Here is a 56,806-nt window from a genome sequence, read left to right as displayed (position 1 = left end):
CACCCACGACTCCCGGATCCTGCCGATGGCCGATCGCGTCGTCGAGCTGACGCCCGATTTCCCCGAGACGAACAAGCCACCGGAAACGATAGAGGTCAAGGCCGGCGAGGTGCTGTTCGAGCAGTCGACGATGGGCGAGCTGATCTACTTCGTGTCCGACGGTGAATTCGAGATCGTGCGCGAATTGGCTGACGGCGGTGAGGAATTGGTGAAGGTCTCCGGACCCGGGGACTACTTCGGCGAAATTGGCGTGCTGTTTCACATGCCGCGCGCGGCGACCGCGCGTGCCCGCACCGACGCGACCGTCGTCGGCTACACGGCGCCGGCGTTCCGTCAGCGGCTCGGCGACGGGGGCATCAGCGACATGATCAAGCACCGCAAGCTTGCCGCCGAGTGAGTTGGCGCTACAAACAACTCTTCAGTGCCGCAATGGTTTCCAGGTCGTCCAGCGCTGCCACACCGCGCCGCAGGCCCTCCATGGCGATGCCTTCGACCTGCATTCCGCCCATCCCCGCGGTGATCAGCGGGGCGACATACGCGTACAGCGCGGCCTGCCGGTAGCGCCGCCACAGGTCGTCGCGGTCGAGTTCCGGTCCGCCGGCGGCCGCGAGCCCGCGCCGGTAGTCGTCGAGCAGCTCGCGCTGGCTCGCCTCGCGGTCTTGCGGGGTCAGGCTGGTGATCAGCGTGTATGCGAGCTCGCGGGAGGGGTGGCCGCGCCGTACCGCCTGCCAGTCCAGCAGCCCCGCCTTGCCGCCGTGGAAATACATGTTGCCGGGGTGCGCGTCGCCGTGCATGACGGTGTGCGGGGTCGCGTCGATCAGCGCGGCGACGGCACGGTAGTTGTCGGCGATGAAGGCGCCGTTCTCGACGGGAATTTCGGTGCGTCCTGCGAGCCGCTTGATCGAGGCGTGCATCAGCGAACCGGTCAGGAGCGAGGTGACGTCGCTCGACGGCGTGTATAGCCAGCCCAGCGGGCCGCGACGATCGCGCGGGAGGCGGTCCCAGAAAGTAGCGTGCAGGTCGGCCAGCAATTCGACGATGAGGCTGGCCTGGTCGGGGGAGAGCGGGTGCAGCGTGTCGGGAAATTCGCACGATTCGGCGGGCAGGTCTTCCAGAACCAGCAGGTATCGGCCCGTCCAGCTGTCGAACGCGGCGCCGTAGGCCTGCGGCACGCCGTTGAGCTGCGGCGCGAGTTCGTTGTAGAAGCGCACCTCGGTGTGTCCGAGGCGGCCGAGTTCGCCCATCAGGCGGGTGGCGGCCGTTTCGGCGGCGACCTTGACGAACACCGATTCGGGGACGTTCTTGCCGGTCAGCACGAGCCGGGCCCGCGACGAGGTCCCGGCGTCATGGTCGAGCACCCGGACCGACCGAACCGTGGTTCCCATCAGCTTGGACAGGACTCCGGCGTCGATGTCGGCGACCGTGCGGGGCAACCCCAGCCGGGGGCCCACGACGGCGTCGGCGGCCACCCGGCTGACTCCCTGGCCCAGGTGAGCGGCCAAGCCGACAAGGGAAAAAGCTTGTTCCGCAAGGTTTTTCATATGTATCCGTCCTGGTTCGGGAGCCCCGTGCCGGCGGGAGGGGTCACTCAACCGGCGCGGGGTCCCGTCAGACAAAAATACCCGAACGTCTGGACATCAGACAATACTGGATTATTGTCTGATTTGTGGCACCAGGGCCCGCACCACGAACTGCTCGACGAACTGGCGTTTGTCGGCGGCCGGGCGATAGCGCCACGACGGCCCCAGTAGAAACAACGTGGTGGTGTGCAACCACTGGACGATCGAGCGAAAGTCGAGGTCGTCGTATAGGCGCCCCGCCCGCTTCCACCGGTTCAGCAGGGGTTCGTAGTGCCGCAGCAGCAGCTCAACGAAGGGCTCCGAGCCCTTATCCAGGGCCGCGGCCACGGCGGTGCTCTCCGCGGCGAACATCGCCTCGTTCAGCGGATTGCCGGCCACCGACTCGACGCGCGCCAGCACCATCTCGGGCACCGACCGAACCGGGTCCTCGGGTGTGGGCAGCGAGCGCACCAGATCACCAAGCGCTTTGTCGACCCGCATCAGCATCAGGCCGAGCAACACGTCGTCGCGGCCGGGGAAGTACCGGTACACCGTCGACCGCGACACGCCGGCCTCGTCGGCCACCTCACCCATCCGGAACTGAGAGTTGCCCCGGCGGACGATGCAGCGTCCCGCGGCGTCGAGGATCCGCCTGCGGGCCTCCTCGTCGTCGAGGATCGCGCGGTCGGCGCCCCACCACCGGCTCGGTTCCATTTCGCCGATGGTACGGGATGCGTTGTGCTGCTTCGAGATCTGATGCCGCGGATGACCGCAGTGGGGCCGCCTGGGCTCGAATCCCGCTGTGGCCCAGGCTATTAGCACACCAGAGAGGGCGATGATGGGCTACTCCGCTGCCGACGAGTCGTTCACCCACCAGCTCCCCACGACCTTCGACCGGGTGCACGATCCCGATCCGACGTGGTCGGACCGGTGCTATTTCTTCGCCGCGTCGCCCGACGGCACCATGTTGTTGGCAAGCGGCTACGGCAACAACCCGAACACCGGAACCGCGCTGGGATATGTCAAGGTCAGCCTCGCCGACGGCCGGCACTGGGACCTGTTGGCGGGCCGGCCCGTGACCGGTGCCGACCGCGCCGACCTGCGCGCCGGGCCGATGAGCTGGACCTGCGTCGAGCCGCTGAAGAAGTGGAGGCTCGACGTCGCCCCCAACAAGTCCGGCATCGAGTGGGAGCTCTACTACGAGCCCACCGCCCCGATGTGGGAGCTGCTGCCGATGAAGGTGCGCGGGGAGGACGGGCAGATGCTGGCCGACATGTACCACATGAAGGAACCCGGACGATGGAGCGGCTGGGTCGTGATCGACGGCGAGCGCATCAGCGTGGACGGGTTCCACGGCGGGCGCGACCGCACGTTCGGTGTGCGCGTCTCGGACAAGCTCGACTTCTGGCTGTGGCTTGACGCCGGATTCGACGACTGCGCCATCGAGGCCTGGGTCATCGAATCCTCGGACGGCACAGTCAATTACGTCGACGGTGGGATCACTCGCGCCGACGGCACGCTGTCGAAACGATTCGTCCAGATCGAGCACGAGGTGGAATTCGACGGCGACACCAAGCGGCCCGCCCGCGCGACGCTGATCTTCACCGACGAGGACGGCAAGGCCTACCGCGTCTTCGCCGACGCCGCCCACCAGGAGGTCAACGCCTACTACGGGCTGCCGATGGCGCATTGCCAATACGAGGACCTGGGCGGCGGGGCGTACTTCATCCATTTCCTTTGGGATAGCACCGATTCCGAGCAGCTGGCCGAGGCCGAGGGCAAATCGATGGCGCTCGACCAGCTGATGCGGTTCGAGACCGACGGCGACATCGGTTGGGGCGTCTTCGAATTGCTGCTCGGCGGGCGGGGCTACCGCCGCTATCCGAACTGGACCGCGATGGACATGTCGGCGTTCACCCAGGACAAGACACCCGTCGACCGGCTTCCCGCAGACGACGATCGGGCCCGCCGATGACGCTGGACGCCAACTCAGAGCAGCGCCTGACGGCCTGGCTGCGCTCGCAGGTGCCCGACGCCGACGACGTCCGCACCGAGGGCCTCGGCCGGGTGAACTTCGGACATTCCGCCGAGATGATGATGCTGAGCGTCGTCACCCGGCGGGGCGACCGGGACACCCGCCAAGACGCGGTGCTGCGTCTGCGGCCCAAACCACCCGCGCTGCTGGAGCCCTACGATCTCGCGCGCCAGTTCGCGATCCTGCGGGCGTTGGCGGACTCCGCGGTCCGTGTCCCGCGGGCGCTGTGGCTGGAAGAGACGGGCGACGTGCTCGGCCGGCCGTTCTTCGTGATGGAGCGGGCCGCCGGCCAGGTGTATGAGATGGAGGCGCCGGACGGCGTCGCGGACTCGACCGTGGTGCGGATGTGCCAGAGCCTGGTCGAACAACTCGCGGCGATCCACACCGTCGACCTCGCGCAGACCGGGCTCGACGCGCTGGACGACGGTGGCGATCATCTCGACCGCGAACTCGACCACTGGGTGGCGGAGATGAACCGGGTCAAGCGCGACCGCCTGCCCGCCCTGGAACGGCTCCACGAGGCGCTGCGCGCCGCCAAGCCCCAGCCGTGCCCGCGGGTCACTTTGGTGCACGGCGATGCCAAACCGGGCAACTTCGCCTTTCGCGACGGCGAGGTCAGCGCGGTGTTCGACTGGGAGATGACGACCGTGGGCGATCCACTGACCGACATCGGCTGGCTCGAGATGCTGTGGATGCAGCCCGTCGGCATCAACACCCACCCGGCGGCGCTCACCATCGACGCACTGCTGGCGCATTACGAGTCGGTCAGCGGAATCACGGTCCGCAACCGCGCGTGGTACCGCGCGTTCAACGCCTACAAGATGGCCGTCATCTGCCTGATCGGCGCGATGCTCATCGAGGACGGCCACAGCGACGACCAGAAACTTGCGCTCGCCGCCTACGGCACGTCGCTCTTGACGAAAGCCGGCCTCACTGACCTAGGCGTCGACGAATCTCTGGACGATGGTCCCGTGCTGCCGCGCGACGAACGCATTCAGCAGGTGTTGGCGCCCGCCACCTAGCGCGTCAGGCGAGCTCGTCAGAGGTGGAGCCGTCGGAAACACGGCACAGCGCGCTATCGAGCGTGCTGTGCAGCGACAACACGTTGTCCAACCCCATCAGCTTGATCGGCCTGCTGGTGGCCGGCCCATTCGCGACTACCGCGAATTGGGTAGGCGGCGCGACGTCGGCCTGCGCGGATACCAGGACGGTCATCCCGGCCGAGGCCAGAAAATCCACTTTCGACAGGTCGACGACCAGCCCCGCGGGTCCGGTGGCCAGCTCGGTGTGGATCGCCTCGGCGAGTTGCGGCGCGCTGAGCATGTCCACTTCACCCGAGACGGTCAATACGACCGTCTGGTCTACCTGGCGTTTTCCTACCTCGAAGGCTATCGGATCGGCCGAATCGCCGGATTGTTCGATCATGGTTCATCACTCACATTCGCCCGGTGCGGGACCGAGAAATCAACAGCTACTGCCAAGCCGGGGCTGTCGACTCAACCCGCGTAACACGCCTTACAGAGGACAAACACTCCATCGATCCTGCGCCGCTAGGCGGAGCGCAACCGCACGTGATCATCCGATCCTAAGCCACGGGACATCGACACCGCTGCTCCAGCCCCGAGCGATGCGCTTGCAACATCCGTTGTCAGTAGGCGACGGCTGAACGAATTTCGGCGCCCCGACGTGGTCGCAATGTGCGCGAGGACCGCCGCATGTGTTGCGCACGGCAGCCCCAGGTGGATGAATTGCGTCCACCGAGTGTCGTTCCCAGGCTGCGCGGCTTGGCCGGAAAAGCGGGAAAGGACGGTAGGCATGGAGGCCGGTGGTCAGGATGGTGCCCCGGACGACGACGTTGACACGACCAAGCCCGAACCTCCCCGTCGCTTCGCGCTGAACCGGCGGGCCGCACTGCTCGGCATGGGCGCCGTCGCCGGTTTCGCGGCGGTGGACGTGGGCGGGTTTGCCTATGCCGGCGGCTGGCTGCGGCCGGACACGCTCACCCCACCCCGGTTCGCCGATCGCTTCGAACACGTCTTCGGCCGCCACGACGGGTTTCGGCGAAACCACGCCAAAGGGCTCAGCGCAACGGGATCTTTTGCGAGCAACGGGGCGGGCGCGGCCATCTGCCGGGCGGCGGTCTTCCGGCCCGGCACCGTTCCGGTCGTCGGACGGTTCTCGCTGGGCGGCGGCCTGCCGGACCAGGCGGACAAACCCGACACCGTCCGCGGCCTCGGGCTGCTGTTCGAGGCCGACGGGCAGCAGTGGCGCACCGCGATGATCAACTTCCCCGTCTTCACGGACAGCACCCCGGAGGGGTTTTACGAGCGGTTGCTCGCGTCCAAGCCGCTGCCCGAAACGGGCAAGCCCGACCCGCAAAAGCTGGCCGCGTTCCTCGATCGCCATCCCGAAACCGTCGCCGCGATGAAGATCATCAAGCAGTCCCCGCCCACCGCGGGATTCGCGGACAGCACGTTTTACGGGCTGAACGCGTTCTGGTTCACCAACACCGCCGGCGCCACCGTCCCGGTGCGCTGGTCGGCGGTCCCGCAGGACGCCGACGGCAGCGGGGCCCCGCAGCCGGCGCACGGCAAGGACTACCTTTTCGACGACCTCATCCGCGCGGCGTCGCAGCGGCCGCTGAGTTGGCGGCTGGTCCTCACCGTCGGCGAGCCGGGCGATCCGACCCACGACGCCACCAAGCCGTGGCCGCAGTCGCGGCGGACCATCGACGCCGGCACCATCACCATCACGGCGGTGCAGACCGAGGAAGCCGGCAACGCGCGCGACATCAACTTCGACCCGCTGGTCCTGCCGGACGGCATCACCGCATCGGACGACCCCCTGCCGCCGGCGAGATCAGCCGTCTACGCGCGCTCCTTCACCCGCCGCGCCGAGGAGCCCAAGTCGCCCAGCGAGGTCAACGTCACCAAGGTGCTGTCATGACTGGCACCGCAAGCGAAACCACAGGAACCCCAACGCGTTTCGCCCTCCCCTCCCGGATCCTGCACTGGCTGATGGCGCCGATGGTCATCGTCCAGCTGCTGATCGGGGTGACAATGATCGCTTCGCTGAGCTACTACCCGCTGCTGCTGTCCATCCACCGCCCGCTGGGGGTGCTGATCCTCGCGTTCGCCGTGGTGCGCCTGGTGAACCGGCTCACCCACCGACTGCCACCCTTCCTCGCCACGATGAGCCGCGCCGAACGCCGCGTCGCGTCATGGTCGGAGTACATGCTGTACGCGCTGTTGCTGCTACAGCCCCTGGTCGGGTGGGCAATGCTGTCGGCGGCGCGGTTCCCTATCACCATGGCGGGTCCGCTGCGCCTGCCCGGCATCGCGCCGCACAACCTCGATCTCTACGCGGTGCTCCGGCAGGCCCACAACGTCTTCGCCTTCCTCCTCTTCCTGACGTTCACCGCCCACGTCTGCGCGGTGCTGTTTCACACGCTGGGGCTGCGGGACGGGCTGCTCGATCGCATGGCGCTGTGGCCCACCAAACGTGGTCGAGGCTCCCGCTGACGGCGCCGATCCTGGTAGTAACGCGGTCACCCTGAGGCGGCCCGACGCGGCTATCGTCGGTTTATGCCTGACCGGCAAGCTTTGGCGACGTTTCTGCGGGCCCGCCGCGACCTGCTGAAACCGGCCGACGTGGGGCTCGCGGAGGGTGAGCGTCGGCGGGTGGCGGGGCTGCGCCGCGAGGAAGTCGCGATGCTGGCCGGCATCAGCTCCGAGTATTACCTGCGGCTCGAGCAAGGCCGGGAACGCCAACCTTCGGATCAGGTGCTCGAGGGCCTCGCCAGCGCGTTGCAGCTCAACGACGACGCCACCGAGTACATGCGCAGCCTGGCTCGCCCCGCCCCTCGCCGCAGGCAGCGCGGCTCGGTTTCCGCGGAGAAAGCCGATCCGGGTCTTCAGACACTGATCGACAGTTGGCCACTCACGCCGGCGTATGTCGTGGGCCGGCAGATGACCGTCCTCGTCGCCAACCCGATGGCGCGGGCTCTGATGCCCCACTTCGCGCCCGGGGTGAATCAGCTGCGGGCCGTCTTCTTGGAACCTGACTTGCGCGCGTGGATACCCAACTGGGACTACGTCACCGAGATCTTGGTGTCCTGGCTGCGGTTCAACATCGGCGAAGAAAACCCCGATGATCCCGAACTGCAGTCGCTCATCGGTGAGCTCTCCATCGGCAGCCACCGGTTCAGCACGTTGTGGGCTCGCCAGGACGTCAAACAAAAGACAAGCGGCCCGGCATTGATCAACCACCCGCAGCTTGGCCCGCTTGAGTTGCGCTACCGGGCATTCCGGCTGCCCGAAACGTGCCAGGCGCTGGTTACCTACTATGCCGAGCCCGGAACGCCCTCGGAGGAGCGGCTGCGGTTGCTCTCGGGCATCGCCCAGCCGACCTCGTAACTTGTCTTAGATTCGCTGCGCTACAAGCGGTTTAGTCGGCCGTGTTGCTGGCTGACTGCGGCCCTACCAGTAAGACCGCGGCCTGGATGCCTTGCGCCGCGGGCGAAATGCTGGATGCAGAAACCATATTCAGGAAGTAGGAAAGTGAACGACGATTTTTCCGAGCGCGTCCGCGCCAATCAAAGACGCCTCACGGCCTCGCTGAAACCCAACTACGACTTCATCGTCTGCGGAGCGGGCTCATCAGGCTCGGTGGTCGCCCGGCGCCTGGCGGAGAACCCGGCCGCCAGCGTGCTGTTGGTGGAGGCAGGTGGTGACGATGAGGTGCCGGCCGTCACCGAAGCGAATCAATGGCCGACAAACCTTGGCAGTGAGCGTGATTGGGCATTTCGCGCTTTGCCCAATCCGCGCCTCAACGGACGCTCCCTGTCGATGTCGATGGGGAAGGTGCTGGGCGGCGGGTCCAGCATCAACGTCATGTGCTGGGCGCGGGGACACCAAAACGACTGGGACTTCTTCGCCGACGAGGCTGGCGACCCGGGCTGGGGGTATCGTGCGGTCCTCGACACATATCGCCGCATCGAGGATTGGCACGGTGCCGCCGACCCTGACTACCGCGGCACCGGGGGTCCGGTGTTCGTGCAGCCGGCCCCCGACCCGAGTCCGTTGGCGCCGGCCACCTTGATGGCCGCGAGTTCGATCGGCATCCCGACCTTCGAGAATCCGAACGGGCGCATGATGGAAGGGCGCGGCGGAGCCGCGATCGAGGACATCCGAGCCCGGAACGGCAAGCGGGAGTCGGTATTCCGGTCCTACACCTATCCGCTGATGGACCGACCAAACCTGACGGTGCTCACCGACGCGCTCGTGACGCGTGTCGTGTTCGACGGCAACCGCGCCACCGGTGTGGAGGTTTCCTACCGCGGCGCACAGCTGTCCATCGGGGCCGGATCGGAGGTCGTGCTTTCTTTGGGAGCTATCCACACGCCGAAGGTGTTGATGTGCTCCGGCATCGGTGACGAGGCCGAGCTGCGAAGGGCCGGAATACCCGTTCGCCACCATCTTCCGGGCGTGGGCCGCAATCTGCAGGATCACGTCGCGTTGTGCTGTGTGTGGCAGGACCGGGTGCCGCTGCCGCCGCGTAACACGATGTCCGAGGCCACGGTCTATGGGTCGATGTCCGACTCCGACACGCCCGACGTGTTCATCTGCCAGGCCGAGGTGCCCATCTCCATGAGTGAGGAGGCCATCGCCCGCTACGGGCTCCCGTCGAGCGGGTGGACGCTGGTCGCCGGCGTTGCGCACCCCAAAAGCCGGGGTCGGCTGCGCCTTTCCGGACCTCATCCGCACGACCCAATACACATCGACGCCAACACTTTCGGCGAGTCGGAGGACCTCAAGGCGGCTATCGCAGCGGTGGAGCTGTGCCGTGAGATCGGCAACTCGGCACCGCTCGGCCCATTCGTCACTCGCGAGGTGATGCCCGGCAACCTGAAGGGCCGCGAGCTCGAGGACTTCGTCCGTACCGCCGCCACCAGCTACTGGCATCAGAGTGGCACCGCACGGATGGGACGCGACTCGGAGTCTGTCGTCGACGGTTCTCTGCGCGTCTACGGGATCGAGAACCTGCGCGTCGCCGACGCGTCGATCATGCCGCGGATCACCACGGGCAACACCATGGCCCCGTGCGTGGTCATCGGTGAGCGCGCCGCGGAAATGATCGTCGCCGACCACGCGAAGGGAGCCTGACGGTGTTCGAATTCATCGGCCGCACCGCGCTTGTCACGGGCGCGGCGCGCGGCCAAGGCCGCTCACACGCGATTCGCCTCGCTCAAGAAGGCGCCAATGTGGTCCTGCTGGACGTCTGCCGCGACCTTGACAGCCCGGCGTATGCGGGCGCGACCGAATCCGATCTCGCGGACACCGTCAAAGCGGTCGAGCACGCGGGACGGGTGGCGTTCGCCCGAGTCGTAGACATCCGGGACTATCGAGATCTGCAATGCCACGTCGATGACTCCGTCGACGCGCTTGGGCCGATCGACATCGTGTCGGTGAACGCGGGAATCTACCCGTCCGGCGGCAAGGCGTGGGAGCTGAGTCCCGAGGAATGGCGCGAGGTGATCGATATAAACCTCACCGGCGCGTTCAACACCGTGCGCGCCGTCGTCCCGCAGATGCTGCAGGCGGGCAGGGGCGGATCGATCGTGTTCACCAGCTCGGCGGTCAGCATCCGAGCGGTGCAGAACTGCGCGAACTACGTCGCGTCCAAGGCCGGCGTGCTCGGATTGATGAAGGCGATGGCGCTCGAGCTCGGAGAGCACAAGATTCGGGTCAACGCCATGTGCCCATCGATAGTGGGCACCGACATGGTCTGGAACGACCGTTTGTACGAGCTGTTCCGGCCCGATCTCGAGCGTCCCGGGCTCGCCGACGTCGAGCCGGTGTTCCGGACCAACACCGTCCTTGGCATTCCCTGGGTAGAACCCATCGATGTGAGCGAAGCCCTCGTCTGGCTCGCCTCGGACGCCGCCCGCTATGTCACCGGTGTCGTGCTGCCGGTGGACGCCGGGACCAGCCTTCTGTAGTCCTCCGTGTACGCCGCGCTCGAGGTCAATATCCCCAGCTACGCGAGCGCCATTCTCACCGCCGAAGAGGTCGTGGACGCGCTGGAAACGCGCCAAAGTAACGGCGGTAGCGTCTGATCATGCTGATCGGGGCACTACGCGGCGTGCACCGGCGACGGACGACCTGCCCGCTCGCGGCCCGATCGGACGAATATGATCGGCACCCGACAGTGCCACGAAGGAGTGGGGAAGTTCCATGCCGAACCAGCAGCAGGCCGACCGGATGACGTCGGGCAAGGGGTTCATTGCAGCGCTCGACCAGAGCGGCGGCTCGACGCCCAAGGCGCTACGCCTATACGGAATTCAAGAGGACGCGTATTCCTCCGACGCGGAGATGTTCGACCTCATCCACCAGATGCGTTCGCGGATCATCACCTCCCCGGCGTTCAACGGCGACCGGGTGCTGGCGGCGATCCTGTTCGAGCAAACCATGGACCGGGACATCGAGGGCGTGCCGTCGACCACGTACCTCTGGGAGACCAAGGGCGTGGTGCCCATCCTGAAGATCGACAAGGGCCTGGCGGAGGCGTCCGACGACGTCCAGCTGATGAAGCCGATGCCCGGACTGGACGAGCTGCTGGAGCGGGCCGTGAGTAAGGGTGTCTTCGGCACCAAGGAACGGTCGGTGATCGGCGGGGCCAACGCGGCGGGCATCGCGGCGATCGTCGCCCAGCAGTTCGAGGTGGGCCATCAGGTGCTGTCGCACGGCCTGGTGCCCATCCTCGAGCCCGAGGTCACGATCTCGATCCCGGACAAGGCCGAGGCCGAGGCCATCCTGCGCGACGAGATCACCAAGCAACTCGAAACCGTGCCGGACGGTCAGCGCGTGATGATCAAGCTGAGCCTGCCCACCGAGGTCAACTTCTACCGTCCCCTGATCGAGCACCCCAAGGTGATGCGGGTGGTCGCGCTGTCCGGCGGTTACTCGCGCGAGGAGGCCAACGAGCTGCTGGCGAAGAACACCGGGTTGATCGCCAGCTTCAGCCGCGCGCTGACCGAGGGGCTGGCGGTCGACCAGTCCGACGAGCAGTTCAACGCCACGCTGGACAAGTCGATCCAGTCGATCTACGACGCGTCCGTCGCGGGCTGACGGCGGACGATCCGATCACTTGAAGTGCGCTTTGGTGATCTCACCGTGGATCCCGACGGTGCGATCGACCACCTGAGACACGGAGAAGTCGGCGGCGGCGGCCAAATACGCGTAGGCGGTCGCGCGATCCATCCCCCGGTCGAACTCGAGAAAGTCCAGCGCATTGACGACGGCGCGACGCATGGCCACGTTGAGGTCACTGATCTGGCCATGGACGCTGCCATCGGGGTCGGACAGCCCGATCGGCACCCACAGGTCGGCGGTCTCAGCGAAGGGATAGCGGTAGGCCACCGACGGAGCATCGCCGGATTTGGGTTTACACACAGTGAGGCGGAACGTTCCGCGCAGGGACCCCTCCATCGCCGTTAGCGCGACTTCACCGTTTCCCATCGCCAAGTGGGGGTCGCCCGCGTAGAAAAGCGCGCCTTCGGCGAATACGGGGAGGTAGAACGTGGAGCCCGGGCCGAGGAGCCGGATGTCGATGTTGCCCCCGCCCAGGGTCGGCGGGATCGAGTTCGCGCTTGCGGCGGTCAGCTCGGAGTCCTGAGAGAAGGCGACGCCCATGATTCCCATGAAGGGATTGAGGGGAAACCGCACCGATCTCGTGCCGTAGTGCATGACGCCAAGGCCATTCTCGACGGCGGTGAAGGTGGAGACGTTGCCGTATTTCGTCGGATCGGGATTGGGCCGACCATCCTGGCCCACCGGCGGCATGACCTCCTGGATGGTGATTCCCGCCGGAGCGCCGCCGTCGGCGGATCGCGCCAACGCTCCCTTACCGTGCCGGTTGGATACGACGCCGTAGGGTACCCGCGGCGTCGCCTCTATCGTTTCGATCTTGAGCACATCGCCGGGCTGCGCGCCCTCGACGAACACCGGTCCAGTGACGACGTGAGGCCCATCTTTGTCGAAATCGCGTGATGTACGGCGGTATTCGGATGCGACGGCAATGGCATCGTCGAGGACGTTGTACCGTGGGACGCCCTTCGACCCAAAGTAGGCGACGGGATCGCGCCCCTGGTCCTCGAGAATGCCCTCGTGCGAAATGGTGTCGATCGTGAGGGTTTCTCCTGACTTCATTCTCAGCACCGGCGTGGCGTGGACGTTGGGGACGTAGCCCCAGAGCACCTGGTCCGGAGTCGAATGCAGATAGTGGTTACCGGTGATCGAGCCCTGGCCAGGCTGTAGAACCTTGACCGCAGTCGAAAGTGGGTTCGCCGACTGGCTTTTGGCGCAACTTGCCGCGACGCCGACGACACCGACGCCGGCGCTGACGGCCGCGACTGCCCGGACGAAGTCACGTCGGCCGACGCCTTCGATGATGGTGCCGTGTGCTCTGCGTGCGAATGCCTCATCCATTGGCGGCCCTCAGGTTTATCGGTTCGGTCGATGCTTTCCACGGATCGTTGCATCTAGCGCAAACCCGAATCCAATACCAATCGGTGATGGGCGCTATCGGCATTAATGATGGCTTGCTGCAAAGGTTTTGGGCTACAGCGACGGCGCCCTCGGTCATTATTTCAGGCGCGTTAAGGATCCGCTACAGGCATCGAAAATCATTCCGTCAGGGCGCTTTGACCGACTCGCGCTAATAGCGATGGTTGGCCATGGGCGGCCTGCCCTGGCCGGTGTCGCCTTCGTCCGATACCAACGCGGGCACCATTTCGCTGGTCACCAGCCCCTCGTCCTGCGTGAGTTCGTCGACGACGTCGAAGCATTCCGCGACGTTGGCCGGGGTGTCGACGACGATCGTGACCGCCGGGACGCGACGCCGCAGCGAAAGCAGCGCGTCCCCGTGCGGTCGGTGGTCTCCGTGGTAACCCCAGATGCCCCGCACCACGGTCGCGCCGTCCGGCGATTCGCGCTGACGAAGCCGCTGCACGATCGCGCGGTGGATCGGCACACCGTCATGCAGCGCCGATTCGGAGGTGTAGATCATCAGCTTCTGCCACAGGGGCAGGCCGCGTTCGTCGACCCCCGGCAGGGCGTGTGGCCGTTCCAGTAATTCGCCGTCGCGCTTGCACACCCGGACCCGCTCGAGCGTGAACATGGGCCGGCGGAGCAGGTCGCCGAGCTCCGGCAGCACCCGAGCGATCCGCTCGCCGGACCCGACCGCGACGACCATCATCGGCACGTCGGCGTTGCGACCGAAAAAGCGCGCGCGGTGCCGTTGTCCGTGGATGAGGCCGTCGACGCCCAGGAAGACCGAGGCGCCGGCAATGCGGCGCCGGTGCATCAGATCGCAGACGGCGACGTAGGCCGGCATCCCGTTGACGCGCTCCTTGCGGCCGAGGTAGATCGTCAGCTTGACGGCCTCGCGCAAGTCGTCGGGTAGTTCCGGCAAGCTGATGTCTTCGCGCAGCAGCCGCGCGCGCTCCAGCGTGACCAGGCCGCGGCGTTTGATCGCGAGCACCGGGTCGAGCAGGGCCTCGATCGATTTTCGGGTGTCCACGGCGACGATCACCACGGGCGGGTCTTCGGACAGCGTGAGCGACTCGTCGGTTCGCAGGTGCCGCCCAGTCCCGAATCCGCCGATGCCGCGTAGCACGACGCTGCTGGCGATGCGGTGCTGTTGGTAGAGGTTGAGCAGCACGTCGGAGACGAAGCCCTCGCCGGTCCGCCGGCGCTCCGCCATGTAGGCAGTGAGCTTCAGACAGTCCTCGTCCACGCCCGCTCCCGTCGCCGTTGCGAAATTTTACCTATTGGATCCACGCCGCCCGGCTTTGGGACCAATTCCTCTGCTGCGGCGCGATTTTGGCCGCTAATTTGGTGTGTGCCTTGATGTTTCGCGTCGAATCCGTTACGCGGACGTTAACACCAGGTGGCCGCAAACCCACGGAGGAGTCATCGTGCCCACTCAGTGCATGGCCCGGGGAGGTGACCTGCGGCGACTGGCGGGTTTGCTCGAACGGGTCGACGGCTTGTTGGCCAGATTGTCCGAGGCCGAGCGCTCGTGGGCGACATGGCTGACCACCGTGGCGCCCGGGCATCGGTCGAGCGCGCGAAACCTGGTCCATTACTGGGCCATTCGCCAATTCGATTTGCGGCAGCTGCAGACGGACTTGGCGGAGTTCGGGCTGTCGTCGCTGGGCCGCAGCGAATCACATGTTCAAGCCACGCTTTCGGCGGTGCGCTCGGCCATCGCCGCCATCGTGGAGGGAAGATGGGAGCCGCCGCTGCCGTCGGTGGTGCCCATCGGCCGCGGACCCGAGATCTTGCGGCAACACACGGTGGACCTGCTGGGTCCACGCCCGCCGCACCGCGCGACCCGCATCATGGTCACGCTGCCGTCGGAGGCCGCCACCGACGCCGACCTGGTTCGCGGGCTGGTGCGACGCGGCATGAACATCGCGCGGATCAACTGCGCGCACGACGACGCACCGGCGTGGCGCGCGATGGCCCACCATGTCCGGGACGCGGCCACCCGCGCCGGCGAAACATGCTTGGTGGCGATGGATCTCGCAGGCCCGAAGTTGCGTACCGGGCCGCTGGAGCCCGGGCCCCGCGCAATAAAACTGCGGCCGCAGAGAAACGCCCTCGGTCAGGTCGTCGCCCCGGCGCGCGCGTGGTTGACGTCGACCGAGGAGCCGACCGACCCGCCCGAACCCGGCATGGCGGTGATCAGCGTCCCGCGACGGTGGCTGGCCAACCGCGACCGCGGCGACGTCCTGGTATTGCGGGACGCACGCGAATCCAGGCGGCGGCTGGGACTCGAGACCGCCGATACTGCAGGCGGATTCGTGCTGACCGCCCAGCAGACCACCTATCTGGTGACCGGTACGGCACTGGACGCCGGGGATGGCGGAAAGCCGGCCGAGGTGGGCCCGCTGCCGGCCAAGGAGCAGAGCTTGTTGTTGTGCGCCGGAGACCTGCTGCGGCTGACCCGAGACTGTTCACCGGCCCCGGTCGACGGTGACCAACCCGTCGCGCGGATCGGGTGCACGCTGCCCGAGGCGTTCGATCATGCCCGACCCGGGGATGCGATCCACTTCGACGACGGCAGGATCGGCGGGCGGGTGGTGTCCGTCGACCCCGACGTCATCACCGTGCGCATCGACCATCCCGAAGAGGGCGAGGCTCGCCTGAAGGCCGCGAAGGGCATCAACATGCCCGACACCGAGCTGCCGATGTCGGCGATCACCGACCGCGACGTCGCCGACCTTGCCGCCGTGGTCGAACTGGCGGACCTGGTCGACATGTCCTTCGTTCGCAACCCGGCGGATGTCGAGCGGCTGCTGGACGAACTCGATCGCCTCGGTGCTGACGATCTTGGCATCGTGCTGAAGGTCGAAACGCGGCGCGCCTTCGAACACCTGCCGCAGCTGCTGCTGACCGCGATGCGCCGGGCGCGGGTCGGGGTGATGATCGCGCGGGGCGACCTGGCGGTCGAGTGCGGCTACGAGCGGATGGCCGAGCTGCAGGAGGAAATCCTGTGGTTGTGCGAAGCCGCGCACCTGCCGGTGATCTGGGCAACGCAGGTGCTCGAGCAGCTCGCCAAGACCGGCCTACCGTCGCGCGCCGAGATCAGCGATGCGGCGATGAGCGAACGGGCCGAATGCGTGATGCTGAACAAGGGTCCCTACCTGCCCGAGGCGGTGACGGTGCTCGACAACATCATGCGCCGAATGGGGGAGCACTACTACAAGAAGAACTCGTTGTTACGTCCGCTGCATTCTTGGTCAGCGGCGGGCCCCGAGCGAGTCGACGATGATTCGGGTGGTGCGCTCGGCTCGGCGTCGTGAATAGGACTGTGCGTCAGAGAGAATCGGGTACACCACGCCGCCGACGATGGCGTCGGCCGCCGACTCGGCCGTTGCCTCGTCGATGCCGTCCGCGAGAAGCCGGCTGCGGACGCTTTCGTGCAGCGGCAAACTGAACCCGGCTCGCAGTTTGGCGGCGGTTTCCGGGTGCTCCATACAGGCGACGGTCAGGATGCGAAGCATCGCCGAGCCCCGCGGTGCGGTCAGGGTTGCGGCTAGTTTGCGTACCCACGCGACGAGGTCGGATGCGAGGTCCTCGGTGTGGTCCACCGACGCGAGGATCTTGTCCGCGTCCTCGAGCATGACGTCGGCGACCAGCGCCGGACGGCTGGGCCACCAGCGATAGATGGTCTGCTTGCCCACGCCGGCCCGCGCGGCGACCGCCTCGATGGTCAGGCCGTCGAATCCGCGCTCGAGAAGCAGTTCTCGGGTCGCGGTGACGATGGCCGTGCGCGATTTCTCGCTGCGGCGCCTCGGATAGCTCGCCTGGGTGAGATCGGTTGGCATCTAAGTGATCCTCATCTCCCCAGGTCTCTTCGGTCGCCCACCGGGTCCGGTCCGCTTTACATATCCTGACCCGCCCCGTAGTCTGCCACAAGACGAGACGGTTCGTCTTGTAAGGAAGGGGCAGCGGTCTTCGATGGCGTGTCGTCTCAGCCGCGCGGGGTCGCGGCCATGACGCTGGGACTGACCCCGGAGCAGCAGGACCTCAGCGACACCGTCGCTCAGTTCGCCGCTCGGCACGCCCCAATCGCCGCGACCCGCGAGAGCTTCGATGACTTGGCCGCCGGACGCCTGCCGGAGTGGTGGGACGCGCTGGTTGCCAACGGCTTTCACGCGGTGCACCTGCCCGAGCGCCTCGGCGGCCAGGGCGGGCGGCTCATCGACGCGGCGTGTGTGCTGGAATCGGCCGGCAAGGCGTTGCTGCCCGGCCCGCTCCTGCCCACCGTGACCGCGGGAGCCGTTGCGCTGCTTGCCGATCCGAACCCGACCGCGGAGTCCCTGGTTCGCGAGCTCGCCTCCGGCGTACCCGCGGCGGTCGTCCTGCCCGGCGGCGGTGACTTCCGGGCGCACGCCGACGGCGACCGCTGGGTGGTCAGCGGCGCGTCGGACGTCACCGGGGGCGTCTGTTCGGCCCGGGTCGTCCTGGTATGCGCTCGCACCGGCGACGGCGCGGACGTCTGGGTGGTGGTGGACACCAAAAAGCCGACGGTGGCGGTCGATTCCGTGTGCGGTACCGACTTGGTGACCGATGTAGGCATCCTGCGGCTGAGCGAGTACGTCGCCGGCGAGACCGAGGTGCTCGGCGGGCTTGACGCCGATCGCGCGGAGTGTGTCGCCGTCGGACTGGTGGCCAGCGTGATGGCCGGCATCGCGCAGTGGTGCGTCGACGCGGTAACCGCGCATCTGCGAATCCGCGAGCAGTTCGGCAAGGTGATCGGGACCTTTCAGGCCCTGCAGCACAGCGCGGCGATGCTGCTCGTCAACACGGAGTTGGCGACCGCCGCGGCCTGGGACGCGGTCCGCGCCGTAGATGAACCACTCGACCAACATCGCCTCGCCGCGGGCGGGGCGGCGACGATCGCCGTCTCGCCGATCCCGGACCTGGTGCTCGACGCGCTGACGATGCTCGGCGCCATCGGCTTCACCTGGGAACACGACATGCACCTGTACTGGCGGCGGGCCATCAGCCTGGCGGGGTCGATCGGTCCGGCGAACCGCTGGGCGCGACGGCTGGGAGGGCTCACCTGCACCCAGACGCGCGACATGTCGGTCAACCTGGGTGACGCGGAGTCGGAGTTTCGTGCCTGGGTCGCCGAAACCCTCGACGCGGCAATGCAGTTGCGCAACGACACGCCCGCACCGCACGGCGACTACCCGGACCAGGCCTCTGGGCCGCAGCGCACGCTGCTCGCGGACGCCGGCCTGATGGCGCCGCACTGGCCCGCGCCATGGGGCGTCGACGCGGGCCCGCTCAAACAGCTCATCATCGACGAGGAATTCGCCAAGCGGCCCGGCTTGGTGCGGCCATCGCTGAACATCGCCGAGTGGATCCTGCCCTCGGTGCTGACCGCAGCGCCAAAAGAGCTGCAGGAGAGGCTGATCCCGGCGACCCAGCGTGGCGAGATCCATTGGTGTCAGCTGTTCAGCGAGCCGGGGGCGGGCTCCGACCTCGCGTCGCTGTCCACCCGGGCGACCAAGGTCGACGGCGGCTGGAAGATCAACGGCCACAAGATCTGGACCTCGTTGGCGCAGTACGCGGACCTGGGCGCGCTGCTGGCGCGCACCGACCCCGAGGCCAGCAAGCATCGCGGCATCGGTTACTTCATCATCGACATGCGGTCGCCCGGAATCGAAATCCAGCCCATCAAGACTGCGACCGGGCAGGCCCACTTCAACGAGGTGTTTTTCGACGACGTCTTCGTTCCCGACGAGATGCTGCTGGGCGGCCCCACCGACGGCTGGCGCCTGGCGATCGCCACGATGGCCGAAGAGCGTTCGGCCATCAGTGGATACGTCAAGTTCGACCGGGCCGTCGCGCTCCGCCGCCTCGCCGCGCAACCCGGACCCGACCGTGACGACGCGCTGCGTGAGCTCGGCGAGCTCGACGCCTACACCAACGCCATCCGGGCGCTCGGCGTGCGCGAAACCATCCGGCTGCTCGACGGGCAGGCGTCCGGTCCGGCGTCGAGCATCGCCAAGGTGGCGATGAACGTGTTGCTGCGCCGCACCTTCGAGGCCACGTTGCAGCTGACCGGGCAGGTGGCGATGGTCGATGACGCCGCCGCCGCGGTCGTGGAGCCCTATCTTCATCTGCCGGCCGAGCTGATCGGTGGCGGGACGAGGGAGATCCAGCTCAACATCATCGCGCAGATGATTCTCGGTTTGCCCCGGAAATAAGGACACCGCATGGGATTACGTGGAGAAGCCGCGATAGTCGGCTACGTCGAGCTGGCACCCGAGCGGATGAACAAGGCGTCGCTCGCGCCGTTCGCCATCGAGCAATGGGCCGAACTCGGCGCCGCCGCGCTGAACGATGCGGGGCTGCCCTTCGAGGTCGTCGACGGCATCGTGGCGTCACACCTGGCCGAGTCCGAGATCTTTGTGCCCTCCACGATCGCCGAATACCTTGGCGTGGGAGCGAGATTCGCCGAACACGTGGACCTCGGCGGCGCCAGCGCCGCGGCCATGGTGTGGCGGGCGGCCGCCGCCGTCGAACTGGGCATCTGCGACGCGGTGCTGTGCGCGCTGCCGGCCCGATACATCACTCCGATGTCCGAGAAGAAGCCCAAAACCTACGGCGACGCCCTGTACTTCGGCTCGTCCAGCAACCAATACGGCTCCCCGCAGGCGGAATTCGAGATCCCGTACGGCAACCTCGGCCAGAACGGCCCGTACGGCCAGGTGGCCCAGCGCTACGCCGCCGTCTACGGCTACGACGAGCGAGCGATGGCCAAGATCGTCGTTGACCAGCGGGTCAACGCCAACCACACCGAGGGCGCGATCTGGAAGGACAAGCCGCTCACCGTGGAGGACGTCCTCGCCAGCCCGGTGATCGCCGACCCGCTGCACATGCTGGAGATCGTGATGCCCTGTGTCGGCGGCGGCGCCGTCGTCGTGGCCAACGCCGACCTGGCGCGGCGGTCGCGCAATCGTGCGGTGTGGATCAAGGGATTCGGCGAACACGTGCCGTTCAAGACCCCGACCTACGCCAAGGATCTGTTGCGCACCCCGATCGCGGAGGCCGCGGACACCGCCTTTGCCATGACCGATCTGACGCGCGACCAGATGGACATGGTGTCGATCTACGACTGCTACACGATCACCGTGCTGCTGTCCCTGGAGGACGCGGGCTTCTGCGAGAAGGGCAAGGGCATGGAGTTCGTCGCCAACCACGACCTGACCTTCCGCGGCGACTTCCCGCTCAACACCGCCGGCGGGCAACTGGGTTTCGGCCAGGCGGGCTTGGCGGGCGGGATGCACCACGTGTGTGACGCCACCCGCCAGATCATGGGGCGCGCCGGCGCGGCTCAGGTCGCCGACTGCAACCGCGCCTTCGTCTCCGGCAACGGGGGAATCCTGTCCGAGCAGACGACGCTCATCCTGCAGGGAGACTGACGATGACCTTCGAGCGGCCGATGCCCGTCAAAACGCCCACCACCGCACCGTTTTGGGACGCGCTGGCCCAACACCGCATCGTCATCCAGTACTCGCCGTCGTCGCAGAGCTACGTGTTCTATCCCCGGGTGCGCGCCCCGCACACCCTGGCCGACGACCTGGAATGGCGCGAGATATCCGGGATGGGAACGCTGTACTCGTTCACCGTCGCGCGCCGGCCCGTCGGCCCGCACTTCGCCGATGCCGTTCCGCAGCTGCTGGCCATCGTCGAATGGGACGAAGGGCCAAGGTTTTCCACCGAGATGGTCAACGTCGACCCGGCGGACCTGCGGGTCGGCATGCGGGTACGCCCGGTGTTCTGCGATTATCCCGAGCACGACGTCACCATGCTGCGGTACGAACCCGCGGAGTAGTCTTGTCGGGCTAGCACGCCGAACGTGCGGCTGGCCGCACACTCGGCCGCGAACGTGCGGCTGGCCGCACAGTCGGCAACGTGTTAGCGCAACTGCTCGGTCGGCACGCCGTAGCGGTCCTGGTAGGCGCCCACCCGGTCGCGGACCTCGGCGGCGTCCAGGCCGGTGTCCGACCAGGTATAGCGGCTGCCCCCGCCGTCGCCGGGATGGGCGGCCAGGAAGTCGCGCATCAGCTGGGCGGTTTCCGGCCGCAGTTCGCGGCCGAGCTTGCCGTAGATGTCCTTGATCGTGGTCCACGGGTCATTCATGAAATCGGCGAACAGCACGTCGATCACGCGTCCGGCAGGGACGGCGCCGCTGTCGCGCATCGCCATCTCCCGCTCCAGGCCGACGACGATCTCTTCGTAGGACTGGGCCGCGCACTCGGCGATGTTGGATTCTTCGCTGCCCATCCGCCGCAGGTGATGGGTCAGCGCGGCGATCGACGAGATGACGTTGAGCGGATCGCGGTGCGTCTGCACGATCAACGCATCGGGGTATTCGGCGAGCAGGTCGTCGAGGTGCCACATGTGCGCCGGCGATTTCAGCAACCACTGGCCGGGGACGCCAGACTGCAGGTGCTGCAGGAAGATTCGATGAAATCGGTAGGCGCCGGCATGGTCGGCCTCGTACAGTAGCCAGCGGTAGTAGCTCGGCAGGCGGTACTGCACCGTGAAGATCATGCTGGTGAACTCGCTGGCCGTGATGCGGACGCACTCCTGCCCGACGAGCGCCCCCATCGGGTGAAATGCCAAGAATCCCGGGATGATCTGTTCGGAGAGTTCGATGCTGGCCTGCGTTTGTGCGATCCGCGGGTCGTCGTGGTAGGTCTCGGGCTGCGGAACCGGACAGGGCGAATCCACCTCCCAGGTCAGCGGCGCCCGCAGGTCGGGGTCCTGGGCGAGCAGGTCGTAGAGGATCGTGGTGCCAGTGCGCGGCTGGCCCACGATGAAGATCGGCGCCGTGATCGGCTTGCGGGCGATCTCGGGATGTTGCTTGCGCCAATCGATTACACCGAGCCGGTTCTTCAGGGCCCGCATGACGTCGAGGTAGGCGATCTCCACGCCGATCGGCGAGAGGCGCGCCTCGTCGACCAGCCCGTCGGTCAGCCGCTGCAACCCGGCCTGCCAACCGTCGTCGCCGAAGTCGTCGCTCCCCGCCTCCTCACAGGCGGTGGCGATCAGCCGCTCCGGGGCGAAGCGCTCCCGCAGCGTCATGCAACGACCTTGCCCGCGTGCACCGACACTGAGACGGCGGGCGGGCTGGGGTTGTCCAGCCAGCGCAGGACCACGAACCCGCGGTGCCGGCCGCCGGTGTCGAGCCAGTGGCCGAATCCGAAGTCCTCCGCCGAGATCGCGATCCGGACCCGCCCGTCTGCGTCGGGCCGCACCGCGCGACTGGTCACCGAGCTGTGCCGGCGGCGCGGCTCCAGGCACTCGTGCCAGACGCTTTCCAGCGTCACGTTCCAGTAGCGGGTGTCGGGCGGCTCGATGTCGAGCACCAGCGCCTGCCCCGGATCGAGCCGGAACGTCCCCAGCATGTACAGGTTGTCCGGGGTGGTGTCGGCGGCACCCAGGTCGGCCGCCTCGGCGGTCACCAACGTGTTGGGCGCCTGCAACAGCTCGGGCTTGATGGTTCGGTGCAGCGTAACGAGTTTCATCAGCGACCACGCCATCGCCGTGAACTGGTCGGCGAGTTCGTCGTCGGTCAACGGCGCCACGGGGTCGGGGTCCAGGGCGTCGATGCGCATCGTGGCCAGCGTTTCGGAGGCGGGATCGCCGATGTACTCGCGGACGACGACCGAGGACGCGTCGTCGGGGATCTTCACCCACTGCGCGCCGGCGAGGTCGGCGGGTTCTTCCGACGACAGCACCAGCGCGAACTCGTCGCCGCTTAGCGTCAGGTCGGTGTCGCTGACGTAGTTGGCCATCCGGCGCGGGGTCAGGCCGGTGCCGGCCAGGATCTGGAACCCAAGATAGGCGCTGGTGCCCCGGGTGCCGGTGATCCGGTAGCGGCGGTCACCGCGGATCATCGCCAGGTAGTAGTTGCCGTCCGGGTTGGGCCCGCCGATCATCCTTGTCGGAGAACACATATCGAAGAACGTGGGCCGCTCGGGGTCGGCCTCGACGGACAGTTGCGAACACAGCGACGAGACGCGGGCGATGACGCGCAGGCCCTCGAGGAGTTCCCGTTCGGATTCGGCGTCCTCGGTCACGATCTTGGTGACGTCGGCCAGCATCTGCTGGAAGAACTGCCACGCGGCGCGCGCCTTGGGGGCGACCTCGGCGGCCGGCCGCGACATCAATTGAGACATAGTCCTATGCTTAGACTATGTCTCATCCGTTGGCAAGCAGTTCGCGTGGAAATCCCGAGCGAATGCCGCTCGCCGAACGCAGGCGCACGGCGACGCGTCAGCGCATCGCCTCGGCGGCGGCGGAGCTGGTGGGCAGCGTCGGTCTGGCCGGGGCGACCGTCGACCGCATCGCGGACACGGCGGCCATCGGGCGGGCGACCTTCTTCCGCTACTTCAGCTCGAAGGAAGACGCCGTCGCCGAGGGCATGAACGCCCATTGGCTGAACCGGATCACCAACGCGCTGGCCGCCCAGCCGGCGGGCCTGACGGCCAGTGAGGCCGTCGTCGGCGCCTTCCATGAACTCGCGCTCGGCTTCGCCGAAATCGAGGACCATGTCCGTGAATTAGCCACCCTGACAAGATCATCCGACACGTTGGATGCCTGGACACTACGCATTTATGTTCGGTACGAAGCCGCAATCGCGGAACTCGTCGCGCCGCGGATACCCCGATTGGCTCCCCAGGATCCCAGGCCTCGGCTGATCGGTGCGCTGGCCATGGCCGCCGTGCGTATCGCCCTGGACGATTGGCTGAGCCATGGTGGATCGCTACCCGACCGGGTGCGTCACGGGCTGGCCGCAATTGCGATCCAGTGATCATGGCGTTCCAGCCTGCACCACCTTGGTCTGCGCTATGCGGACTAATAGTCCCTAATTCTTGGACGGGATTCGCGGCGGCTTCGCGGTTGCCGCCGATTCATCTACTGCGACCCCAGCACACATTTGCCGCAAGTCCGCCGCGGGCAGAGCCGTTGACTCTGTGACAGAAATCATTGTCTACTAGTCACTATATCGGCGGAGGAGTGCGGCATGAACAAGGACGACCTGATCCTGATCAGCGTGGACGACCACATCGCCGAGCCTGCCGACATGTTCGACGCACACGTCCCCGCCAGCTACAAGGAGCTGGCGCCGCGGGTGGTCATGGAACCCGACGGTGTCCAGCAGTGGTACTACGGCGAGGTTCGCGGGCGGAACATGGGTCTGAACGCCGTCGCCGGTAAACCCCGCGAGATGTACAACATCGACGCCTCCCGCTACGACGAGATGCGGCCGGGCTGCTTCAACGTCGACGAGCGGGTCCGCGACATGAACGCCGGCGGCCAGCTGGCGGGCTTGAACTTCCCGAATTTCACCGGGTTCTCGGGGCAGGTGCTCAACCAGGGCCCCGACCGCGACGTCAACCTGGTGATGATCAAGGCGTACAACGACTGGCACGTCGACGAGTGGTGCGCGGCCTACCCGGGCCGGTTCATCCCGTGCGGCATCCTGCCGCTGTTCGACGTCGCCGAGGCCGCCAAGGAGGTCAAGCGGCTGGCCGGCAAGGGCTGCCACGCGGTGACCTTCTCGGAGAACCCGGAAGCCTTGCAAATGCCCAGCATTCACACCAAATACTGGTATCCGCTGTTCGAGGCCGTCTGCGAGAACAAGACGGTGCTGTGCACCCATGTCGGCTCGGCGTCACGCTCCCCGCAGGTGTCGACGGATGCGCCGCCCAGCGTGCAGATGACGGCGTCGTCGATGATGAGCATGTTCACCTTCACCGAGCTGATCTGGGCCGAATTCTGGGCGGACTTCCCGCAACTGAAGTTCTCGCTCACCGAGGGGGACGTGGGCTGGATCCCGTATTTCCTCTGGCGCGCCGAACACGTTTACAACCGGCACTCCGGCTGGACGCTGGCCAAGTTCCCGCCCGGGTACGCCGGACCCACCGATGTGTTCAAGCGCCACTTCTACACCTGCTTCATCAGCGACAAGGTCGGCGTGCGCAACATGGACTGGTTCAACGAGGACATGCTGTGCTGGGAGTCCGACTTCCCGCATTCCGACAGCAACTGGCCGTTCGCACCGGAGGACGTCATCGACACCATGGGCCACCTGGACGACTCGATCGTCAACAAGATCACGCACGAAAACGCCATGGCCGCATACTCCTTCGACCCGTTCCGGTACATCCCGAAGGAGCACGCCCGCGCCGGCTACCTACGCTCCCAGGCCGCCGACGTCGACGTGGTGACCCACGTCGGGCGCCGAGCCAGCCAGCGCGACCGCGACGCATGGGCCCGGATGACGCAGTTCGCCCTGCAGGCGCAGGTCACAGCCGAGGTAACCGGCATCGCCGGGCGCGCCACCACTCTGGGCAACTGAGCGTGGCAGCCCGGGCGCCGTTCGCCGACTGGCGCGTGCTGGAGTTGTCCAACGGAATCGCGGTGTCCTACTGCGGCAAGATGTTCGCCGACGCCGGCGCGGACGTCGTGAAAATCGAGTCACCGCGGGGCGATTCGATGCGGAACTGGTCGGCCGGCGGGCCTACCGGCGCGCTGTTCGGCTACCTGGCCGCCGGCAAGAAGTCGGTCAACGACCCCGGGCAGGCCGCGGCGCTACTGGCCGGCGCCGACATCGTGCTCACCGACCTGACCGACGGCTGGACCCTCGACGACATCACCGCTCACACCGGAGCGTCGGCGGTGGTCGTGGCGGTGACACCGTTCGGCACCACTGGACCGTACGTCGAGAACCAGCTGGTGGCCAACGAGTTCATCCTGCAGGCGCTGTGCGGCTCGATCGCAGGCCGCGGTTGGCCGGGCGACGAACCGGTGCAGGCCGGCGGGCGGCTCGGCGAGTGGCTAGCCGGCTCGTTCGCCGCGCCCGTCGCCGCCGCGACGGCCCGGCACGCCGCCCGCGGGGGCAGCGGAGAGGTCATCGACGTCTCGACCTACGAGGCGATGGCCATCGCGATGGGCGGCCTGTCCGCCATGTCGGCCAGCGTGCTGGGCGCCGATTCGCTTCAGCAGGAACGCAGCCTGGAACTGCCGTCGATCGTTCCCACGGCCGACGGCATGGTCGGCTTCTGCACCATCACCGCGCAGCAATTCCAAGACTTTCTCGTCATGATCGATCGCGCCGACCTGCTCGACGACGCCGAGCTGGCCTCGTTCGTCGGACGGGTCCAGCGCCGCGACGAATTCCTCGGCATGGTCACGCAGTGGACGGAAACCCGCGCCACGCAAGAGATCATCGACATCGCGGTGGCCTTCCGCATCCCGGTGGCCCCCATCGGCACGCCCGCCACGCTGCCCAAGGTCGACCACTTCGTCGAACGCGGCGTCTTCGTCGAATCGGAACCCGGTGGGCTGCAGCCGCGGGTGCCGTATCGGAGCGAGGCGATGGGGACCCGGCCGCCCGGAAGGCCCCCGCTGCTGGGCGCGGACAACGGCCGCGTCCACTGGCCGCCGCGGCCCCACCCGCCACGGGCCGCCGACGCGGACGCGCTCCCGTTGTCCGACATACGGATAACCGACTTCACCGCGTTCTGGGCGGGACCGGTCGCGACCCAATTCCTGGGCTCCCTCGGCGCCGACGTGATCAAGCTCGAGGGCGTCCGCCGGCCCGACGGCATGCGGCTGTCCGCCGGCCGCCCACCCGACTGGGACCAGTGGTGGGAGTGGGGCCCGGTGTTCTTGTGCAGCAACAACAACAAGCGCGGCGTCAGCGTCGAACTCAGCGTCGACGCCGGGCGCGCCATCGCGTTGGAACTCATCGCCGCGAGCGATCTGGTGATCGAGAATTTCTCACCGCGGGTGATGGAGAATTTCGGCCTGGACTGGGATGCGGTGACCGCGGCCAATCCCCGCGCCATCATGGTGCGGATGCCGGCGTTTGGCCTCGACGGCCCGTGGCGCGACCGCGTGGGCTTCGCCCAGACGATGGAGCAGGCGACGGGAATGGCGTGGGTGACCGGACACCCCGACGGCCCGCCGGTGATTCCGCGCGGGGTATGCGACCCGATGGCGGGGCTGCACGCCGCGTTCGCCGCGATTGCGGCACTGGTGATCCGGGACCGGGACGGGACCGGAATGCATGTCGAGTCGACGATGGTCGAGGCCGCGCTGAACGTGGCCGCCGAGATGGTGGTCGAGTACTCGCGCAACGGGATCGAGTTGCGCCGCAACGGGAACAGGGGCCCGGGCGCGACCCCCCAGGGCGTGTATCCGTGCCGCGGCGACGACGAATGGGTTGCGCTCGCCGCGCTGGACGACGCTGCGCGCGCGTCCCTGGCGGCCCTCATCGAGCGACCCGACCTCGGCCCGGAAGCCGCAGCCTGGCGGGATGGTGCCGACGAAATCGACAAGCAGATCTCCGGCTGGACCGCGAGACGCTCGGCGACCCAGGCGGTGGCTGCGCTTCGCGGCGGCGGGGTGGCGGCGGCACGCGTCGCGCCGGCCGCGGAGCTGCTGAGCGACCCGCAGTTGCTCGCCCGCGGCTTCTGGGAAACCGTCGACCATCCGGTGGCCGGGTCGTTCTTGTGCACCGGCATGCCCTTCGCCTTCGCCGGGAAGCCACGACGCTGGCTTCGGCGGGTGCCGCCCCTGTACGGCCAGCACACCGACGAAGTGCTGACGGGAATTCTGGGGCGCAGCCAACGGGATCGGTCGGAGCTGCGCACCTTGGGGGCCACCAGCGCACGGCCGGCGGGACTGTGAGGTGGCGGTCACGCTGTGCGTCCCGCCGCGCGCCGGCGAGCTGTGCGCCCCGGTCCGATTCCTGGTGCGCCAGGACTCCGTGGTGATGGAGCTGACCGCCCGCCACCGAATCACCGGTGTCGAATGGGACGAGAGCGAACGCGCGGTGGCGATGGTCGTCGAGATCACCGACCCGCAATCGGCAAGGCCGATCGACGTGCGCATCGACGTGGTGGAAACCGGTGCCGCACAAGGCGACCCGCGGGCCAGACCGATCGGGACCATCGAGCGGGACGGGCGAGAATACGACGTCGTGGGCACCTACCTGGGAGTTGTCGCGGATGAAAACTAGCCCGGCCAAGCGGACCGCGGCGATCGTCGGGGTGCACAACACCCGGCAGGGCCGCCGGCTCGACGGCGAAACCTCACGAGGCCTGGCGCTCAAGGCCATTCGCGGAGCCCTCGCCGACGCCGGCCTGAGCCTCGAGGACGTCGACGGGATCAGCGCCGGCCCGCTGTCCACCGCGCTGATCTACGACCTGCGCCTCGGACCGGCCTGGCAAGGACTGGCGTTCGGGGTCGGCATGATCACCGAGGCGGCCGCCGCGATCGAGCACGGCATGGCCGACGTGGTCGTCCTGGTCGCCGCGCAAGCCGGCGAATACCGCGACCACGAGGCCACCGCCCCCTGGACGAGGCCCGAGAACGAATTCGTCGCGCCGTGGGGGATGTTCACCACCGCCGAGTTCGCGCTCATCGCCCGGCGCCACATGCACGTCTACGGCACCACCCGCGAACAACTGTCGATGGTCGCCGCGACCATTCGCAACAACGGGTCGCGAAACCCCGAAGCCGTTTACTACCAACGGGGACCATTCGCGCCGGAGGACATCACCGCCTCGCGGCCCATCGCCGACCCGTTTCATCTCCTCGACTGCGCCACCACCTCCGAGGGCGGCTGCGCCCTGGTCGTGGCCAACATCGACAAAGTGGACGTCGCCGGCCAACCGATCTATGTAGTGGGCAGCGGCGCGGACTTTCACGGCCCGTCGTATCAGCACCCACCCGCGTGGGACCTCACCGGCCGGCGCGGCGATCACGGCCACTACGTCAATGGCGTCGTGGGCAGGCGCGCGGCCGAGCGTGCGTTCGCCCACGCCGGCCTGCGGCCCGACGACGTCGACGTGCTGGAGCTCTACGACCCGTTCTCCTTCGAAATCATCCGCCAGCTAGAAGCTTTCGGGTTCTGCGGCGACGGCGAGGGCGGACCGTTCGTCGCCGACGGCCACATCGCGATCGACGGCAGCCATCCCGTCACCACCGACGGGGGGACCATGTCCTTCAGCCACGCCGGCTCCAACCCGCAGATGATGCAGCGGGCCGTCCGGGCCGTCCAACAGCTGCGCGGCCAGGCCGGTGACCTCCAGGTGCCGGACGCGCACGTGGCGTTCTGCAGCAACGGGGGAGCGGGAGCCCTATTCACCACGGTGCTGATCCTGGGAGACGAGCAGCTATGACTTTTGAACCGTTGCGGCCCCAGACCGGGCCGGTGCCCCACGCCAGCAGTGAACTCAGCGTCCCGTTCTGGCAGGGCTGCGGGGCCGGGGAATTGCGCTACCAACGTTGCGAAGCGTGTGGCCTGTCGAACTTTCCGCCGACCGAGAACTGCCGCCAATGCCTTTCGCCCGAATTGCGGTGGGAGTGCAGCGACGGGGTCGGCGAGATCTACAGCTGGACCGTGGTGCATCGCCCGGTCACCGCCGAGTTCGAACCGCCCTACGCGCCCGCGATCGTCACGCTGGACGAGGGCTACCAGATGCTGACCAACATCGTCGGTGTGGACCCGGGCGACCTGGCGATCGGGATGCGCGTGCGGGTGCAATTCCATACCGTCGGCGCCGACGTCACCCTGCCGTATTTCACCGGGTTGCAATGACTCCCGCGCGCACCAGCAACGGATTGCCGGTGACGGCATACCTGGTGCTGGGCGTGCTGGCCGCCAACGACGAACAACTCACCGCCGGCGAGATCAAGATGCGCGCCGAGCTGTCGGTCGGCCACTTCTATTGGTCGCCGTCGGTGAGCCACGTGCGCCGTGAACTGAACCGGCTGCTGGAGCGGGGGATGGTCAGCGAGATCGGCGCCCAATCCGGCAAGCGGGCGATCACCCTGTACGAGACCACCGACTCCGGGCTGGACGCGCTGCGCCGGTGGGTCCAGCACTTTCCGGCCCAGGATCGGGTGGTCATCAAACACCCCGTCATCCTCAAGACCTGGCTCGCGCGCGGCGACGATGCGGAACACGTGGTCGACACGCTGGACAGCCACCTCGAGGCGACCCGCGCCCGGCTGGACGAGGCGCTGTGGTCGCGGCAGCGCTCCCGCGACCTCGGTCTGGACGATGACCCGGACCAGCGTTGCTCGTTTGCGGTGCTGGACTACGCGATTCGCGGTTTATATGCGGAGATCTCCAACATCGCTCAGCTGCGCGACGAGATCGCCGGCGGCACCAGCCGAGATCCCGTCAAACGGGTGCGGCGGGCGAAGGGGCAGATCCGCCGCCGCGCACGAACGGACCAGAGTTAGACACGGCGGGCCGGTAGGCGGTGCCACGCCCGTCGCGCTCCCAAAGGATTTCGCCCTCACCGGCGGACGCGCCTTCGGCGATCAGCTGGCGCTTGAGCACCTTGTGGGTGGCGGTGCTGGGCAGGTCCGCGGCGATTCGGACGTATCGCGGCCAGGCCTTCGGAGAGAGGTCGGGTTGTGCGCGCAGGAAGGCTTCGAACGAATCGGGGTCGAGCTCGGCGCCGTCGTTGAGGACGATCGCGGCCATCACCTGGTCCCCCACCCGCTCGTCCGGGACGGCGTACACCGCGGCGCGGTTGATGGCGCTGTGGCGCAACAGGATCCGCTCGATGGGCGCCGCGGCCAGGTTCTCGCCGTCGACGCGCATCCAGTCGGCGGTGCGCCCGGCCAGGTAGATCCAGCCGTCGGCGTCGCGATAGGCCAGGTCCCCCGACCAGTACATGCCGTGGCGCATGCGCTCGGCATTGGCCTCGGGATCGTTGTAATACCCGGTGAAGAAACCCGAGCCGGCGGTGTTGACCAACTCGCCCACCGCCTCGTCGGCGTTGGCCAGCGCCCCGTTGGAGTCAAAGCGTGCGACGGCGCATTCGGTGACGGTCTCGCTGTTGTAGATCGCGACGCCGTCGACCCCGCGGCCGATCGACCCTTTTGGCGTCCCGGGTTCGCGGATCACGATGACCGCGTTCTCCGTCGAGCCGAAGCCGTCCTCGACCTGGACGTCGAATCGGCGCGCGAATTCCTCGATGTCCTTGTCGTTGGCCTCGTTGCCGAACGCCACCCGCAGCGGGTTGTCCGCGTCGTCGTCGCGTTCGGGGGTGGCGAGGATGTAGGCCAGCGGCTTGCCGACGTAGTTCATGTAGGTGGCCCCGTAGCGGCGGATGTCGTCGAGGAAGTGGCTCGCCGAGAACTTCGCCGGCACGATCGCGGCGCCGGAGGCCACCGCGGGCGCCCATCCGGCGACGACCGCGTTGGAGTGAAACAGCGGCATGGACACGTAGCAGGTGTCCGCCTCGGTCAGCTCGAATCGTCCCATCAGGCTGAGCCCGGCGACCACCGCCATCAGGTGAGATACCTGGACCGCCTTGGGATTACCGCTGGTTCCCGACGTGAAGATCATCATGAACGCGTCCGTCGCGGCGACCTCGCGGTGGGGCACCAATTCGCCGGCGCCCCCGAGAAATTCGGCCCACTGCGGCGTCGAGGTGTCCAGGATTTGCGTTGCCCCGAGGTCGAGGTCGTCGAGCAGGGGCCGATGCTCGGGATCGGTGACCACGAACTGACAGTCGGCCCGCCGGATGTCGGCGGCCAGGGCCTCGCCACGCCGCGTCGTGTTCACTCCGCACAGCACGTAGCCACCGAGCCCGGCGGCGGCCATCTGGGCCAGCATCTCGGGCGTGTTTCCCAGCAGGGCGCCGACGTGCATCGGCCGTTGCGGATCGGCTGCGGCGATCAGGGCCGCGGCCCGCGCCGTCGCCTCGGTGAGGTATTGGTCCCAAGTCCACTGCAGGTGGCCGTGTTTCACCGCGACGGCAGGGTCGGTCAGGCGCTTACGCAGCAGCGCCTGAATCGTGTCGTCAGCCATTGGACCGGTCCGCCTCCACCTAGCCACCCACCATCATCAGGCCGCCGTCGACGGCCAGCAGTTGCCCCGTGATGAAGCCCGAGCCGGGGCCGGCCAGGAACACCAGCATCGGCCCGACGTCCCGCGTGGGCTCGCCGAGCTTCCCGCCGATCGGGATCATCAGCTGCATCTGCTGATCGATGAGGGCGCTCGCGTCGGGACCGAGGAAATCCCGGAAACGGTCGGAGCCCGGTGTCTGCACCGCCGGGGCCAAGGCGTTGACGGTGACATTGTCGGCGCCCCAGGCTTTCGCGGCCGATCGTGTCCAGGCCTGCACCGCACCCTTCGTTGCGGCGTAGACGGCCGAGATCGCACTGCCCTGCACGGCTTCGGAGGACCCGAAATTGATGATCCTGCCGCCCTTGGGGTTCTGCTCCTTCATCACCGCGTAGGCGGCCTGATTGGTCAGGATGGTGGCCTTCACGTTGGTGTCCAGCAGGAACGAGATGTCGTCGGCGCCGATGTAGCCCGGGATTCCGGCCTGCCACAGCCCCGCCGCATTCACCAGGACGTCCAGCCCGCCGAGGTGATCCGCGGCCTGTTGCGTCATCGTCGTAACGGCGTCGGCGTCCCGCGCATCGCACTGCAGCCAGGTGTTCGCCAGGCCATCCGGCGGCGGGGTTTTGTGGTAGGTGCCGACGACCTCGGCCCCCGCGTCGGTGAGGACTCCGACGGCGGCCGCGCCGATACCGGTGGCTCCGCCGGTAACCAGGATTCGCCTGCCTTGCAGCACGTTTTGCATGCCGCGAGCGTAGCGCCCGCCAAGCGCCGTCCCGAGCTAGGTGTGCACCGCGATCGAGGACAGCAGGTCGCCGAGCCGCTCTGGCTGGTCCAGCATCGAGAACGTGCGCGCCCCCTGGATCACCTCGAGGCGGGCGTTCGGGATGGTCGCGGCCAGCCGTTCGCCGTCACCGAGTTCGAAGAACACGTCGTCGGCCGACCAGGCGATGAGCGTCGGCTTGTCGAACTCGTGCAGCCGCGCGGCGACGCCGGTGGTGACCTCCGTGCGCATCGAAAGGGTGAACTGGCGCAGGTCTTCGGCGATCGCCGGGTCCGACAGGCCCGGGCGCACCCATGCCTCGGTGAGGTCGTCGATGTTGGTGTAGGCCAGGCCGTCGAAGGCGCGCTTGCGCGCGGCCGGCGCGCGCATGGCCTGGGCGACGGTCTTGAACATCGTCTTGGACTTGGCCGCCAGGATCACCGGCTTGAGGATCGGGGGCGGAAAGTGTTCGAACGCATCGCAACTGGTGAGCACCAGCGCCCCGAGCCGTTCGGGATGGTGCACCGCGACGAGTTGGGTTACCACTCCGCCGGTGTCGTTGCCGACCAGCACCACGTCCTCGAGATCGAGGGCGGCGAGCACCTCTGCGACGATGCCGGCCACGCCGTAGATGGTCCGGTCGGCGCCCGGACGCAGCGGCTCGGGATGCGCGCCCAGGGGCCAGGTGGGGGCGATGCAGCGCAGGCCGCGATCGGCGAGGCGGACGGCGACCTGGCGCCAGAGTTGGCTGCCCATCATGTAGCCGTGCACGAACACGACGGGCCTGCCGTCCTCTGGTCCGGTTGCTTCGTAGTGAATGGTCCCGGCACTAATGTCGATCGTCGACATGGCTAACTCCTACATCGGAAGGTAGATTTACAAACAGGCTGTCTGTTCGTAAGTTACCAACAGGCTGTATGGAAATCAAGAGGCGTACCCAGGAGGAGCGCTCCGCGGCGACCCGCGACGCGCTGATCTCGGCTGCCCGCAGGCTGTGGGGCCTGCGCGGCTACGCCGACGTTGGGACGCCCGAGATCGCCGCCGCGGCGGGCGTGACCCGCGGCGCGATGTACCACCAATTTGCTGACAAGGCAACACTTTTCGCCGAGGTCGTCGAGGCCGTGGAGCAGGATGTGATGGCCCGGATGGGCACCATCGTGGCCGAATCCGGAGCGACGACGCCCGCCGATGCGATCCGGGCCGCCGTCGACGCCTGGCTCGACGTCTCCGGCGACCCCGAGGTGCGTCAGCTGATCCTGCTGGACGCGCCCAGCGTGCTCGGGTGGCCGGCCTTCCGCGACGTCGCCCAGCGCTACAGCCTGGGCATGACCGAACAACTGCTCGCCGAGGCCGTCAAGGCCGGGCAGCTGGCCGAGCAACCGATGCGCCCGTTGGCCCACATCCTGATCGGCGCGCTCGATGAGGCGGCCATGGTGATCGCCACCGCCGACGATCCGAAACGCGCCCGCCGGGAGACCGGGGAGGTGCTGCATCGGCTGATCGACGCGATGCTGAGCGAATAGCGTTCGGCCTTAATGTCGCTGGTGCGCGGAGGGCACGGCGGCGTGAGCCGCCTCGTTACAGGCGGGCGAGGTTCAACAGCCCGGCGATCCCGGTGCCGACGTTGAACAGGCCCGAGTTCGCGCCGCTGAAGGTGCCGCTCGGGAAGGCGGCGATGGGAGCGGTGACGCCGACGTTGAAAAAGCCCGAAGTCGCGCCGTTGATGTCCGAACCGCCAGTGGCCCTGTTAAAGAAGCCCGACATCGCTCCGTCTTCAATGCCGCCGGTGGCCGTGTTGCCAAACCCCGACATCGCGGGGCCGGTGTTTAAAAAGCCCGAGTCTCCAGTGCCGGTGTTGTTGAAGCCCGAGTTGGCCAGGCCCGTGTCGGTGGTGGAACCGAAGCCCGTGTTCACGTTCCCCGAATTCCACAAACCCGTGTTGGTGTCGCCCGAATTCCCATTGCCGGTGTTGAAACCGCCAGAGTTGCCGAAGCCGGTATCGGCGGAGCCCGTGTTTCCGGCCCCCGTGTCGTACTGGCCCGAATTCCAGAAACCGGTGTTGAACTCGCCGGCGTTCCCGATGCCGGTGTTTACCGCTCCAGAATTTCCGAAGCCGAAGTTTCCGATGCCGGAGTTTCCGATGCCGAAGTTGTTCGGGGCCCCTGACACCAGAGCATTGCTGCCCGTGTTGAAGATGCCGACGTTGCCGCTGCCAGAGTTGAAGAAGCCGATGTTGTTGGTGCCGGAGTTGCCGAAGCCGATGTTGCCGCTGCCCGAGTTCAGCGTGCCGAAGTGGAACTGGTTGGTTGCCCTGTCGAAATACGTGTCCCCGATTCCGATCTCGTTGTTACCGGTGAGTCCGAATCCGATGTTGGCGTTGCCGGTGTTGCCGGCGCCGATGTTCCCGTTGCCGTTGTTTCCGCCGCCGTAGTTGCCCGCGCCGTTGTTGCCAAGGCCGAAGTTGTTGTTGCCGCTGTTGCCCATGCCCACGTTCTGGCCGGTGGTCGGCGTGGCGCCGGCGTTTCCGAAGCCGATGTTGCCGAAACCGGTGTTCCCAGAGCCAAAGTTGCGGCTGCCGTTGTTTCCGTCGCCGACGTTCTGGTTGCCGATGTTCCCGCCGCCCAGGTTGGAGCTGCCGGTGTTTCCGTTGCCGGCGTTGCCACTGCCTGTGTTGCCGCTGCCGAGGTTGGTGTTGCCCTTGTTGCCGATGCCGAGGTTGGGCAGGCCGGCCAGCAGCTCCTGCAGCGTCTGCGCGGGGGTTAGCGCGGCGGCCGCCGCCGACGCCCCCGAGTAATAGCCGGACATCGCCGTCACGTCCTGCGCCCACATCTCCTCGTACTCGCCCTCGAGCTGAGCGATCGCCGGGGCATTGAGGCCGAACCAGTTGGACATCGCCATCCGCACCAACGAATTCCGGTTGAGGTCCACCAGGACCGGCTGCACGGTGGCCGCCTGCGCCGCCTCGAATGCGCTCACCACCGCGCGGGCCTGCCCGGCCGCTGTGGCCGCCTGCGTCGCCGCGTGGCTTAGCCACCCCGTGTACGGGGCGGCCGCGGCCGCCATCGCCTGCGACGCCCGCCCCTGCCAACCCTGACCCGCCAGCCCTGACGTCACCGTCCCGAATGACGAAGCGGCGCTGTCCAATTCGGCGGCCAAGCTTTCCCAGGCCGCGGCCGCCTCGAGCATGGGTGCCGAACCGGCCCCGGCGAACATCAGTACGGAATTGATTTCCGGCGGAAACACCAAAAAGCTCATCACCGTGCCTTCCTAGCCGTAGCGTCCGCTGCCACCGATTGCCGCGTGCCCGGGCGCCGCGATGGATCGCATCGCTATCGAATGTGCGTTGGGGAGCGACCCTCGCGGATCGGGAATTTTCCCTATATTTGCGGGGCCTGAGATGCGGCGTCTCGGGCGCGTGCCGCCGCCTGGGTGCGGTTCTCGACTCCGAGCTTGGCCAGAATCGCGGCGACGTGGTGGCCGACGGTCTTGGGGCTGAGGGACAGTTTGGTGGCCACCTCGGCGTCGCTGTGCCCGGCGGCGATCAGGGTGAGGACCTCGCGTTGCCGCTGGGTCAGCCCATCCGGGTCGGAAACGGTGCCCGCGCCCTTGCCGCGACGAGCCGCACCGCGCAGTGCTGCCAGGCGCTGCTGAGCGCGGCGGGCCGCCGCTCGGGCGCCCAGGCCACGGAAGGTGGCCAGCGCCGATTCCGCCGCGGGGACGTCGCCGCCGAGCCGGGCGATCGCCGCATCGTAGGGGCAGCCGCGGCGTTCCCACGCCGCCGCCGCGCCGCGCCAGTCGCCGCTGATCTCCAGCTGGAACGGGGTGAACGGGTCGCCGCCGGCGACGGGCTCCGGTGGGCCACCGGGAAGTCGGGCCCACCGGCGCAACTGCCAGATCAGCCAGGGATTCCGGTCCGCGCCCATCTTGGCCAGTGAACTTTGGGCCACGCCGCGGGCCAGGTCGTCGTCGCCGTCCAGCCAGGCGGCTTCGGCGCGTGCGGCCCAGATCGGGAAGAACCGTTGTTGCTCCAGCTCGTAGTCCGATTCCAAGGCGTCGAGCAGCGAGGCGACCGGCTGTTCGCCGCGGCGGGCGTGGATCAGGGCCAGGGCCATCCGCGGCGAGATCCAATTCACCAGCGTCAGTCCGGGGCGGGTGAGGAGATCCTCGGCGCGTGCGATGGTGCGATCCCACTGGCCGCGATGCAAGCCCGCCAGCATGTCGGCACCGTCGGCGATTCCCTCGAAGAGGTAGATACCGCGGTCGCGGCAGTACGCGACGGTGTCGGCGATGTAGCGATCCGCCCGCTCGGGGTCGTAGTGCATCGCCGCGATGTAGCCGTTCACCGCGCCGAAGAAGGCGGCGGTCTCGCCGCGGGGATCGGCGTCCTTCGCTTGGTGCCAGACCGCTTCGAGTTCGTCCCACCCCGTGTCTGTGCGCACCACATTGGCCAACGCGGTGTAGCCGCGCGCGCGGACAACCACCGCGTCGTCGCCGAGCTGGGCGCCCACCGTGATCGCCCGCGCCGCATACTCGGCGCAGTCCGGGTCGAAATTCCACAGGCCCTGCTCGGCCATGTTCACCAACGACCAGGCCAGCTGCGGACACGCTTGAGCGCCCTCCAACAGGCGCAGCGAGGCGCGCGCCGTGTCGGCGGATTCGGTGACCCGGCCCAGGCCCCACAATCCGTGCGACAGCCAGCGCAGGTCGTCGCCCTCGCCGAGGCGGTCGCCCATCGTGTGGCGCAGCGCGATCGCTTCGCGCCACGACGACACCGCGGCCTCGCCGCGCCCGCAGAGGTAGCACGCCACCGCGTGCTGCTCGAGCCACTGGACCCTTTTGTCGGCCGGCTCGGTGTCGGCGCGCCGCAGCGCGAGCGCGAACAGGTCGGCGGCCTGCCGAGGTGCCCCGAGGGCCGCGGCGCGTTCGGCCCCGGCCACGCCGTAGCGGATGACGGCGTCGGCGTCGTCGACCTGGTCGGCATGAAACGCCAACGCCGCGAACGTGTTCGGGTCAATGGGCGGTTCGGCGAGAGCGGCCAGCGCGCGGGTGTGCATGGCCTTGCGTTCAAGGTTGGGGATTTGGTCGAGGGTCGCGCGCCGGGCCAGCTCGTGGCGAAACCCGATCGCGTCCCACTCGGTGTGCAGCACCCCGGCGTCGAGGCATTCGGCCAGCCCTGCGCCGGCGGCCGGGCACGCCTTGGCCAATAGCGCCGGGTGCACCCGCGGGCCGCAGACGGCCACCGCGTGCGCGGTCTCGCGCGCGGCCGGCGACAGCCGCCCCAGGCGGCCCCAGACGGCCTCGGTCACGGTGCGCGGCAACGCATTCCGTCGCAGGGCTTGCGCACCGTCCGCCAGGATCTCGGTGGCATAGAACGGGTTTCCGCCGGTCAGTTCGTGCAGTTGGTCCGCGTTGACGCCGCTGCCGGCGGCGAGCTCCGCGACCGCCTCGCGGCTCAGCGGCTCCAATCCGATGCGGCTGACCGCGACACACGTTGCGATGTCCCCGAGCGCGACGGAAAGCGGGTGCTGCCGGTCGAGCTGGTCGTCCCGGTAGGACACCACCAACAGCAGCGGCAGCGAGTCGATTCTCCGGGCCAGGAATCGCATGAGATCGAGGGTCGCTCCGTCGGCCCAATGGGCGTCCTCGATCAGCCAGACCCAGCGGTGTCCGTCGCGCAACACGGTCAGCAGCCGCCGGTACAGCGCGCCGGTATCGCCCGATTCGATCGCGTCGTCCAAGGCCCGAGCCGCCGTGGGACCCACCCCGCCCAGCGCGTCCAGTAGCGGGCCCAGCGGCCGCGGCGCGGCCAGCGGGTCACACCAGCCGCGCAGCACGCGCATCTCGGCGTCGAGGCCCGCGGAGAAGCGGGTGATCACCGCGGTCTTGCCCACCCCGGCTTCGCCGCGCAGTAACACCGCCTGGCCCTTGCCCTTTCGCGCGGCGCGCGTCAGCGCGGCCAGCTTCGCGAGGACGGCCTCGCGCTCCAGCAAGCGCTCCACGTGACAAGTAAACCGGCGAGTGTCGAGTTATCGCACCGAAAACGCGACGATCGCCCAAACAAAGTCGACGCTCGACAGATGGTCAGCGGTGGCTCTGGGTGAAGAACTGCCAGATGGTGTCGGTGGCGTTCAGCGCGGTCGACGGTTCCGGAATTCCGGCGAGTTCCGCGAGCGGGCTGGGCTGTCCGCCGGGCCACTGATGGCCGGCGCCGGCCACCGAGATCAACTCGACGGTGCGCCCGTCGGGGCATCCGGCCGTCTGGGTGGTCACGCTGCCGGCGGTGGTCGAGGTCGGGGGACCGCACCCGTCGATGGCCCGCCAGGTGGCGTTGACCGACTCGACCGAGGGGCCGTCGACGCGTGGATTCCCGTTGATGGCGAAAGCCTTTCCGGGCCCGCCGTTGTAGGGGACCCGTTCGTCGGCGGTGCCGTGAATCTGCAGCACCGATGTCGGTCGCGCTTGCGAGCAATCGGTCAGCATCGTGCCGGCGACGGGGGCGATCGCGGCGAAGGTGTCGCTCTGGCAGCCCAGCCGCAGCGCCATCATCGCCCCGTTCGACATGCCGGTGGCGTAGACGCGCGCGCGATCGATGGGGATCTCCTGCTCGATGGCTCCCACCATCGCGGTCAGGAAGCCGACGTCGTCGGTATTGGCGCGCTGCGGTTCGCCGCAGCACGTCCCGGCGTTCCAGGCACGGTTGAGGCCGTCGGGGTAGGCCACCAGGAAATGCCCGTTGTCCGCCTCGGCGTCCCAGTTGTAGGACCGCTCGGCCTGTGCGCCGTTGCCGAAGCCGCCGTGCAGCATCACCACCAGCGGTGCGGCGTCGGGCAATCCCTGCGGTCGGTACAGATGAAAGGTCCTGCTGACGCCGCCGGAGTCGATGGATTGGGTCGATTGCCCGACCGGAATCGGTTGGGAGCCAGGTGTTCCCAACGCGTGCCCGCCGCCGACGCAGCCGCCGAGCACGACGACCAAAATCGACGCGAGACCGATACCGAACCCCCGAGCGCGCAGCGACCGCATGAACTCATCGTGGCAGCCGGCGGCAGATTTGACAAGTAACTTGTCAAAATGGCCCGGGATGGCACACTCATCCACATGCGACGTGTTGCCGACGCCGACTGGAAGCCCACCGTCCCGGCGCTGGTGAACCTGGTGGCCGCCTCGGGCGCGCCCCGCTTGCGGGCGGCGTTCGCCGCGGCCGGCCTCGACGGCATCCGGCCCGCGCAGGCGGTCGCGCTGGTGCCGCTGGCGGCCGGCGGCCTGCACGCGTCGGATCTGGCCGACCGGCTCAACGTGAGCCGCCAGGCGGTGGCCCAGGGGATCGCCGGCCTGGAGCGGCACGGCTATGTCACCCGAGTCGCCGATCCCGTCGACGCCCGCGCCCGGCTCATCGAGCTGACGCCGCGTGGTCGCCAAGCGCTGCGGGTGATGCGTTCCAACGCAGTCGCTTTGGAGAAGCGGTGGGAGCAGCTGCTGGGTCCCGAGCGGCTGGGCGAATTGCGGGAGACCCTGCAGATGTTGCTCTCCAGCGAGGCCGACGCGGCGCGCGATTGACACGGCGTAGGTTCGACCCAAGACGATGACAGGAGTCCGCCGTGCCCATCTTCATGGTCGAGCGCAACTTTGCCGAGGAAATGGAACCGAGCTTCGAGGTTGCCGACGGCATCAACCGGATCAACGACGACGAGGGCGTTCGCTGGATGTACTCGTTCCTGTCGGCGGACAAGCGCAAGACCTACTGCCTGTACGAGGCGCCCTCGCCCGAGGCCATCAGGACCGCGGCCGCGCGGGCCGGGCTGCCCGCCGACGTCATCGTCGAGGTGCGTGATCGCGTCATGCCCGACGGCGGGCTCTCCGATATCTGAGATCGTCACCCGAGCAGTTCGTGATCGGCGGCGTACATCGCCGCCTGGGTGCGGTTCGCGGCGCCCGTTTTGATCAGGATGTTGCGCACGTGGTTGGCGGCCGTGTTGGTGCTGATGTAGAGGCGTTCGCCGATCGCCCGATTGCTCAGCCCCTCGGCGAGCAGCCGCAGCACCTCGACCTCCCGGTCCGTCAAGCCGTCCGGGCCCGTCATCAATACCGCATCCACCATGGCGACGACGCGGTTCTGGCCGATCGACGTGGCGATCGCGCGCGCCTCGTCGGCCAGGCGCCGTGCTTCCTCGGTGCGCCCGCGCGACGCCTCGAACAACGCGTCCCGGGCCAGCGTCTCACCGACGTGAACCACCGAGCCCATCCGGCGGTCCATCTCGAGCGCCGCGGCGAAATGCCGCTCGGCCGCGGCGGTGTCTCCGTCGAGTGCCGCGATCCGGGCGAGGTATCGGTCGGCGCTGCCGAACAGGGCGACGAACTGGCCGGCGACCAGGTTCTTGCCGGCATAGCGCGATATGTACGGGCGCAGCGAATGCAGCGCCTCGCGGTTGCCCAGCTCCAGCGCCGCCTCGACCATGAACACCAGCTCCATCGGCCACTGCGCCTCGTCGGTGCGATCGCCGAATTTGCGGTTAAGCAGGTGGTTGAGGGCGCGGGTCATGCCCGCCTCGCAGTTGAGCTCGGTGTACAGCGCCAGCAGGCCGGGCACCCAGCGCCCGGCGAAAGTCTCGCTGCCGTCGATGAACCCGGCGAATCGCTTCAGGTCGGATGTCTCGCGGCGGATCATGAACATCTGGACGCCGTTGGAGCCCGCGGTGTCGTCCGCGTCGAACAAATCGCCTGCGCGCAAAGCGATGTCGGCCCACCGTTCGGCGCCGGTGAAGTCGCCGCGGAGATAGGCCAGCGCCTGCTCGACGCAGGCACCGACGAAGCCGAAGACCGGTTGTCCGCACGCCTGGCCCGCCCGCCGCATGTCCGCGGTCGACGCGGCCAGGTCGTCGGGCCGGCCGGCCAGATAGCTGACCATGGCGCGAAAGTGCGCGGCCGCCCCGAGCACCTCGTAGTCGCGACGCTCCAGCGCCATGACGGACACCTCGGCCGATCGCTCCGCCTGGATTTCGCACATTTCCGGGGTGAGCCCCTGCCACAGGCTCGTCTTGAGCGTGTGCATCAGCACCGCCTGATCGCCGGTGGCCCGTGCGCGGTCGATGGCGTTGTTGCCCACCTCGCGCGCCCGCGCCGCCTCTCCGGCAAAGGCCAGCGCGCGCCCAAAGCTGCCGAGTGCCTGCAGGTAGCGCAGGTCGTCGGAATCCAACCCGCACGACTCCAGCGCCGACGCCAGCAGGTCGGCCGCCTTCGAATCCGACTGTCCGCGACGCCAATTCGCTTCCTCGTAGCCGACGGCCGCCCCCAGCCGGATCAGCGGATCGTCCATCGCGCTGAGACGTTCGTAAATGGCCCGCGACCGCGCGAAATCGCCAGCGCGCACGTGGTTAGCGGCCGCATCGAGGTCCAGCCGCGCCCGATCGGTGCGGCTCAGCTCGGGCAGCGACGCCGCCCGCTCGAACCACCTCGCCGCGTCCTCGTAGGCCAGGCTCTGTTCGGCCATCCGGGCCGCCTGGTGCGCGTACCGCAGCGCCTGCTCATGGTAGCCGAGCACGTGGGCCCGCAGGTAGTGGTTCGCCAACCGGGGGATGAGCGACGAGTCCGACCGGCCCTCCAGCGCTTCGGCCGCCCGCGCGTGCATGATCCGCAGCCGGGACGCCGCCATTCCGCCGACCACGGCCTCGCGGGTGAGCGCGTGCACGAACGAGAACTCGCCGTCGGAGTCGCGGACCGGCCGGATCAGGCCGACGCCCTCGGCCGAATCGACCGCCGCCAGCGTCGCGGCGAGGTCGGTCTCGCTCGCGGCGATGAGCGCGGGCAGGTCGAACGTCTCGCCGAGCACCGCCGCCTGTTCGATGACGACCCGGACGCCGGCGCCCAGTCCGCTGAGCCGGCGGGCGATGGCGTCGCCGATCGACGCCGGGACGGTCTGCTGCACACCCAGCGTGGCCAGCCCACCCCGGGCTTCGAGGTCGCCGACCAGCTCGGTCAGGAAGAACGGATTGCCGCCGGTCTTGTCGCGCAGCAGGGCGGCGGCGGTGCGCGCCGACGCCGGAGCCAGCTGCTGGGTCCGCCTGACGAACTCGGCGATCGCCTCGGTGTCCAGCCCCGCGAGGTCCAGGCGCCGGACCCCGTCGAAGCGGTGCAGCTCGGCCAGCCGGGTGGTGAGCTCGTCGGAACGGTCCGGTTCGGTCGACCGGAACGTGGCGACCACCAGCATCCGGACATCGGCGCAGCCGATCACGACGCGTTCGAGCATCACCAGCGTGGGCAGCTGCGCCCAATGCAGGTCGTCGAGGATCAATGCGATCGGACGGTCGGCGGCCAGGCGCCGCAGAAAACCGGTCAGGGCGTCGAACAGCGCCTGCCTGGGCGCCGCGACTTCGTCTGCCGGGCCGATGTCCGGCAAATGCCGATCCACCTGGGTGGACAGCCGGCGCAGTTGTGCGCCCGCGTCGGCCAGGGTGTCCGCCAGCGAACCCGGCGCGGCGGCGACCAGCAGCCGATCCAGCGCCTCGGTGAACGGCGCGTACGGCACGTCCGCGTCGGCCGTCGAGCTCCCGACGAGCACCGGGACGCCGTGGTCGGCCAGCGTTCCGGCGACCTCGGCCGCCAGGCGGGTCTTGCCCGCCCCGGGCTCCCCGCCGATGAAGACCGCCTGGCGGTTGCCGCCCTCGACGCGCTCCCACGCCTGCTCGAACGCGGCAAGCTCCGCGGCGCGGCCGACGAGCGGGCCGCGGCGACGGGCCAGCAGTTCCGCCGGAAGCGGCGGCGGCACCCACTGGGCCGTGGGATCAGCCATGGAATCAAGGTAACCGCGCCGATATGGCCGGTCGATAGTCAGATCTGACTATCGTGGGATGCCTGGCAAATGCCTCGTTGTGGTCATGACGCGCGGTCTTGCCGGCCGTAGCGTCGCGGCATCAGACCTGCGAAGCAACCAGAGGAGGTGCGGGCGATGAGCGTGACGACCGCAACCGACGAACTGCGCGGCCGGTTCGGGGCACAGGTGATCCTGCCCGACGACGCCGGATACGACGAGGCCCGTGCGCTGCACAACGCCATGATCGACAAGCGACCCGCGGTGATCGTGCGGTGCGGAACCACCGGCGACATCGTCGGCGCCCTCGAATACGCCCGGGCGTCGAACCTCGAGGTCGCCGTGCGCGGGGGCGGCCACAACGGCCCCGGCTTCGGTTGCGTCGAGGGCGGTCTCGTCATCGACCTGTCGCCGATGAACCGCGTCCACGTGGACCCCGACCGGCGGACCGCCCGCGTCCAGGGCGGGGCGACGTGGGCGCAGGTGGACGCCGCGACCTACGCGCACGGCCTGGCGACGCCGTCGGGCATCATCTCGAGCACCGGCGTCGGTGGGCTGACCCTGGGCGGCGGCCACGGCTACCTGACCCGCAAGTACGGCCTGACCATCGACAACCTGCTGGAGGCCGAGGTCGTGCTGGCCGACGGACGGGTGGTCACGGCGTCCGAATCCGAACACCCCGACCTGTTCTGGGCGCTGCGCGGTGGCGGCGGAAACTTCGGCGTGGTCAGCTCGTTCACGTTCCGCCTGCACCCCGAGCACACCGTGCTGTGCGGTCCCACGGCGTGGCCCGCATCGGCCACCGCCGACATCCTCAGCTGGTACCGGGACTTCCTGCCCGCCCAGGACGAGGACCTCTACGGCTTCTTCGCGACCATGACCGTCCCGCCGGCGCCGCCGTTCCCCGAGGTGTTCCACCTGCAGAAGGCGTGCGCGGTGGTCTGGTGCTACACCGGCGATCCCGGTGGGGCCGATGAGGCGTTCGCGCCGGTCCGGCAGATGCGGCCGGCCTTCGAGGGCCTGATGGCGGCGCCGTATCCCGCGCTGAACTCCACCTTCGATGCGCTGTATCCCAAAGGGCTGCAGTGGTATTGGCGCGGCGATTTCATCCGCACGATCCCCGACGCCGCCGTCGCGGCCCATGCCGGCTTCGCCGAGGAGCTGCCGACGATGCACTCCACGATGCACCTCTACCCGATCGACGGCGCGGTGCACCGGGTCGGTCAGACCGACACCCCCTGGGCCTACCGGGATGTGAACTTCTCACAGGTCATCGCGGGCGTCGACCCGGATCCGGCGAACGCCGAGGTGTTGAAGCGCTGGACGAAGGAGTACTGGGAGGCCATCCACCCGCACTCGGCCGGCGGCGCCTACGTCAACTTCATGATGGACGAGGGCCGGGACCGGGTCCGCGCCACCTACGGCCCGAACTACCAGCGGCTCAGCGAGATCAAGGCGGAGTACGACCCGGCCAACGTGTTCCACATCAACCAGAACATCCTGCCCGCCGGATCGCCTGGCGCCGCATAATCATCGGGTGATGGAAGATCCCCATATCTACCGCCGCCTCGCGCTGCTCGAACAGCAGGTCCGCCTGCTCTCGGACCGGCTCGGGGTCCCGTGCCCGACGTTCGGCAGCGACGTGGGCGCCACATCGGGTGTGCTCGAGAACGGTGTGCCCTCCGAAGTCGTCGCCCTCGCGCGCTCCGGGAACGCCATTGCCGCGATCAAGCTGTACCAAAAGCTGACCGGCGCGGGCTTGCGCGAGGCGAAAGACATCGTCGACAACCTGTAGCGGACTATGGCCGACGGAAACCACCGTAGGCGCCGTTCATCCGCCGCTTGAAGGCGCGATCGAAACGTCGGTAGCCGCGGCGCAACGCTTGGCCCGGCCAATCGTCGCCCGCGAGCTCGACCGGCAGCAGCGGGTCGAGCTGAAGATGGCGCACCACGGCGATCGACAGCGCGAACTCGTAGGTGAAGCTTTCGGTCGAATCGTCCCGCTTGTCCGCATTGAGCGCGGCATCCATGGCGTCGATGAGCGCTCGGGCGTTGTCGGCCCATTCGTCGAGGGAAAACAGCGCCCGCACATGCGCGGCCGTGATGTCGGTCGTGGCGCCGTGAAAGCGCGTGCACTGCTGGTCGAGAACCGCCGTCAGTGCCGGAAACCGTTGCGGATCAAGGTTGTCCGGGCGGATCCAGACGCCCTCCCGAAGCTCGGCCAGGTGCAGGGCCGTCGCGGCCTTTCTCAGCTCCAGGCGATCGGTCGCCGATCTGCGCTCCAGCGCGACGATCGCCAGTTCCCACGTCCCGTCCCATCGGCGCGCGGCCGCGTCGTCGATCCGGGCCGCCTCGTCGACGCGCTGGCGGCGCTCCGACAGCCGGCCCGCGAGCGCGTAACTGCCGTCGTCGGCGGTCAGCTCACCTGCGGACACCATCCGCCACAGGCAGGTGCGGGCCGCCCCGGGGCTGATGCCGAACAGCGAGGCCACCGCCACCAGTTCCGCGACCGTGAGGCGGCCCCCGTCGGACCCCAGCAACGCGGACGCCAGCACGGAGCGCGCGCTCAGTGGCCGGCTGTCGATCAGGTCGCTCGCTCGGGATCGGGGCAGGGCGGGCACGGCTGACAACGGTATCACCAAATCATTGACGCGTGGCATGCATAGTGTGATACTGGCACGCATGAGCTTGCCGACCAAGTCGGTGCTCGCCGACGATGTGGAGATCGTCCGGCGCGTCCTCGCCCATATCGACGCCGGTACCACCGACGAGGGTGACTCCTGGCGCGAGTCGGTCGAAAACTATTTGAGCCCAAGTCGATTCGCCGAGGAACTCCGGTTGCTGCGCGCGATGCCGAGTGTCCTCGTTCCCTCGGCGGCGATCCCCAACCCGGGCGACCACGCCGAACGGGTCGCCTTCGGCGTGCCCCTGTTCGCGGTGCGGGGACGCGACCGCCGGGCGCGGGTGTTTCGCAACGCGTGCCGGCACCGCGGTTTCGCCCTCGTCGAGGGGACGGGCTGTGCGCAAGCGTTCGTGTGCCGCTACCACGGTTGGACATATCGGCTGGATGGCTCGCTCTCGCATGTGCCGCACGCCGAGGCTTTCCCCGGTCTCGACATGGCGACCCGTGGTTTGGTCGAGGTGCCCAGCCACGAGGTGGACGGTCTCATCGTCATCGGTGCGCTCGACTCGTCGGGTGCGGGCCCGGGGCACGACGTCGACGACGCGATGGCCTGGCTCACGGACGGGAATCCGTGGCGTGACAAAGTTTTGCCGTTTGAACGGCTCGTCTACGTGGAATCGACTCCGCGAGAGATGAACTGGAAGGTGCTTGCCGAGCAGTTTCTGGAGGGTTATCACATCCGATCGACGCACAAGAACACCTTCTATCCTTTGCAATACGATGATCTCAACGTGGTCGAGACATTCGGCCCAAATAGCCGTATCACGTTCCCGTACCGCAATATTGAGCGGCTGCGCGATCGCCCCCAGAGCGCTTGGACGATCGACGCGCGGGTGACGTTTTTGTATCAGCTGTTTCCCAACGTCATGGTGGCGACGTTCCCGGACCTGATATCCGTGGTTGTGCTCGACCCGGTGGACGTCGACCACACCACGGTAACGGTGTATTCGATGGTGAGGCCCGAGGTCGCCGAGCGGGAGTCGCTCGACCGACCGAGCACTCTCGTGGGCGCGGGAAGCCTCATTGGAACCGGTCTCGTGGAGGACAACGAGATGTCCGAGGGCGTGCAGCGCGGGTTGCGTTCGGGCGCCAACGAATTCGTGGAGTTCGGCCGACACGAGAGCGCGATCGGGCACTTTCACGCCACCCTCGACGAGCGCCTTGCCGCGATGGCCCGCTAGGAGTCGAACGGCGGGAGCCGGCGCCTGCACCGTTACGGCGTCTTGAGGAAGATGTCGTTGAGGGTGACCGTGCGCAGGTCTCGGTCACGGATGATGTCGACGAGTTGCGGATAGACGTGCGTGACCGGCGGGTGGTTGAGGTGGCCGATCACGATGGACTGCGGGGTGAAGTACTGGTCGGCCATCTTCACGATGTAGTCCTCGTGGATCAGCGTGGAATCCGACAACGACCCCGACCACAAGGTCGGCACGGTGTAGCCGAGGTCGGCGGCCACCGCGTCAACGTCGGCGTTGCGCTTCGCATACGGCGGCCGCCAGTAGGGTTTCGCGCCGATGCCGTAGGTCTTCTTCAAGAATTGGTCGTTGCGGGTGAGCTGATGGGCGATCTGCTCCTTGGGCAGCGTGGTCAGGTCGGGGTGCGACCACGTGTGGTTGCCCAGTTGGATCTGTCCGGAGTCGACCAGCGGCCGGAGTAGGTCCAGGTTCTCGGTCCAGGAGTCGTACACCCCGTTGACGAAGAACGTCAGCCGGATACCGGTGTCCTTGGCGAACTGGGTGTAGGCGCGCACCACTTCGCTGTTGACGCCGTCATCGACGGTCAGCGCGAGCAGGTCGCCCGCGCCGGGGATTTTGGTCAGCGCGCCGCCGCCCGGCAGCGGGATGCGAGCGCTCGGCGGTGGGGGTGGCAACAGGGCCGACGGGGCCGTCGGGCCGGAGGTCGCGACGTTCGCCGGAGGCGCTTGGGCGAACGTCCGGGGCTGCGGGTCGACCACCAGGCGGGCGGCGCCCACGCCGGCCACCGTCGCCGCGGCCAGCGCGCCCAGGAAACGGCGCCGGCTCAGCTCCGGCGCGGTGCCGCCGCCGATACTCGGGACGGCGAACCTCACGCGCCTCTCGGGTCTTTTGCGGTGGGATGTCGGCACACGCGACCCGGTACCCCGGATTCCTGTGTTGCCAAACTCCGCCGCCACAGCAGCGAACGGTACCAGTGCCGGTTTCAATACGCCGGGTTCGTTACAGGAGGTTCAGCTGTGAATTGGGGCTCGAAAAGGTAACGGTCTTGCATAGCTGGCGTCAATGCGGCGCGCCGCCGCCGCGCTGCGGCAACGCGACGGGATCGGTGCCGGGAGTCCCCAGTGTCCCGGCCAACCAGGGCAGCGACGCGGCGAACGCCTGGGCGGCGAAGGGCCAGTCGTGCTTGCCCGGCTGGGTGACCACCGCGCAGGTGATCCCGTTGGCGGTGGCGACGTCGCACAGCGCGTTGGCGGCGGCATCCTGGCCTTCGGGGTTGGCGGCGGGATCGACGCTGGGGCCGGCGATGGCGGAGTTGGCTTCCTCGGCGACGGCGTGCGGACCGGGCGACGAGGGAACGTCGAACCACCCCGATAGGCCGGTGTAGTGACCGTGCCGGGTCATGACGGTAGTGGGATCGAAGGCGGCCCAGGCGGCGCTGTCGCCGCCGAACAACCGGGCGACGGTTTGGTCCTTCGTCCCGATGCTGGGGCTGCGGTCGCCGGCGATGTCGACGAACGCGCTGAACAGCTCGGGATGCATGACGGCCAGGTCGACCGCGCAGGTGCCGCCCATCGACCATCCGGCGACGCCCCAGTTGGCCCGGTCGGCGCTCACCCCGAAGTTCGAGACCACGAAGGGCACCACGTCCTTCGTCAGGTGATCGGCGGCGTTGCCGCGGGTGCCGTTGACGCATTCGGTGTCGTTGTCGAACGTGCCGGTGGGATCGACGAAGACCAGCACCGGGGAGAAGCCGTGATGCTGGGCCGCGAAGTCGTCGATGGCGGTGAATGCGCCGCCGGGGCGCAGCCAGTCGGCGGGGGTGTTGAACGCCGAGCTGATCATCATCACCGCCGGCAGCCGGGGCGGCGGGTTGCTGTTGAACCACGCCGGGGGCAGATACACCAGTTCCTGGCGGTGCGGGAAGTGCGACGCGTCGGCGCTGATGGTCACGGGCACCACGACGCCCTTGGCCGGCTTCGTCCCCTCGAGCTGCATCGCGGTGACCCTCAGCCGGTCGATTTGATCGGGCAAGGGCTGCGAGGTCAGCTGGTCCCAGGCCGCCGCCACGGTGGGGAAGTAGCCGACCCAGCCGTTCAACGCCAGGGCCGCGCACAGCGCGCAGAGCGGCACCGAAACCACCGCCAGGCTGCGACGCCACCAGCGGGCGCCCGGCCAGCCGAGCGTCAGCACCGCAACCGCGAGCCCGCTCATCGCGATCCACAGCCACAGCGACACCGGGGCTGGGTCCCCGGCCACACCGATCGACGTGATGTACCAGTACGACAGCGCCGTGGCCAGGCCCGCGACACCCAGCGCTACCGGAAGCGCCCAGCCACGCCAGCGGCGCCTCGTCACACCGATCGCGCCGACGGCGACGAGCAGCGCGAGCGCCTGCGTGGCCACCGGCAGCCAGCCATGCAGCAAGGACAGCTGTTCGACGAATCGGGGCAACGGCGGTGACCTTCGCTAAATCAAATCTCTTTGCGAATAACCCACCGGCCAAGGCTTGAAGAACACGGCAGGCCAGATCAACTATCCCACAGGATCCGCACGCCTCGTGCCGGCGAAGCTCCGCAGTCTCAGGCTGTTGCCGACGACGAACGCGCTGGAGAACGCCATCGCGGCGCCTGCCACCATCGGATCGAGCAGGCCGAGCGCCGCCAACGGGATCGCGGCGACGTTGTAGCCGAAGGCCCAGAACAGGTTCGCCTTGATGGTGCGCAGGGTCCGGCGGGACAGCCGGATCGCGTCCACCGCGGCGCACAGGTCGCCGCGCACCAGGGTCAGATCCGCCGCCTCGATCGCCACGTCGGTTCCGGACCCCAGCGCCAGCCCCAGATCGGCGCGGGCCAGGGCGGCCGCGTCGTTGACGCCGTCCCCGACCATGGCGACCACCCTGCCCTCTGACTGCAGGCGTTCCACGGCGGCCACCTTGCCGGCGGGCGTCACGCCGGCGACGACGTGCGCGATGCCGACCTGCTCGGCGACGCGCCTGGCGACGGCCTCGCCGTCACCGGTCAGGAGCACGGGCGTCAGCCCCAGTGCCGTGAACAGCCGGATCGCCTCGGCGCTGGTCGGTCTGACGGCATCGGCGACGACCAGGAGCCCGCGCGCTCGGCCGTCCCACCCGGCGGCGACGACGATATTGCCGGCGCGCTCGGCGCGGGCTTTGGCTTCTGAGAGTTCCGCATCGAGCTGCTGGGCCCGGTCGGCCAGCAGGTTCTCGCTCCCGACGACTACGGCATGCCCGTCGACCACTCCCTGCACGCCTTGCCCGGTCACCGCCACGAAATCCCGGGCCGCGGGCAGGGCGCCGAACTCCGCCTTGGCGGCGGTCGCGATCGCCTGCGCGACGGGATGTTCCGACGCGTCCTCGACGGCACCGGCATAGCGCAGCAGCGTTCCGCGGTCCGCCTGCGGCCCGGCAAGCACGTCGACCAGGGTCATCTTGCCGGTGGTGACGGTGCCGGTCTTGTCGAGCACGATGGTGTCGACCTTGCGCGTCGACTCCAAGACCTCGGGTCCCCTGATGAGCACGCCGAGCTGGGCCGCCCGGCCGGCGCCGACCAGCAAGGCGGTCGGCGTGGCCAACCCGAGCGCGCACGGGCAGGCGATGATGAGCACCGCGAGCGCGGCCGTCACCGCCGCGGTGACGGAAGAGCCCGCAGCAAGCCATGTCGCGAGGGTCGCCACCGCGACGACCATGACGGCCGGGACGAACACGCCCGAGACCCGGTCGGCGAGCCGTTGCACGCTCGCCTTGCCCGATTGCGCCGCCTCGACGAGGCGCGCCATCTGCGCCAGCTGGGTGTCGTCGCCCACGCGGGTGGCCCGCACGGCCAGGCGTCCCCCGGCGTTGACGGTGGCGCCGGTCACGGCCTCGCCCTCGCCGACCTCGACGGGGACGGACTCACCGGTGAGCATCGAGGAATCGATGGCGGATGATCCCGAGACGACGACGCCGTCGGTGGCGATCTTTTCGCCTGGGCGCACCACGAACACGTCGCCCACCGCCAGCTGGTTGACGGGAAGCCGCGTCTCCGACCCGTCCCGCAGCACGGCGACGTCCTTGGCCCCGAGTTCGAGCAGGGCCCGCAGCGCCGCGCCCGCGCGCCGCTTGGCGCGCTTCTCGAAGTAGCGGCCGGCCAGGATGAACATCGTGACGCCCGCGGCCACTTCGAGGTAGACGTGTCCCGCCCCGAGGAGCACCGCGTACAGGGAGCCCACGAACGCCGAGAGCGTCCCGACCGAAACGAGTGTGTCCATCGTGGCCGCGCCGTGCTTGAGGCTGGCCCACGCCCCCGCGTGAAACTGCCGGCCCGCCCATCCGACGACCGGCGCGGCGAGGGCCAGCGACACCCATTGCCAGCCACGGAACTGGAACGCGGGCAGCATCGCCATCGCGACCACCGGGACGGCGAGCACGATCGCGGTGACCAGGCGAATGCGCAGCGCCGCCAGCTCGCCGTCGGCAGGCCCCGGCGTTTCGGGGGCGGGTTCTGTTTGCGGGAGCGCCGCGGTGAAGCCGGCCTTCTCGACCTCCGCGATCAGCTCCCGAGCGTCGTATCCGAGGGGCAGACTGACGGCGGCCTTTTCGGTGGCGTAGTTGACTTGGGCGCTGACGCCGTCCAGCCCGTTCAGCTTCTTCTCGATGCGCGCCGCGCACGAGGCGCAGCTCATCCCCCCGATTTGCAGCTCGATTCTGTTGACCGTGTTAGCGTCCGCCGTCACGCGACCAGGACCGCCCTATAACCGGCCTCATCGACCGCGTCCAGCACCGCGCTCGCGTCGACGGGTAGAGAGCTCCGCACGACGAGCCGGCCCGTGCTGGCGTCGACGTCCACACCGTCCACACCCGGGATCCGGCCCACCTCGTCCTGCACGGCGGCCTCGCAGTGCCCGCAAGTCATCCCGGTGACGCGGTACTCGTTGGTCGCCATGAAACTCCCGTCTAGATGCCCGTATGGAAGGCGGTATCCCTGTTATACGGGCGCCGCTCACCGCCGGCCACCCGGGATTGGCGACCGGCTAGGGCTCCGACAGCAGCAGCATGACCCGGCCGGTGGCAGGCGGCGCGGGAAACGCCCCCACATCGAAGCCGTAGTACTCGCGCTGATCGGCCGAGACCGCGTCGATCACCTTGCCCGTCGCGGTGAGCTCGCCGTTCCGAACCTTGGCCATCATGCCCTTGAAGTCGGGCACGGCCATCGATTCGGCGAGAAGCAACGCCTCACCGCCGGTGCGCAGGGCCACCAATACGCCCGCCCCCGCGTAGTTGTTGCCGCCGCGCCCAAGGCCCTGGGGCGCCCAATAGACGGACGTCGAGGCCACGGTGCCGGTCACCCGCCGATACTCGCCGGGATGTTGCGTGTCGGCGACGGTGACGACGGGCAGGCGGGCGATCGTGCGTTTTTCCTTCAACCACAATCCGCCCAGCGGCAGGCAGGCGATGGCGTACATCAACAACATCAGCGCGAGCACCGGCTTCCAGGCGATCTCCCAGCCGAGCCGCCGCCGTGAGATCGGCAACCCGCGGAGCTGCGCATCGAGCTCACGGCGCCCGAATTTGAAGACGTACCAAGCCAGAACCCGCGCCAGCGCCATGCAGGCGATGATTATCAAGCCGACGATGCCGCACACCCGCCAGTAAAAGGTGCTGTCGCCCTGGTTGATGGTCGCCGCGAACATCACGGCGGGGATCGGGGCGGTGATCAGCAACAGCAGCGCGTACGACGGGTGACTGGTCAGGTACGGGTAGGTCACCCGCCACGCGCGGTTGCCGCCGTAGACGGTCACCGGGCCGATATCGGCGTGCACCGTCGGCGTCCACGTTCCCTGCACCACCCGCGGCCTGACCAGCGAGCGGGCGAAGAAGAACCCGAAGAACAGCGATACCGCGAGCGCTCCCCAGAAGGTGCCGTCGAGCCGTTCGCCGGTGCCCGGCACCCCGAACGCTCCGCGAATATCGATGACCTTGCCGATGAAGAACATCAACGGCATCACGACGAAGAACTCCATCAGCCAGATCTGGATCAGCTGGGGAATACGTGAGCCCAGGCGGTCGAAGGCCAACACACGTTGCCAGAGAAACCGTAGGACCCGCACGACCAGGCACTCTAGCGGGCTTTAGACGTAGCCCACGCCGATGGCGCTCACCAGTCGTGCCGTTTCGACCAGATCGTCGGGTGTGGGTGAATCGTAGGGAACGCTGGGCGGCAACGGCCCGGCGATATCGACGGCGACGATGTCGGCGCCGTCGGCGCTGAGCCGCACTGCGTGCGCGCGCCCTTGTCCCCGCGCGGCGCCGGTAATCAACGCCACCCTCCCGGAATCGACTGGCTCACCGAACGCCTCCCCGTGAAACGTCGTTGTTCGAACAGTTGCGAAAGTTCAATCCGGCGAAGCGTAGCGTCGAGTTCGCGCTGCCGGATATCCGGAAGGAGACCGCCATGACCGTCAAACTTGTCGACGCGGGTCCTCGACAGGTGAGCCGCTCGGTCGAAGTGGACGCGCCGGCCGCCGAGCTGTACGCGATGGCTCTCGACCCGCGGCGCCACCACGAATTGGACGGATCGGGCACGGTGGTCGACAACATCAGTGTCCCCGCGGAAATGTCTGTGGGATCGAAGTTTTCGACGAAGATGAAAATGTATGGCGTCCCGTACCGCATCACCAGCAGGGTGACGGCGCTCAAACCGAATGAGCTGATCGAATGGCGCCACCCCCTGGGACACCGCTGGCGCTGGGAATTCGAGTCGCTGTCACCGACGAGGACGCGGGTCACCGAGACGTTCGACTACAGCGAAGCCGGCGCGATCAAGAACGCGCTGAAGTACTACGAGCTGATGGGTTTCCGCAAAGCCAACGCGGAAGGCATCGAGGCGACGTTGGCCAAGCTGCGCGACCGCTACGCGGCGTCATGACGGGTCGGGCGCGTCCCACGCGACCACGCCCGAAACCCAATGTGAAAGCTTTTCGACCTGGTCGTTGCGGTGCAGGTGGCGCGGCGGCGTCGCATAGCTGGCGTACGGCCGGCAGCGGATGACCACGCGGTTTTCCCGCTCGCACATCGCCGCGACGTCGGGGCGTGCCTCCTCGCCGAGCGGCTGACCCGACATTCGCCCGCCGACCGCCATCATCACGTCGACGGCCAGGTCACGGTCGCGATCGAGGGTCGCGTCCGCGTACACCTGCAGGTAGGCAAACGGCCACCGCTCGTCGAGGACGCACAGGCTGACCTTGCCGTCGCGTTCGACGATGCGGGCCTTGCCGCGGCCGGCCATGGTGGACACCAGCAGTTCGTCGGTGTCGGTGGGGATGTAGTAGACGATCGACATCGCCGGGCCGTCGTTGCGGCGGCGGTACCCGAACACGCAGGTCCGATGCGTCCGGACGAATTCACGACGTTCGGATGGAAGCATGTCGCGGTCGGTGGGGACCGCGTAGGGCTCCGGTGCCAGGGGTAGCAGCATGGCGGACTTCCTTGCCTATCAGGGGGATTGACCCGTGAGCGAATAATGGATACAGTGTGCCCATAAACAGGGAAGAGTGTCAACCAGAGGGACCGCCGCAGCAGCCATCGGGGCGCTCTCGCGGGCGCCCGGCCTTGCCGCTGGACCGGATCCTCGCCGTGGCGATCGAACTCGTCGACGAGCACGGGGCGGACGCGCTGTCGATGCGATCGCTGGCGCAGCGCCTGGGTTCGGGCACCGCGACGCTGTACCGCCACTTCGCCAACCGATCGGAGTTGGTGGCGATGATGGTCGACCGGCTGCTCGGCGAAATCGAACTCGACTCCGCAACCGTCAGCGCATTGCCGTGGCCGCAGGCGTGCACATTGTTCGCGCAGCACATGTTCGACGCGCTGGGCCGCCGCGGCAGTGTCGCGTCGCTGTTGATCGGCCACGTCCCGATGGGACCCAACGCGCTGGCCCAACGCGAGTTGATGCTGGCGCTTCTGCTCGACAACGGATTTCCACCCGTGGTCGCCGCCCACGCCTACGCGACTCTGTCGCGTTACGTACTCGGCTTCGCGATCCAGCAGTCCGGATCGGCTGCGGGCGAACAGGATGCCGAATTGACGGCCGCATTCCACGAGCTTGATCCGTCGCGCTACCCCGCGACGGTGGCGGTAGCCGACGATCTGCCCGTTCCGCTGCAGGAGGAGTTCGCCTACGGGTTACGCCTCATCGTCGCCGGACTCGAGCAACTGGGTCACTGAACCCAGTCGGCGAGTAGCTCGTTACCCCTTCCGAACGACCGCCCGTCCGCGAAGGAAGGATCCGCCCGAAATGATCGACAGCGCCCCGTCCCCCGCCAGCACGCCGTTACGCGTGGCCGAGTCACTGACCCGCGCCGGCCAGCTGATCAGCCGCTACGGACTGGTGGTCGTCCTGGCCTGGATCGGGTTCGGCAAGTACGTGAAGATGGAATCCCGGGTGCTCATCGAGCACAGCCCGCTGATGGGCTGGATCTATCACGTCGCCCCCGTCACTACCGTGGCGCGGGGGCTGGGAACGATGGAAATCGTTGCGGCGCTTCTCATTGCGCTGCGACCGGTGTGGCCGCGCGCATCGGCGGCGGGCAGCGCGCTGGCCGTCGTGCTCTTCATGGGAACGCTGAGCTTCTTGTTCACCACGCCCGGGGTGGTCTCGACCCACGCCGCCGGCCTCCCGGTGCTGTCCGCGCTGCCGGGCCAATTCCTGCTCAAGGATCTCGTGTTGATCGGCGTTGCGCTGTGGACGCTCGGCGACTCGCTCGCGGCGCGAAAAGCGTTCCCCTGAGCAATTCTTTGGCCGATGCCAGCGTGGCGGCGTAGGCATCCGGGGTCAGGTGGGCCGACCGGTCCGTCAGCCCGCGAGCCAGCGCGTAGATCGCGTTGACCGCGGCGCCCGCATCGGTGCCGGGCGGCAGCGCTCCGCGCGCCTGGGCGGCCCGGACGATGTCATCGATGGTGTCGCGCAACCCTTTTAGCCCGGCATGCCCGCGCATGGCGCGTTCGAACGCGGCCAGGTGCGGATACTCGCGCAGCAAGCTGTCCAGCTCGTCCAGCATCGCCTCGAGGCGCTCGACGACGTCATCGGAGTGCGCCGCGGCGGACCGCACCCGTGGCAATGCGATCTCGTCGATTTCCCGGACGGTCGCCGTGAACAGCTCGGACTTGTTCGGAAAGTAGTGGTACAGGCTGGCGCTGGTGACGTCGGCCGTGCGGGCGATCTCGCGGATGGTCGCGCGTGCGTACCCGACCCTGGCCACGCACCGCATGGTGGCAACGATGATCCGCTGGC

At 68.1% G+C, this 56,806-nt stretch carries 52 protein-coding genes and 1 pseudogene (1 of these 53 cut by a window edge); 29 read left to right on the top strand and 24 right to left on the bottom strand.

Features of this window, described 5'->3' with window-relative positions:
• Nucleotides 1–397: the 3' end of an ATP-binding cassette domain-containing protein gene (locus A9X00_RS13365; RefSeq protein WP_067153672.1), read on the top strand. It extends 596 nt beyond the left edge of the window; only the last 397 of its 993 coding nucleotides appear in the window; its start codon lies beyond the left edge, outside the window; it ends in the stop codon at nt 395–397.
• A gap of 7 nt (nt 398–404) precedes the next feature.
• On the opposite strand, the gene A9X00_RS13360 is transcribed toward A9X00_RS13365, so the two are convergent.
• Nucleotides 405–1,541 carry a phosphotransferase gene (locus A9X00_RS13360; protein WP_067153669.1) on the bottom strand — a complete coding sequence of 379 codons (1,137 nt, stop codon included), beginning with the start codon at nt 1,539–1,541 and terminating at the stop codon, nt 405–407.
• A gap of 111 nt (nt 1,542–1,652) precedes the next feature.
• Nucleotides 1,653–2,273: a TetR/AcrR family transcriptional regulator gene (locus A9X00_RS13355; RefSeq protein ID WP_067153667.1), complete on the bottom strand. Its 621-nt coding sequence runs from the start codon at nt 2,271–2,273 to the stop codon at nt 1,653–1,655.
• Between the two features lie 124 nt (nt 2,274–2,397).
• On the opposite strand from A9X00_RS13355, the gene A9X00_RS13350 reads away from it, so the two are divergent.
• Nucleotides 2,398–3,534, top strand: a complete 1,137-nt coding sequence (locus A9X00_RS13350; protein WP_197515154.1) for a hypothetical protein — start codon at nt 2,398–2,400, stop codon at nt 3,532–3,534.
• Nucleotides 3,531–4,616: a phosphotransferase family protein gene (locus tag A9X00_RS13345; RefSeq protein ID WP_067153663.1), complete on the top strand. Its 1,086-nt coding sequence runs from the start codon at nt 3,531–3,533 to the stop codon at nt 4,614–4,616. Before A9X00_RS13350 ends, A9X00_RS13345 begins: the two co-directional genes overlap by 4 nt.
• A gap of 4 nt (nt 4,617–4,620) precedes the next feature.
• On the opposite strand, the gene A9X00_RS13340 is transcribed toward A9X00_RS13345, so the two are convergent.
• Complete coding sequence (locus tag A9X00_RS13340; protein ID WP_067153661.1) at nt 4,621–5,019, bottom strand: STAS domain-containing protein; 399 nt, start codon at nt 5,017–5,019, stop codon at nt 4,621–4,623.
• Nucleotides 5,020–5,409: 390 nt separating this feature from the next.
• On the opposite strand from A9X00_RS13340, the gene A9X00_RS13335 reads away from it, so the two are divergent.
• The 6 genes from A9X00_RS13335 (at nt 5,410) to A9X00_RS13310 (ending at nt 11,723) form a co-directional block, all read left to right on the top strand.
• Nucleotides 5,410–6,540 (top strand): catalase family peroxidase, encoded by a 1,131-nt coding sequence (locus A9X00_RS13335; protein WP_304441553.1) that lies wholly within the window; start codon nt 5,410–5,412, stop codon nt 6,538–6,540.
• Nucleotides 6,537–7,115 (top strand): cytochrome b, encoded by a 579-nt coding sequence (locus tag A9X00_RS13330; protein ID WP_067153659.1) that lies wholly within the window; start codon nt 6,537–6,539, stop codon nt 7,113–7,115. Before A9X00_RS13335 ends, A9X00_RS13330 begins: the two co-directional genes overlap by 4 nt.
• A 63-nt stretch (nt 7,116–7,178) precedes the next feature.
• Complete coding sequence (locus A9X00_RS13325; protein WP_067153657.1) at nt 7,179–8,009, top strand: helix-turn-helix domain-containing protein; 831 nt, start codon at nt 7,179–7,181, stop codon at nt 8,007–8,009.
• A gap of 114 nt (nt 8,010–8,123) precedes the next feature.
• Entirely contained in the window at nt 8,124–9,758 is a 1,635-nt protein-coding gene (locus tag A9X00_RS13320) for a GMC family oxidoreductase N-terminal domain-containing protein (protein ID WP_082975175.1), read from the top strand.
• Nucleotides 9,759–9,760: 2 nt separating this feature from the next.
• Nucleotides 9,761–10,594, top strand: coding sequence for a mycofactocin-coupled SDR family oxidoreductase (locus A9X00_RS13315; RefSeq protein ID WP_067153655.1), 834 nt, complete (start codon nt 9,761–9,763; stop codon nt 10,592–10,594).
• 235 nt (nt 10,595–10,829) lie between these two features.
• Complete coding sequence (locus tag A9X00_RS13310; protein WP_067153653.1) at nt 10,830–11,723, top strand: fructose bisphosphate aldolase; 894 nt, start codon at nt 10,830–10,832, stop codon at nt 11,721–11,723.
• A gap of 15 nt (nt 11,724–11,738) precedes the next feature.
• Here the strand turns inward: A9X00_RS13310 and A9X00_RS13305 are convergent, their stop codons facing one another.
• The gene (locus A9X00_RS13305; RefSeq protein ID WP_067153651.1) at nt 11,739–13,082 is read right to left on the bottom strand and encodes an acetamidase/formamidase family protein; all 1,344 of its coding nucleotides are present in this window, start codon (nt 13,080–13,082) and stop codon (nt 11,739–11,741) included.
• A gap of 229 nt (nt 13,083–13,311) precedes the next feature.
• On the bottom strand, nt 13,312–14,391 hold the full coding sequence (locus A9X00_RS13300; RefSeq protein ID WP_067153649.1) for a DUF190 domain-containing protein: 1,080 nt from the start codon (nt 14,389–14,391) through the stop codon (nt 13,312–13,314).
• A 196-nt stretch (nt 14,392–14,587) separates the two neighbouring features.
• Here A9X00_RS13300 and A9X00_RS13295 point away from each other — a divergent pair, with 196 nt between their 5' ends.
• Nucleotides 14,588–16,465: a pyruvate kinase gene (locus tag A9X00_RS13295; RefSeq protein ID WP_067153647.1), complete on the top strand. Its 1,878-nt coding sequence runs from the start codon at nt 14,588–14,590 to the stop codon at nt 16,463–16,465.
• On the opposite strand, the gene A9X00_RS13290 is transcribed toward A9X00_RS13295, so the two are convergent.
• A complete protein-coding gene (locus A9X00_RS13290; RefSeq protein ID WP_067153645.1) occupies nt 16,403–16,990 on the bottom strand; it encodes a TetR/AcrR family transcriptional regulator in 588 nt (195 codons plus the stop codon). The genes A9X00_RS13295 and A9X00_RS13290 overlap by 63 nt on opposite strands.
• Before the next feature lie 168 nt (nt 16,991–17,158).
• On the opposite strand from A9X00_RS13290, the gene A9X00_RS13285 reads away from it, so the two are divergent.
• From A9X00_RS13285 to A9X00_RS13275, 3 genes are read left to right on the top strand one after another with little or no spacing between them, the layout of a single operon-like run.
• Nucleotides 17,159–19,384: an acyl-CoA dehydrogenase gene (locus tag A9X00_RS13285; protein ID WP_067153643.1), complete on the top strand. Its 2,226-nt coding sequence runs from the start codon at nt 17,159–17,161 to the stop codon at nt 19,382–19,384.
• Between the two features lie 9 nt (nt 19,385–19,393).
• The gene (locus A9X00_RS13280; RefSeq protein WP_067153641.1) at nt 19,394–20,602 is read left to right on the top strand and encodes a thiolase family protein; all 1,209 of its coding nucleotides are present in this window, start codon (nt 19,394–19,396) and stop codon (nt 20,600–20,602) included.
• 2 nt (nt 20,603–20,604) lie between these two features.
• Entirely contained in the window at nt 20,605–21,015 is a 411-nt protein-coding gene (locus tag A9X00_RS13275; protein ID WP_067153639.1) for a Zn-ribbon domain-containing OB-fold protein, read from the top strand.
• Nucleotides 21,016–21,098: 83 nt separating this feature from the next.
• Here the strand turns inward: A9X00_RS13275 and A9X00_RS13270 are convergent, their stop codons facing one another.
• Together A9X00_RS13270 and A9X00_RS13265 are read right to left on the bottom strand one after the other, a co-directional pair.
• Nucleotides 21,099–22,271 (bottom strand): sulfotransferase, encoded by a 1,173-nt coding sequence (locus tag A9X00_RS13270; RefSeq protein ID WP_067153637.1) that lies wholly within the window; start codon nt 22,269–22,271, stop codon nt 21,099–21,101.
• A complete protein-coding gene (locus tag A9X00_RS13265; RefSeq protein WP_369830746.1) occupies nt 22,268–23,356 on the bottom strand; it encodes a DUF1214 domain-containing protein in 1,089 nt (362 codons plus the stop codon). The genes A9X00_RS13270 and A9X00_RS13265 overlap by 4 nt, the downstream gene beginning before the upstream one ends.
• A gap of 74 nt (nt 23,357–23,430) precedes the next feature.
• On the opposite strand from A9X00_RS13265, the gene A9X00_RS13260 reads away from it, so the two are divergent.
• From A9X00_RS13260 to A9X00_RS13230, 7 genes are all read left to right on the top strand, one after another.
• The gene (locus tag A9X00_RS13260; RefSeq protein ID WP_369830745.1) at nt 23,431–24,003 is read left to right on the top strand and encodes a TetR family transcriptional regulator; all 573 of its coding nucleotides are present in this window, start codon (nt 23,431–23,433) and stop codon (nt 24,001–24,003) included.
• Between the two features lie 213 nt (nt 24,004–24,216).
• Nucleotides 24,217–25,554, top strand: coding sequence for an amidohydrolase family protein (locus tag A9X00_RS13255; RefSeq protein ID WP_067153631.1), 1,338 nt, complete (start codon nt 24,217–24,219; stop codon nt 25,552–25,554).
• 2 nt (nt 25,555–25,556) lie between these two features.
• Nucleotides 25,557–27,890 carry a CoA transferase gene (locus A9X00_RS13250; protein ID WP_067153630.1) on the top strand — a complete coding sequence of 778 codons (2,334 nt, stop codon included), beginning with the start codon at nt 25,557–25,559 and terminating at the stop codon, nt 27,888–27,890.
• A 1-nt stretch (nt 27,891) separates the two neighbouring features.
• A complete protein-coding gene (locus A9X00_RS13245) occupies nt 27,892–28,221 on the top strand; it encodes a hypothetical protein (protein ID WP_067153628.1) in 330 nt (109 codons plus the stop codon).
• A complete protein-coding gene (locus tag A9X00_RS13240) occupies nt 28,211–29,386 on the top strand; it encodes a thiolase family protein (protein ID WP_067153626.1) in 1,176 nt (391 codons plus the stop codon). The genes A9X00_RS13245 and A9X00_RS13240 overlap by 11 nt, the downstream gene beginning before the upstream one ends.
• Nucleotides 29,383–29,805 (top strand): Zn-ribbon domain-containing OB-fold protein, encoded by a 423-nt coding sequence (locus A9X00_RS13235; RefSeq protein WP_067153623.1) that lies wholly within the window; start codon nt 29,383–29,385, stop codon nt 29,803–29,805. The genes A9X00_RS13240 and A9X00_RS13235 overlap by 4 nt, the downstream gene beginning before the upstream one ends.
• Nucleotides 29,802–30,455, top strand: a complete 654-nt coding sequence (locus A9X00_RS13230; RefSeq protein WP_067153621.1) for a PadR family transcriptional regulator — start codon at nt 29,802–29,804, stop codon at nt 30,453–30,455. Before A9X00_RS13235 ends, A9X00_RS13230 begins: the two co-directional genes overlap by 4 nt.
• Here the strand turns inward: A9X00_RS13230 and fadD1 are convergent.
• The 3 genes from fadD1 to A9X00_RS13215 are packed head-to-tail and all read right to left on the bottom strand — an operon-like array spanning nt 30,394 to nt 33,685.
• The gene (fadD1, locus tag A9X00_RS13225) at nt 30,394–32,037 is read right to left on the bottom strand and encodes a fatty-acid--CoA ligase FadD1 (protein ID WP_067153618.1); all 1,644 of its coding nucleotides are present in this window, start codon (nt 32,035–32,037) and stop codon (nt 30,394–30,396) included. The two genes, A9X00_RS13230 and fadD1, sit on opposite strands and share 62 nt — an antisense overlap.
• A 19-nt stretch (nt 32,038–32,056) precedes the next feature.
• Nucleotides 32,057–32,818, bottom strand: coding sequence for an SDR family NAD(P)-dependent oxidoreductase (locus A9X00_RS13220; protein ID WP_067153616.1), 762 nt, complete (start codon nt 32,816–32,818; stop codon nt 32,057–32,059).
• Between the two features lie 36 nt (nt 32,819–32,854).
• A complete protein-coding gene (locus tag A9X00_RS13215) occupies nt 32,855–33,685 on the bottom strand; it encodes an alpha/beta fold hydrolase (protein ID WP_067153614.1) in 831 nt (276 codons plus the stop codon).
• Nucleotides 33,686–33,753: 68 nt separating this feature from the next.
• Here A9X00_RS13215 and A9X00_RS13210 point away from each other — a divergent pair, with 68 nt between their 5' ends.
• Nucleotides 33,754–34,359 (top strand): TetR/AcrR family transcriptional regulator, encoded by a 606-nt coding sequence (locus A9X00_RS13210; RefSeq protein ID WP_067153612.1) that lies wholly within the window; start codon nt 33,754–33,756, stop codon nt 34,357–34,359.
• A 55-nt stretch (nt 34,360–34,414) separates the two neighbouring features.
• Here the strand turns inward: A9X00_RS13210 and A9X00_RS13205 are convergent, their stop codons facing one another.
• The 3 genes from A9X00_RS13205 to A9X00_RS13195 form a co-directional block, all read right to left on the bottom strand.
• Complete coding sequence (locus A9X00_RS13205; RefSeq protein ID WP_156772069.1) at nt 34,415–36,094, bottom strand: PPE family protein; 1,680 nt, start codon at nt 36,092–36,094, stop codon at nt 34,415–34,417.
• Between the two features lie 119 nt (nt 36,095–36,213).
• Nucleotides 36,214–38,835: a LuxR family transcriptional regulator gene (locus tag A9X00_RS13200; RefSeq protein ID WP_082975173.1), complete on the bottom strand. Its 2,622-nt coding sequence runs from the start codon at nt 38,833–38,835 to the stop codon at nt 36,214–36,216.
• Nucleotides 38,836–38,917: 82 nt separating this feature from the next.
• Nucleotides 38,918–39,859, bottom strand: a complete 942-nt coding sequence (locus A9X00_RS13195) for a PHB depolymerase family esterase (protein WP_067153608.1) — start codon at nt 39,857–39,859, stop codon at nt 38,918–38,920.
• A gap of 75 nt (nt 39,860–39,934) precedes the next feature.
• On the opposite strand from A9X00_RS13195, the gene A9X00_RS13190 reads away from it, so the two are divergent.
• Together A9X00_RS13190 and A9X00_RS13185 are read left to right on the top strand one after the other, a co-directional pair.
• On the top strand, nt 39,935–40,393 hold the full coding sequence (locus A9X00_RS13190; RefSeq protein ID WP_067153822.1) for a MarR family winged helix-turn-helix transcriptional regulator: 459 nt from the start codon (nt 39,935–39,937) through the stop codon (nt 40,391–40,393).
• A 41-nt stretch (nt 40,394–40,434) separates the two neighbouring features.
• Nucleotides 40,435–40,704 (top strand): DUF4242 domain-containing protein, encoded by a 270-nt coding sequence (locus A9X00_RS13185; RefSeq protein ID WP_067153606.1) that lies wholly within the window; start codon nt 40,435–40,437, stop codon nt 40,702–40,704.
• A gap of 5 nt (nt 40,705–40,709) precedes the next feature.
• Here A9X00_RS13185 and A9X00_RS32510 read toward each other — a convergent pair whose 3' ends face one another.
• The gene (locus A9X00_RS32510; protein ID WP_067153604.1) at nt 40,710–43,622 is read right to left on the bottom strand and encodes a helix-turn-helix transcriptional regulator; all 2,913 of its coding nucleotides are present in this window, start codon (nt 43,620–43,622) and stop codon (nt 40,710–40,712) included.
• Between the two features lie 156 nt (nt 43,623–43,778).
• On the opposite strand from A9X00_RS32510, the gene A9X00_RS13175 reads away from it, so the two are divergent.
• Complete coding sequence (locus tag A9X00_RS13175; RefSeq protein ID WP_067153602.1) at nt 43,779–45,170, top strand: FAD-binding oxidoreductase; 1,392 nt, start codon at nt 43,779–43,781, stop codon at nt 45,168–45,170.
• Nucleotides 45,171–45,180: 10 nt separating this feature from the next.
• Nucleotides 45,181–45,435 carry a hypothetical protein gene (locus A9X00_RS13170; RefSeq protein ID WP_067153600.1) on the top strand — a complete coding sequence of 85 codons (255 nt, stop codon included), beginning with the start codon at nt 45,181–45,183 and terminating at the stop codon, nt 45,433–45,435.
• Between the two features lie 4 nt (nt 45,436–45,439).
• Here the strand turns inward: A9X00_RS13170 and A9X00_RS13165 are convergent, their stop codons facing one another.
• Nucleotides 45,440–46,300 carry a PaaX family transcriptional regulator C-terminal domain-containing protein gene (locus tag A9X00_RS13165; protein ID WP_067153598.1) on the bottom strand — a complete coding sequence of 287 codons (861 nt, stop codon included), beginning with the start codon at nt 46,298–46,300 and terminating at the stop codon, nt 45,440–45,442.
• Between the two features lie 22 nt (nt 46,301–46,322).
• On the opposite strand from A9X00_RS13165, the gene A9X00_RS13160 reads away from it, so the two are divergent.
• The gene (locus A9X00_RS13160) at nt 46,323–47,504 is read left to right on the top strand and encodes an SRPBCC family protein (protein ID WP_067153596.1); all 1,182 of its coding nucleotides are present in this window, start codon (nt 46,323–46,325) and stop codon (nt 47,502–47,504) included.
• 32 nt (nt 47,505–47,536) lie between these two features.
• On the opposite strand, the gene A9X00_RS13155 is transcribed toward A9X00_RS13160, so the two are convergent.
• The 6 genes and pseudogenes from A9X00_RS13155 to A9X00_RS29865 form a co-directional block, all read right to left on the bottom strand.
• Entirely contained in the window at nt 47,537–48,346 is an 810-nt protein-coding gene (locus tag A9X00_RS13155) for a polysaccharide deacetylase family protein (protein WP_067153819.1), read from the bottom strand.
• A 232-nt stretch (nt 48,347–48,578) separates the two neighbouring features.
• The gene (locus A9X00_RS13150) at nt 48,579–49,970 is read right to left on the bottom strand and encodes an alpha/beta hydrolase family protein (RefSeq protein WP_067153594.1); all 1,392 of its coding nucleotides are present in this window, start codon (nt 49,968–49,970) and stop codon (nt 48,579–48,581) included.
• Between the two features lie 81 nt (nt 49,971–50,051).
• On the bottom strand, nt 50,052–52,250 hold the full coding sequence (locus tag A9X00_RS13145) for a cation-translocating P-type ATPase (RefSeq protein WP_255363073.1): 2,199 nt from the start codon (nt 52,248–52,250) through the stop codon (nt 50,052–50,054).
• A complete protein-coding gene (locus A9X00_RS13140; RefSeq protein WP_067153584.1) occupies nt 52,247–52,459 on the bottom strand; it encodes a heavy-metal-associated domain-containing protein in 213 nt (70 codons plus the stop codon). The genes A9X00_RS13145 and A9X00_RS13140 overlap by 4 nt, the downstream gene beginning before the upstream one ends.
• 88 nt (nt 52,460–52,547) lie before the next feature.
• Nucleotides 52,548–53,594 carry a hypothetical protein gene (locus A9X00_RS13135; protein WP_232006795.1) on the bottom strand — a complete coding sequence of 349 codons (1,047 nt, stop codon included), beginning with the start codon at nt 53,592–53,594 and terminating at the stop codon, nt 52,548–52,550.
• A 66-nt stretch (nt 53,595–53,660) separates the two neighbouring features.
• A pseudogene (locus A9X00_RS29865) lies at nt 53,661–53,840 on the bottom strand (SDR family mycofactocin-dependent oxidoreductase); the annotation flags it as partial.
• Between the two features lie 128 nt (nt 53,841–53,968).
• On the opposite strand from A9X00_RS29865, the gene A9X00_RS13130 reads away from it, so the two are divergent.
• Complete coding sequence (locus tag A9X00_RS13130) at nt 53,969–54,442, top strand: SRPBCC family protein (protein WP_067153812.1); 474 nt, start codon at nt 53,969–53,971, stop codon at nt 54,440–54,442.
• Here the strand turns inward: A9X00_RS13130 and A9X00_RS13125 are convergent.
• Nucleotides 54,437–54,991, bottom strand: a complete 555-nt coding sequence (locus A9X00_RS13125; protein WP_067153581.1) for a pyridoxamine 5'-phosphate oxidase family protein — start codon at nt 54,989–54,991, stop codon at nt 54,437–54,439. The genes A9X00_RS13130 and A9X00_RS13125 overlap by 6 nt on opposite strands.
• A 140-nt stretch (nt 54,992–55,131) precedes the next feature.
• Here A9X00_RS13125 and A9X00_RS13120 point away from each other — a divergent pair, with 140 nt between their 5' ends.
• Complete coding sequence (locus A9X00_RS13120) at nt 55,132–55,740, top strand: TetR/AcrR family transcriptional regulator (protein ID WP_067153810.1); 609 nt, start codon at nt 55,132–55,134, stop codon at nt 55,738–55,740.
• A gap of 70 nt (nt 55,741–55,810) precedes the next feature.
• A complete protein-coding gene (locus tag A9X00_RS13115) occupies nt 55,811–56,302 on the top strand; it encodes a DUF417 family protein (RefSeq protein WP_067153579.1) in 492 nt (163 codons plus the stop codon).
• Here the strand turns inward: A9X00_RS13115 and A9X00_RS13110 are convergent.
• Nucleotides 56,226–56,806: TetR/AcrR family transcriptional regulator (locus A9X00_RS13110; RefSeq protein WP_156772068.1), on the bottom strand; the 581-nt coding region annotated here is incomplete at its 5' end. The two genes, A9X00_RS13115 and A9X00_RS13110, sit on opposite strands and share 77 nt — an antisense overlap.

This window comes from Mycobacterium sp. 1245805.9 (genome assembly GCF_001672915.1).
Taxonomy (GTDB): Bacteria; Actinomycetota; Actinomycetes; order Mycobacteriales; family Mycobacteriaceae; genus Mycobacterium.
Note: the sequence above shows the minus strand (reverse complement) of the source record. Positions and strands in the feature narration are given on the sequence as shown.

Excerpts from the sequence above, each read along its gene's own strand:
- A9X00_RS13115 (WP_067153579.1), top strand. The coding sequence starts at position 55,811 with ATGATCGACAGCGCCCCGTCCCCCGCCAGCACGCCGTTACGCGTGGCC.
- A9X00_RS13345 (WP_067153663.1), top strand. The coding sequence starts at position 3,531 with ATGACGCTGGACGCCAACTCAGAGCAGCGCCTGACGGCCTGGCTGCGC.
- A9X00_RS13310 (WP_067153653.1), top strand. The coding sequence starts at position 10,830 with ATGCCGAACCAGCAGCAGGCCGACCGGATGACGTCGGGCAAGGGGTTC.
- A9X00_RS13235 (WP_067153623.1), top strand. The coding sequence starts at position 29,383 with ATGACTTTTGAACCGTTGCGGCCCCAGACCGGGCCGGTGCCCCACGCC.
- A9X00_RS13175 (WP_067153602.1), top strand. The coding sequence starts at position 43,779 with ATGAGCGTGACGACCGCAACCGACGAACTGCGCGGCCGGTTCGGGGCA.
- A9X00_RS32510 (WP_067153604.1), bottom strand. The coding sequence starts at position 43,622 with ATGGCTGATCCCACGGCCCAGTGGGTGCCGCCGCCGCTTCCGGCGGAA.
- A9X00_RS13210 (WP_067153612.1), top strand. The coding sequence starts at position 33,754 with ATGGAAATCAAGAGGCGTACCCAGGAGGAGCGCTCCGCGGCGACCCGC.
- A9X00_RS13220 (WP_067153616.1), bottom strand. The coding sequence starts at position 32,818 with ATGCAAAACGTGCTGCAAGGCAGGCGAATCCTGGTTACCGGCGGAGCC.
- A9X00_RS13190 (WP_067153822.1), top strand. The coding sequence starts at position 39,935 with ATGCGACGTGTTGCCGACGCCGACTGGAAGCCCACCGTCCCGGCGCTG.
- A9X00_RS13325 (WP_067153657.1), top strand. The coding sequence starts at position 7,179 with ATGCCTGACCGGCAAGCTTTGGCGACGTTTCTGCGGGCCCGCCGCGAC.
- A9X00_RS13335 (WP_304441553.1), top strand. The coding sequence starts at position 5,410 with ATGGAGGCCGGTGGTCAGGATGGTGCCCCGGACGACGACGTTGACACG.
- fadD1 (WP_067153618.1), bottom strand. The coding sequence starts at position 32,037 with ATGGCTGACGACACGATTCAGGCGCTGCTGCGTAAGCGCCTGACCGAC.
- A9X00_RS13140 (WP_067153584.1), bottom strand. The coding sequence starts at position 52,459 with ATGGCGACCAACGAGTACCGCGTCACCGGGATGACTTGCGGGCACTGC.
- A9X00_RS13290 (WP_067153645.1), bottom strand. The coding sequence starts at position 16,990 with ATGCCAACCGATCTCACCCAGGCGAGCTATCCGAGGCGCCGCAGCGAG.
- A9X00_RS13280 (WP_067153641.1), top strand. The coding sequence starts at position 19,394 with ATGGGATTACGTGGAGAAGCCGCGATAGTCGGCTACGTCGAGCTGGCA.
- A9X00_RS13350 (WP_197515154.1), top strand. The coding sequence starts at position 2,398 with ATGGGCTACTCCGCTGCCGACGAGTCGTTCACCCACCAGCTCCCCACG.
- A9X00_RS13195 (WP_067153608.1), bottom strand. The coding sequence starts at position 39,859 with ATGCGGTCGCTGCGCGCTCGGGGGTTCGGTATCGGTCTCGCGTCGATT.
- A9X00_RS13270 (WP_067153637.1), bottom strand. The coding sequence starts at position 22,271 with ATGACGCTGCGGGAGCGCTTCGCCCCGGAGCGGCTGATCGCCACCGCC.
- A9X00_RS13265 (WP_369830746.1), bottom strand. The coding sequence starts at position 23,356 with ATGTCGCGGCCGGCCGCCGAGGTCGCCCCCAAGGCGCGCGCCGCGTGG.
- A9X00_RS13260 (WP_369830745.1), top strand. The coding sequence starts at position 23,431 with ATGCCGCTCGCCGAACGCAGGCGCACGGCGACGCGTCAGCGCATCGCC.
- A9X00_RS13295 (WP_067153647.1), top strand. The coding sequence starts at position 14,588 with ATGGCCCGGGGAGGTGACCTGCGGCGACTGGCGGGTTTGCTCGAACGG.
- A9X00_RS13160 (WP_067153596.1), top strand. The coding sequence starts at position 46,323 with ATGAGCTTGCCGACCAAGTCGGTGCTCGCCGACGATGTGGAGATCGTC.
- A9X00_RS13285 (WP_067153643.1), top strand. The coding sequence starts at position 17,159 with ATGACGCTGGGACTGACCCCGGAGCAGCAGGACCTCAGCGACACCGTC.
- A9X00_RS13125 (WP_067153581.1), bottom strand. The coding sequence starts at position 54,991 with ATGCTGCTACCCCTGGCACCGGAGCCCTACGCGGTCCCCACCGACCGC.
- A9X00_RS13355 (WP_067153667.1), bottom strand. The coding sequence starts at position 2,273 with ATGGAACCGAGCCGGTGGTGGGGCGCCGACCGCGCGATCCTCGACGAC.
- A9X00_RS13275 (WP_067153639.1), top strand. The coding sequence starts at position 20,605 with ATGACCTTCGAGCGGCCGATGCCCGTCAAAACGCCCACCACCGCACCG.
- A9X00_RS13130 (WP_067153812.1), top strand. The coding sequence starts at position 53,969 with ATGACCGTCAAACTTGTCGACGCGGGTCCTCGACAGGTGAGCCGCTCG.
- A9X00_RS13330 (WP_067153659.1), top strand. The coding sequence starts at position 6,537 with ATGACTGGCACCGCAAGCGAAACCACAGGAACCCCAACGCGTTTCGCC.
- A9X00_RS13230 (WP_067153621.1), top strand. The coding sequence starts at position 29,802 with ATGACTCCCGCGCGCACCAGCAACGGATTGCCGGTGACGGCATACCTG.
- A9X00_RS13340 (WP_067153661.1), bottom strand. The coding sequence starts at position 5,019 with ATGATCGAACAATCCGGCGATTCGGCCGATCCGATAGCCTTCGAGGTA.
- A9X00_RS13360 (WP_067153669.1), bottom strand. The coding sequence starts at position 1,541 with ATGAAAAACCTTGCGGAACAAGCTTTTTCCCTTGTCGGCTTGGCCGCT.
- A9X00_RS13165 (WP_067153598.1), bottom strand. The coding sequence starts at position 46,300 with ATGCCACGCGTCAATGATTTGGTGATACCGTTGTCAGCCGTGCCCGCC.
- A9X00_RS13305 (WP_067153651.1), bottom strand. The coding sequence starts at position 13,082 with ATGGATGAGGCATTCGCACGCAGAGCACACGGCACCATCATCGAAGGC.
- A9X00_RS13240 (WP_067153626.1), top strand. The coding sequence starts at position 28,211 with ATGAAAACTAGCCCGGCCAAGCGGACCGCGGCGATCGTCGGGGTGCAC.
- A9X00_RS13215 (WP_067153614.1), bottom strand. The coding sequence starts at position 33,685 with ATGTCGACGATCGACATTAGTGCCGGGACCATTCACTACGAAGCAACC.
- A9X00_RS13320 (WP_082975175.1), top strand. The coding sequence starts at position 8,124 with ATGCAGAAACCATATTCAGGAAGTAGGAAAGTGAACGACGATTTTTCC.
- A9X00_RS13255 (WP_067153631.1), top strand. The coding sequence starts at position 24,217 with ATGAACAAGGACGACCTGATCCTGATCAGCGTGGACGACCACATCGCC.
- A9X00_RS13170 (WP_067153600.1), top strand. The coding sequence starts at position 45,181 with ATGGAAGATCCCCATATCTACCGCCGCCTCGCGCTGCTCGAACAGCAG.